49 protein-coding genes and 4 pseudogenes (2 of these 53 running past the window's edge) are annotated in these 56,585 nt (G+C 72.1%); 23 read left to right on the forward strand and 30 right to left on the reverse strand.

All coding sequences use genetic code 11. The features are described from left to right. A protein-coding gene (locus ACIBL4_RS30865) for a VOC family protein (protein ID WP_399415062.1) crosses the window boundary here: on the reverse strand, nucleotides 1–110 show its 5' portion. Its footprint begins 268 nt before the window's first position; 110 of the gene's 378 nt are visible here — the first part of the coding sequence; its start codon is at nucleotides 108–110; the stop codon falls past the left edge of the window. Between the two features lie 135 nt (nucleotides 111–245). Continuing rightward, a complete protein-coding gene (locus tag ACIBL4_RS30870) occupies nucleotides 246–695 on the reverse strand; it encodes a MarR family winged helix-turn-helix transcriptional regulator (protein WP_399415063.1) in 450 nt (149 codons plus the stop codon). 118 nt (nucleotides 696–813) lie between these two features. Between ACIBL4_RS30870 and ACIBL4_RS30875 the strand changes: the two genes are divergently transcribed. After that, nucleotides 814–2,616, forward strand: coding sequence for an ABC transporter ATP-binding protein (locus tag ACIBL4_RS30875; protein ID WP_399415064.1), 1,803 nt, complete (start codon nucleotides 814–816; stop codon nucleotides 2,614–2,616). A 43-nt stretch (nucleotides 2,617–2,659) separates the two neighbouring features. Then, nucleotides 2,660–3,505, forward strand: coding sequence for an endolytic transglycosylase MltG (mltG, locus tag ACIBL4_RS30880; protein ID WP_399415065.1), 846 nt, complete (start codon nucleotides 2,660–2,662; stop codon nucleotides 3,503–3,505). 12 nt (nucleotides 3,506–3,517) lie between these two features. Here the strand turns inward: mltG and ACIBL4_RS30885 are convergent, their stop codons facing one another. Further along, nucleotides 3,518–4,594 carry an NAD(P)-binding domain-containing protein gene (locus ACIBL4_RS30885; RefSeq protein ID WP_399415066.1) on the reverse strand — a complete coding sequence of 359 codons (1,077 nt, stop codon included), beginning with the start codon at nucleotides 4,592–4,594 and terminating at the stop codon, nucleotides 3,518–3,520. On the opposite strand from ACIBL4_RS30885, the pseudogene ACIBL4_RS30890 reads away from it, so the two are divergent. Beyond that, nucleotides 4,593–5,079: pseudogene (locus ACIBL4_RS30890) on the forward strand (serine hydrolase); the annotation flags it as partial. The gene ACIBL4_RS30885 and the pseudogene ACIBL4_RS30890 overlap by 2 nt on opposite strands. 46 nt (nucleotides 5,080–5,125) lie before the next feature. Here ACIBL4_RS30890 and ACIBL4_RS30895 read toward each other — a convergent pair. The 4 genes from ACIBL4_RS30895 to ACIBL4_RS30910 all read right to left on the reverse strand — a co-directional run bounded on the left by ACIBL4_RS30895 (nucleotide 5,126) and on the right by ACIBL4_RS30910 (nucleotide 7,989). Then, the gene (locus tag ACIBL4_RS30895; RefSeq protein ID WP_399415067.1) at nucleotides 5,126–6,154 is read right to left on the reverse strand and encodes an ABC transporter substrate-binding protein; all 1,029 of its coding nucleotides are present in this window, start codon (nucleotides 6,152–6,154) and stop codon (nucleotides 5,126–5,128) included. Nucleotides 6,155–6,190: 36 nt separating this feature from the next. After that, nucleotides 6,191–6,931, reverse strand: coding sequence for an ABC transporter ATP-binding protein (locus ACIBL4_RS30900; protein ID WP_399415068.1), 741 nt, complete (start codon nucleotides 6,929–6,931; stop codon nucleotides 6,191–6,193). Next, a complete protein-coding gene (locus tag ACIBL4_RS30905) occupies nucleotides 6,904–7,773 on the reverse strand; it encodes an ABC transporter permease (RefSeq protein ID WP_399415069.1) in 870 nt (289 codons plus the stop codon). Before ACIBL4_RS30905 ends, ACIBL4_RS30900 begins: the two co-directional genes overlap by 28 nt. Before the next feature lie 132 nt (nucleotides 7,774–7,905). Further along, entirely contained in the window at nucleotides 7,906–7,989 is an 84-nt protein-coding gene (locus ACIBL4_RS30910) for a putative leader peptide (protein ID WP_313884353.1), read from the reverse strand. A 122-nt stretch (nucleotides 7,990–8,111) separates the two neighbouring features. Between ACIBL4_RS30910 and ACIBL4_RS30915 the strand changes: the two genes are divergently transcribed. The 8 genes from ACIBL4_RS30915 to ACIBL4_RS30950 all read left to right on the forward strand — a co-directional run bounded on the left by ACIBL4_RS30915 (nucleotide 8,112) and on the right by ACIBL4_RS30950 (nucleotide 20,784). After that, complete coding sequence (locus ACIBL4_RS30915; RefSeq protein ID WP_037671216.1) at nucleotides 8,112–8,534, forward strand: secondary thiamine-phosphate synthase enzyme YjbQ; 423 nt, start codon at nucleotides 8,112–8,114, stop codon at nucleotides 8,532–8,534. Nucleotides 8,535–8,678: 144 nt separating this feature from the next. Continuing rightward, complete coding sequence (locus ACIBL4_RS30920; RefSeq protein WP_399415070.1) at nucleotides 8,679–11,789, forward strand: SpoIIE family protein phosphatase; 3,111 nt, start codon at nucleotides 8,679–8,681, stop codon at nucleotides 11,787–11,789. Between the two features lie 67 nt (nucleotides 11,790–11,856). After that, the gene (locus tag ACIBL4_RS30925) at nucleotides 11,857–13,518 is read left to right on the forward strand and encodes a sugar ABC transporter ATP-binding protein (protein WP_399415071.1); all 1,662 of its coding nucleotides are present in this window, start codon (nucleotides 11,857–11,859) and stop codon (nucleotides 13,516–13,518) included. Next, nucleotides 13,515–14,624 carry an ABC transporter permease gene (locus ACIBL4_RS30930; RefSeq protein ID WP_399415072.1) on the forward strand — a complete coding sequence of 370 codons (1,110 nt, stop codon included), beginning with the start codon at nucleotides 13,515–13,517 and terminating at the stop codon, nucleotides 14,622–14,624. Before ACIBL4_RS30925 ends, ACIBL4_RS30930 begins: the two co-directional genes overlap by 4 nt. Nucleotides 14,625–14,671: 47 nt before the next feature. Beyond that, nucleotides 14,672–15,835, forward strand: a complete 1,164-nt coding sequence (locus tag ACIBL4_RS30935; protein WP_399415073.1) for a substrate-binding domain-containing protein — start codon at nucleotides 14,672–14,674, stop codon at nucleotides 15,833–15,835. Nucleotides 15,836–16,031: 196 nt separating this feature from the next. Further along, nucleotides 16,032–17,138 carry an FAD-dependent oxidoreductase gene (locus ACIBL4_RS30940; RefSeq protein WP_399415074.1) on the forward strand — a complete coding sequence of 369 codons (1,107 nt, stop codon included), beginning with the start codon at nucleotides 16,032–16,034 and terminating at the stop codon, nucleotides 17,136–17,138. Nucleotides 17,139–17,280: 142 nt separating this feature from the next. After that, nucleotides 17,281–18,681 carry a cytochrome P450 gene (locus ACIBL4_RS30945; RefSeq protein WP_399415075.1) on the forward strand — a complete coding sequence of 467 codons (1,401 nt, stop codon included), beginning with the start codon at nucleotides 17,281–17,283 and terminating at the stop codon, nucleotides 18,679–18,681. 621 nt (nucleotides 18,682–19,302) lie between these two features. Next, nucleotides 19,303–20,784: an MFS transporter gene (locus tag ACIBL4_RS30950; RefSeq protein ID WP_399415076.1), complete on the forward strand. Its 1,482-nt coding sequence runs from the start codon at nucleotides 19,303–19,305 to the stop codon at nucleotides 20,782–20,784. Nucleotides 20,785–20,802: 18 nt separating this feature from the next. Here ACIBL4_RS30950 and ACIBL4_RS30955 read toward each other — a convergent pair whose 3' ends face one another. From ACIBL4_RS30955 to ACIBL4_RS31005, 11 genes are all read right to left on the reverse strand, one after another. Next, nucleotides 20,803–22,791: a GDSL-type esterase/lipase family protein gene (locus ACIBL4_RS30955; protein WP_399415077.1), complete on the reverse strand. Its 1,989-nt coding sequence runs from the start codon at nucleotides 22,789–22,791 to the stop codon at nucleotides 20,803–20,805. A 252-nt stretch (nucleotides 22,792–23,043) separates the two neighbouring features. Next, the gene (locus tag ACIBL4_RS30960; protein ID WP_399415078.1) at nucleotides 23,044–25,953 is read right to left on the reverse strand and encodes an ATP-binding protein; all 2,910 of its coding nucleotides are present in this window, start codon (nucleotides 25,951–25,953) and stop codon (nucleotides 23,044–23,046) included. A gap of 207 nt (nucleotides 25,954–26,160) precedes the next feature. Then, the gene (locus tag ACIBL4_RS30965) at nucleotides 26,161–27,168 is read right to left on the reverse strand and encodes a (-)-alpha-amorphene synthase (protein WP_399415079.1); all 1,008 of its coding nucleotides are present in this window, start codon (nucleotides 27,166–27,168) and stop codon (nucleotides 26,161–26,163) included. Next, entirely contained in the window at nucleotides 27,152–28,636 is a 1,485-nt protein-coding gene (locus ACIBL4_RS30970; protein ID WP_399415080.1) for a cytochrome P450, read from the reverse strand. Before ACIBL4_RS30970 ends, ACIBL4_RS30965 begins: the two co-directional genes overlap by 17 nt. Before the next feature lie 191 nt (nucleotides 28,637–28,827). Continuing rightward, nucleotides 28,828–28,998: a hypothetical protein gene (locus ACIBL4_RS30975; protein ID WP_399415081.1), complete on the reverse strand. Its 171-nt coding sequence runs from the start codon at nucleotides 28,996–28,998 to the stop codon at nucleotides 28,828–28,830. Then, complete coding sequence (locus tag ACIBL4_RS30980; protein WP_399415082.1) at nucleotides 28,976–29,170, reverse strand: hypothetical protein; 195 nt, start codon at nucleotides 29,168–29,170, stop codon at nucleotides 28,976–28,978. Before ACIBL4_RS30980 ends, ACIBL4_RS30975 begins: the two co-directional genes overlap by 23 nt. Continuing rightward, nucleotides 29,167–29,382, reverse strand: a complete 216-nt coding sequence (locus ACIBL4_RS30985) for an SRPBCC domain-containing protein (RefSeq protein ID WP_399415083.1) — start codon at nucleotides 29,380–29,382, stop codon at nucleotides 29,167–29,169. Before ACIBL4_RS30985 ends, ACIBL4_RS30980 begins: the two co-directional genes overlap by 4 nt. A gap of 29 nt (nucleotides 29,383–29,411) precedes the next feature. Beyond that, nucleotides 29,412–29,861: a DUF779 domain-containing protein gene (locus tag ACIBL4_RS30990; protein ID WP_399415084.1), complete on the reverse strand. Its 450-nt coding sequence runs from the start codon at nucleotides 29,859–29,861 to the stop codon at nucleotides 29,412–29,414. An 81-nt stretch (nucleotides 29,862–29,942) separates the two neighbouring features. Continuing rightward, nucleotides 29,943–30,182: an SDR family oxidoreductase gene (locus tag ACIBL4_RS30995; protein ID WP_399415085.1), complete on the reverse strand. Its 240-nt coding sequence runs from the start codon at nucleotides 30,180–30,182 to the stop codon at nucleotides 29,943–29,945. A gap of 39 nt (nucleotides 30,183–30,221) precedes the next feature. After that, complete coding sequence (locus ACIBL4_RS31000; protein ID WP_399415086.1) at nucleotides 30,222–32,264, reverse strand: CocE/NonD family hydrolase; 2,043 nt, start codon at nucleotides 32,262–32,264, stop codon at nucleotides 30,222–30,224. Between the two features lie 45 nt (nucleotides 32,265–32,309). Next, entirely contained in the window at nucleotides 32,310–33,605 is a 1,296-nt protein-coding gene (locus tag ACIBL4_RS31005) for an acetyl-CoA carboxylase biotin carboxylase subunit family protein (protein WP_399415087.1), read from the reverse strand. Nucleotides 33,606–33,817: 212 nt separating this feature from the next. Between ACIBL4_RS31005 and ACIBL4_RS31010 the strand changes: the two genes are divergently transcribed. Beyond that, nucleotides 33,818–34,723 carry an SDR family oxidoreductase gene (locus tag ACIBL4_RS31010; RefSeq protein WP_399415088.1) on the forward strand — a complete coding sequence of 302 codons (906 nt, stop codon included), beginning with the start codon at nucleotides 33,818–33,820 and terminating at the stop codon, nucleotides 34,721–34,723. On the opposite strand, the gene ACIBL4_RS31015 is transcribed toward ACIBL4_RS31010, so the two are convergent. Together ACIBL4_RS31015 and ACIBL4_RS31020 are read right to left on the reverse strand one after the other, a co-directional pair. Then, the gene (locus ACIBL4_RS31015; RefSeq protein ID WP_399415089.1) at nucleotides 34,720–37,122 is read right to left on the reverse strand and encodes a SpoIIE family protein phosphatase; all 2,403 of its coding nucleotides are present in this window, start codon (nucleotides 37,120–37,122) and stop codon (nucleotides 34,720–34,722) included. The genes ACIBL4_RS31010 and ACIBL4_RS31015 overlap by 4 nt on opposite strands. Before the next feature lie 95 nt (nucleotides 37,123–37,217). Next, on the reverse strand, nucleotides 37,218–37,835 hold the full coding sequence (locus ACIBL4_RS31020; RefSeq protein WP_399415090.1) for a LysE family translocator: 618 nt from the start codon (nucleotides 37,833–37,835) through the stop codon (nucleotides 37,218–37,220). 111 nt (nucleotides 37,836–37,946) lie between these two features. Here ACIBL4_RS31020 and ACIBL4_RS31025 point away from each other — a divergent pair, with 111 nt between their 5' ends. Next, nucleotides 37,947–38,399, forward strand: coding sequence for an Lrp/AsnC family transcriptional regulator (locus ACIBL4_RS31025; RefSeq protein WP_020275150.1), 453 nt, complete (start codon nucleotides 37,947–37,949; stop codon nucleotides 38,397–38,399). A gap of 86 nt (nucleotides 38,400–38,485) precedes the next feature. Here ACIBL4_RS31025 and ACIBL4_RS31030 read toward each other — a convergent pair whose 3' ends face one another. After that, the gene (locus ACIBL4_RS31030; protein ID WP_399415091.1) at nucleotides 38,486–39,436 is read right to left on the reverse strand and encodes an aminoglycoside phosphotransferase family protein; all 951 of its coding nucleotides are present in this window, start codon (nucleotides 39,434–39,436) and stop codon (nucleotides 38,486–38,488) included. Nucleotides 39,437–39,612: 176 nt separating this feature from the next. On the opposite strand from ACIBL4_RS31030, the gene ACIBL4_RS31035 reads away from it, so the two are divergent. The 3 genes and pseudogenes from ACIBL4_RS31035 (at nucleotide 39,613) to ACIBL4_RS31045 (ending at nucleotide 42,325) form a co-directional block, all read left to right on the forward strand. Then, on the forward strand, nucleotides 39,613–40,449 hold the full coding sequence (locus tag ACIBL4_RS31035) for an alpha/beta fold hydrolase (RefSeq protein WP_399415092.1): 837 nt from the start codon (nucleotides 39,613–39,615) through the stop codon (nucleotides 40,447–40,449). A gap of 134 nt (nucleotides 40,450–40,583) precedes the next feature. Then, nucleotides 40,584–41,552 (forward strand): annotated as a pseudogene (locus ACIBL4_RS31040) (helix-turn-helix domain-containing protein); the annotation flags it as partial. 116 nt (nucleotides 41,553–41,668) lie between these two features. Further along, the gene (locus ACIBL4_RS31045) at nucleotides 41,669–42,325 is read left to right on the forward strand and encodes a DUF5701 family protein (protein WP_399415093.1); all 657 of its coding nucleotides are present in this window, start codon (nucleotides 41,669–41,671) and stop codon (nucleotides 42,323–42,325) included. Between the two features lie 6 nt (nucleotides 42,326–42,331). Here the strand turns inward: ACIBL4_RS31045 and proP are convergent, their stop codons facing one another. Beyond that, nucleotides 42,332–43,828: a glycine betaine/L-proline transporter ProP gene (gene proP, locus ACIBL4_RS31050; protein WP_399415094.1), complete on the reverse strand. Its 1,497-nt coding sequence runs from the start codon at nucleotides 43,826–43,828 to the stop codon at nucleotides 42,332–42,334. A 215-nt stretch (nucleotides 43,829–44,043) separates the two neighbouring features. On the opposite strand from proP, the gene ACIBL4_RS31055 reads away from it, so the two are divergent. Continuing rightward, entirely contained in the window at nucleotides 44,044–45,555 is a 1,512-nt protein-coding gene (locus ACIBL4_RS31055; protein ID WP_399415095.1) for an MFS transporter, read from the forward strand. A 280-nt stretch (nucleotides 45,556–45,835) separates the two neighbouring features. On the opposite strand, the gene ACIBL4_RS31060 is transcribed toward ACIBL4_RS31055, so the two are convergent. Next, nucleotides 45,836–46,336: an ATP-binding protein gene (locus ACIBL4_RS31060; protein ID WP_399415096.1), complete on the reverse strand. Its 501-nt coding sequence runs from the start codon at nucleotides 46,334–46,336 to the stop codon at nucleotides 45,836–45,838. A 238-nt stretch (nucleotides 46,337–46,574) separates the two neighbouring features. Between ACIBL4_RS31060 and ACIBL4_RS31065 the strand changes: the two genes are divergently transcribed. Beyond that, the gene (locus ACIBL4_RS31065) at nucleotides 46,575–48,314 is read left to right on the forward strand and encodes a SpoIIE family protein phosphatase (RefSeq protein WP_399415097.1); all 1,740 of its coding nucleotides are present in this window, start codon (nucleotides 46,575–46,577) and stop codon (nucleotides 48,312–48,314) included. Nucleotides 48,315–48,329: 15 nt separating this feature from the next. Here ACIBL4_RS31065 and ACIBL4_RS31070 read toward each other — a convergent pair. Further along, nucleotides 48,330–49,328 (reverse strand): annotated as a pseudogene (locus tag ACIBL4_RS31070) (zinc-binding dehydrogenase). Between the two features lie 102 nt (nucleotides 49,329–49,430). Between ACIBL4_RS31070 and ACIBL4_RS31075 the strand changes: the two are divergent. Then, entirely contained in the window at nucleotides 49,431–51,146 is a 1,716-nt protein-coding gene (locus tag ACIBL4_RS31075) for an IlvD/Edd family dehydratase (RefSeq protein WP_399415098.1), read from the forward strand. A 28-nt stretch (nucleotides 51,147–51,174) separates the two neighbouring features. Here the strand turns inward: ACIBL4_RS31075 and ACIBL4_RS31080 are convergent, their stop codons facing one another. After that, nucleotides 51,175–51,474, reverse strand: a complete 300-nt coding sequence (locus ACIBL4_RS31080; RefSeq protein WP_399415099.1) for a cytochrome P450 — start codon at nucleotides 51,472–51,474, stop codon at nucleotides 51,175–51,177. Nucleotides 51,475–51,530: 56 nt separating this feature from the next. On the opposite strand from ACIBL4_RS31080, the gene ACIBL4_RS31085 reads away from it, so the two are divergent. After that, nucleotides 51,531–51,746, forward strand: coding sequence for a hypothetical protein (locus ACIBL4_RS31085; RefSeq protein WP_399415100.1), 216 nt, complete (start codon nucleotides 51,531–51,533; stop codon nucleotides 51,744–51,746). Between the two features lie 11 nt (nucleotides 51,747–51,757). Here ACIBL4_RS31085 and ACIBL4_RS31090 read toward each other — a convergent pair whose 3' ends face one another. The 3 genes from ACIBL4_RS31090 to ACIBL4_RS31100 all read right to left on the reverse strand — a co-directional run bounded on the left by ACIBL4_RS31090 (nucleotide 51,758) and on the right by ACIBL4_RS31100 (nucleotide 54,066). Next, a complete protein-coding gene (locus ACIBL4_RS31090; RefSeq protein ID WP_399415101.1) occupies nucleotides 51,758–52,417 on the reverse strand; it encodes an FMN-binding negative transcriptional regulator in 660 nt (219 codons plus the stop codon). 39 nt (nucleotides 52,418–52,456) lie between these two features. Further along, nucleotides 52,457–53,164, reverse strand: a complete 708-nt coding sequence (locus ACIBL4_RS31095) for a B3/4 domain-containing protein (RefSeq protein ID WP_399415102.1) — start codon at nucleotides 53,162–53,164, stop codon at nucleotides 52,457–52,459. Between the two features lie 65 nt (nucleotides 53,165–53,229). Next, nucleotides 53,230–54,066, reverse strand: coding sequence for an EamA family transporter (locus tag ACIBL4_RS31100; protein ID WP_399415103.1), 837 nt, complete (start codon nucleotides 54,064–54,066; stop codon nucleotides 53,230–53,232). 119 nt (nucleotides 54,067–54,185) lie between these two features. On the opposite strand from ACIBL4_RS31100, the gene ACIBL4_RS31105 reads away from it, so the two are divergent. Further along, a complete protein-coding gene (locus ACIBL4_RS31105; RefSeq protein WP_399415104.1) occupies nucleotides 54,186–54,770 on the forward strand; it encodes a helix-turn-helix domain-containing protein in 585 nt (194 codons plus the stop codon). A gap of 56 nt (nucleotides 54,771–54,826) precedes the next feature. Here the strand turns inward: ACIBL4_RS31105 and ACIBL4_RS31110 are convergent, their stop codons facing one another. Beyond that, entirely contained in the window at nucleotides 54,827–55,066 is a 240-nt protein-coding gene (locus tag ACIBL4_RS31110) for a hypothetical protein (RefSeq protein WP_399415105.1), read from the reverse strand. Here ACIBL4_RS31110 and ACIBL4_RS31115 point away from each other — a divergent pair. After that, nucleotides 54,977–55,801 (forward strand): SDR family NAD(P)-dependent oxidoreductase, encoded by an 825-nt coding sequence (locus tag ACIBL4_RS31115; RefSeq protein WP_399415106.1) that lies wholly within the window; start codon nucleotides 54,977–54,979, stop codon nucleotides 55,799–55,801. The two genes, ACIBL4_RS31110 and ACIBL4_RS31115, sit on opposite strands and share 90 nt — an antisense overlap. 117 nt (nucleotides 55,802–55,918) lie before the next feature. Here ACIBL4_RS31115 and ACIBL4_RS31120 read toward each other — a convergent pair. After that, nucleotides 55,919–56,197 (reverse strand): annotated as a pseudogene (locus tag ACIBL4_RS31120) (CGNR zinc finger domain-containing protein); the annotation flags it as partial. A 129-nt stretch (nucleotides 56,198–56,326) separates the two neighbouring features. On the opposite strand from ACIBL4_RS31120, the gene ACIBL4_RS31125 reads away from it, so the two are divergent. Further along, nucleotides 56,327–56,585 carry the 5' portion of a DUF6624 domain-containing protein gene (locus tag ACIBL4_RS31125; protein ID WP_399415107.1) on the forward strand. The gene runs 248 nt beyond the window's last position, so only the first 259 of its 507 coding nucleotides appear in the window; the start codon lies at nucleotides 56,327–56,329; its stop codon lies beyond the right edge, outside the window.

Below are 56,585 nucleotides of genomic sequence, written 5' to 3' on the forward strand. Positions count from 1 at the left end.
CACCGCCGGTCCGGCTGGTTGACGGCACCGCCGAGGATCGACCGGTAGAAGCCGGCGAGTTCCGATGGATCGGGGCAGTCCAGCACCACGCACTGCAGGTCGGCGATCATGGCGGGAGTCTAGGGGCGGTCCGCCTGGTCAGGGTCGCGGGAAATGGGCGAGGCCTGATCGACGGGGATCGGTGCACCAGGCCCCGCGCCTGCGGCATGCACCGCCGGACACCCCTGGGCCGCCCATCCCGGGCCTCAGCAGGACCTCACCGGCGTCCCGTCGATCAGCGTGTCCAGCAGCCCTCCCAGCGCCGCACGCTGCTGCTCCGTCAGCGGCGCGAGGATCTCCTCCGCGGCCGACCTGCGCGCCGCCCGCAGTTCGCCCAGCGCCTTGCGGCCGTCGTCCGTGAGCTCGATGCGGATCACCCGCCGGTTCGCCGGGTCCGGGACCCGCCGCACCTTGCCGCTCGCCTCCAGCCCGTCGACCAGCGTCGTCACGGCCCGCGGCACCACCTCAAGGCGCTCGGCCAGGTCGGCCATCCGCGGCGGCGAACCCCAGTGCGCGAGGGTGCGCAGCAGCCGGGACTGGGCCGGTGTGATGCCGAGGTCGCGCTGCTCCAGGTGGTGCTTCTGGATGCGGTGCACCCGGCGGGTGAGCCGCAGCAACTGCTCGGCGAGCAGGCCGTCGGAATCGGGGGAGGTCATGCGGGAACAATATCAGGATGATGTTCATTGTGAGTATAGGTAACAATGAGCTACGATCCGATCCGCCGCCCTCACCCCGCCCCGTACCGCCGCCCGTATCGCCCTCTCGAAGGAGCCCATGCATCCCGACCATGAAGCCCCCTGGAGCGCACCCGCCGACGCGAAGGAACAACCCCGGCAGGTCCGCCGCATCCTCAGGCTCTTCCGCCCCTACCGGGGCCGCCTCGCGGTCGTCGGCCTGCTGGTCGGCGCCGCGTCGCTGGTCTCGGTCGCCACGCCCTTCCTGCTGAAGGAGATCCTCGACGTCGCGATCCCGCAGGGGCGCACCGGCCTGCTCAGCCTGCTCGCCCTCGGCATGATCCTCAGCGCCGTCCTCACCAGCGTCTTCGGTGTTCTCCAGACGCTGATCTCAACCACGGTCGGCCAGCGCGTCATGCACGACCTGCGCACCGCTGTCTACGGCCGGCTCCAGCGCATGTCCCTCGCCTTCTTCACGCGCACGCGCACGGGCGAGGTGCAGTCCCGCATCGCCAACGACATCGGCGGCATGCAGGCCACGGTCACCTCCACCGCGACGTCCCTGGTCTCCAACCTCACCAGTGTCGTCGCCACGATCGTCGCGATGGTCGTCCTCGACTGGCGCCTGACCGTCGTCTCGCTGCTGTTGCTGCCGGTGTTCGTATGGATCAGCCGCCGCGTCGGCAACGAACGCCGGAAGATCACCACCCAGCGCCAGAAGCAGATGGCCGCCATGGCCGCCACGGTCACCGAGTCGCTCTCCGTCAGCGGCATCCTGCTCGGCCGCACGATGGGCCGCTCCGACTCGCTGACCAAGTCCTTCGCCGACGAATCCGAGGAACTCGTCGACCTGGAAGTGCGCTCGAACATGGCCGGCCGCTGGCGCATGGCCGTCATCACGATCGTCATGGCGGCCCTGCCTGCCGTCATCTACTGGACCGCCGGCATGGCCCTCCAGCTGGGCGGCCCCGAGGTCTCCCTCGGCACGATCGTCGCCTTCGTCTCGCTCCAGCAGGGCCTGTTCCGCCCGGCCGTGAGCCTGCTGTCGACGGGAGTGCAGATCCAGACCTCGCTCGCCCTCTTCCAGCGCATCTTCGAGTACCTCGACCTGCCGATCGACATCACCGAGCGCGCGGACCCGGTCCACCTCGACCGGGTCAAGGGCGAGGTCCGCTTCGAGAAGGTCTCCTTCGGCTACGACGACAAGGACGGCCCCGTCCTCGACGGCATCGACCTCACCGTCCCGGCCGGCGGCAGCCTCGCCGTCGTCGGCCCGACCGGCGCCGGCAAGTCCACGCTCGGCTACCTGGTGCCCCGCCTCTACGACGTGACGGGCGGCCGCGTCACCCTCGACGGGGTCGACGTCCGCGATCTCGACTTCGACACCCTGGCGCGCGCCGTCGGCGTCGTCTCGCAGGAGACGTACCTCTTCCACGCCTCGGTCGCCGACAACCTGCGCTTCGCCAAGCCCGACGCCACCGACGAGGAGCTGCACCAGGCGGCGAAGGCGGCGCAGATCCACGACCACATCGCGTCCCTGCCCGACGGCTACGACACGGTTGTCGGTGAGCGCGGCCACCGCTTCTCCGGCGGCGAGAAGCAGCGCCTGGCCATCGCCCGCACGATCCTGCGCGACCCGCCGGTCCTCATCCTCGACGAGGCCACCAGCGCCCTGGACACCCGGACCGAGGCGGCCGTGCAGGACGCCATCGACGCGCTGTCGGCGAACCGCACCACGCTCACCATCGCCCACCGGCTGTCCACGGTCCGGGGCGCCGACCAGATCGTGGTCCTCGACTCGGGGCGTGCCGTCGAACTCGGCACGCACGAGGAACTGCTGGAGCGGCACGGCCGATACGCGGCGCTCGTACGCCGGGACGCCCAACTGGAACCGACAAGATGAAAATATGCCGGGTTTATGACGATATGCGGGTTACCGTGCCCGCATGCAGAAGAACACTCCGCCACGGAGCACGATTCGACTGACGCGCCGGGGCCGTATCGCCCTCGTCGCGACCGGAGCCGTCGTGGTCGGTACCGCCGTGGCGGTGCCGCTGCTGACCCTGGGGCCCGAGGAGGACGCCCGGCCCACGACCCTGGTGGTCCCGGAGGGCTGGCGCGCGAGCCAGGTCTACGCCGCCGTCGACAAGGCCCTCGCCCTGCCTCCCGGCAGCACGAAGAAGTCCCTGGCGAAGGCCGCCCTCAAACTGCCGAACGACGCCGAGGGCAACCCCGAGGGCTACCTCTTCCCGGCGGTCTATCCGCTCCAGGAGAAGACGACCCCGGAGAAGCTCCTCGCGCTGATGGTCGACACCGCGAACGAGAAGTTCAACGGCGCGCCCATCGCCGCGGGAGCGCAGCGCAACGCCATGAACGTCTACCAGGCCGTCACCATCGCGAGTATCGTCCAGGCGGAGGCGGCCACCAAGGCCGACATGGGCAAGGTCGCCCGGGTCGTCTTCAACCGCCTCGAGCGCGGCATGCCGCTGCAGATGGACTCCACCATCAACTACGCGCTCGGCCGCTCAACCCTGCGCACCACGCCGAGCGACACCCGCATCGACAGCCCCTACAACTCGTACCAGCGCATGGGCCTGCCCCCCACCCCCATCGACAACCCCGGCGAGGAGGCCATGCGCGCCGCCATCAACCCGACCCCGGGCGACTGGCTGTACTTCGTCACGGTCCGCCCGGGCGACACCCGCTTCACCGCGGACTACGCCGAACACCAGCGGAACGTCGCGGAGTTCAACGCGCAGCAGAAGAAGGACGGCGCCCGGGCGGCCGGATGACCCGCCCGGGCCTCACGCGGCGACCGGCTCCCGCGCCAGCAGCCGCCTGATGTCACGGACGGCCGCGCGGCCGGCGCGGTTGGCGCCGATGGTGCTGGCCGACGGGCCGTAGCCGACCAGATGGATGCGGGGGTCGGAGGCCGCGTGCGTGCCCTCCATGCGGATGCCGCCGCCCGGGGCGCGCAGCCGGAGCGGGGCGAGGTGGTCGATGGCCGGGCGGAAGCCGGTGGCCCAGAGGATGACGTCGGCGTCGACGTGCCGCCCGTCCTGCCAGTCCACTCCCGTGGGCGTGACGCGGTCGAACATCGGCTGCCGGTCGAGCACTCCGTCCTTGATGCCCTGGCGGATCGCGTCGTTGAGCGGCAGTCCGGTGACCGAGACGACACTCATGGGAGGCAGCCCCTGCCGTACCCGTTCCTCGACGAGCGCGACGGCCGCCCGGCCCGCGTCCTCGTCGAACGGGCCCTCACGGAAGACCGGCGGACGCCGGGTCACCCAGGTGGTGGCCGCCGCGTACGAGGCGATCTCCAGCAGGTGCTGCGTGCCCGAGGCGCCGCCGCCCACCACGACCACCCGCTGCCCGGCGAACTCCTCCGGCCCGGGGTACTGCGCGGTGTGCAACTGCCGCCCCCGGAAGGTCTCCTGGCCCGGATAGCGCGGCCAGAACGGCCGGTCCCAGGTGCCGGTCGCGTTGATCAGCGCCCGCGCCGCCCACACGCCCTGCGAGGTCTCCACCAGCAGTCGCCCGCCGGGCCCCTCGCGCACGGCCCGCACGTCGACGGGGCGCCGCACCCGCAGGTCGAAGGCCTTCTCGTACCGGTCGAAGTAGTCGCTGATCACCTCGGCCGACGGCCGCGCCGGATCAGCGTCCGTGAGCTCCATGCCCGGCAGCGCGTGCATCCCGTGCACCTTGCCGTACGTCAGCGACGGCCAGCGGAACTGCCAGGCGCCGCCGGGGCCGGGGGAGTGGTCCAGCACGACGAAGTCGCGGTCCGGCTCGAAACCGGATCGCCGCAGGTGATAGGCGCCGGCCAGACCGGCCTGACCGGCGCCTATGACGACTACCTCGACCTCGCGTGTGTTGTTCACGCTTCTACCAACCGTGCCTGGTCCGTGGATCTTCCCGGGGGACGGCCCGCGCGGCTACACCGACCAGACGCTCAGCGGCGAGGTCGAGGACGTCACGAACTGGAATCCCGGCTGGGCCTGGGCGGCCGGGGCCATGATCTCGGACCTGCACGAGCTGCGCCGCTGGGCGAAGGTCGTCGCCACCGGCGAGCTGCTCAGCCCCGAGACCCAGGCACAGCGGCTCAGGACGCTGCCGACGGGCTACCCCGGCACCACCTACGGCCCCGGCATCCTCGAGACCAACGGCTGGATCGGGCACAACGGCTCGATCCCGGGTTACGAGACCGTGACCGTCCACCGGCCCTCGCAGCGGGCCACCCTGGTGATCACGCTCCACGGACGTCCTGTCCGGGGGCCAGGAGCCGTCCACCCTGCTCGCCCGCGCGATCACCGCGGTCGTGACCCCCGGCAACGTCTACGACGGCTCGGCCGCCACCCGGCCGTGACGGCACGGGTCCCCCGCCCGGGCGGCGGGGGACCCGGCGGGCCGGCTCACGACCCGGTGGCAGGGCGGGGTGCGGTCGTCGACGGCGGCAGGCCGCCGTTGAACCGGGTGTCGGTGAACTCGGCGAAGTCGACCTTGCGCGGGATGAGCTTCAACGCCGTGAACGTGTCGGCGATCTCCTGCTCGGAGGCGATCAGCCGCTTGTCGACGGCGACCTCGACCCGGGTGGTGTAGGTGCGCTTCACCGCCGCGAGTGCCACATCCTCGGGGAGCCCGGTGTCCTTCGCCCAGACCTTCGCCCACTCCTCCTCGTGGTCGTACACCCACCGGTAGGCGCGCCGCAGCCGCTCCAGATAGTCCTTGACGGCGGCGGCCTTCTTCTTGTCCTTCAGCGCGTCCGGTGCCGCGACCTGGAAGGTGAGCCCATTGGTCACGCCGTCACCGTCGGTCAGGACGCGGCCCTGCTCGCCCTTCAGCACCTGCGAGGTGTACGGGTCCCACACCGCCCACGCGTCGACCTTGCCGGCGGTGAACGCGGCGAGCGCGTCGGCCGGCTGGAGGTACTTGACCTTGACGTCACTCGGCTTCAGCCCGGCCTTCTTCAGGGACGCGATCAGCTGGAAGTGAGCGGAGGATCCCTGGGCGACGGCGATCGACCTGCCCTTGAGCTGCGTGGGGTTCCTCAAGGGCGAGTCGTTCGGCACGAGGATGGCGTCGCCCTTGGACGTGCCGTGCCACGCGGCCACGACCTTGATCTTCGAACCCGCCCCGGCCGCGAACACCGGCGGGGTGTTGCCGACGCCGCCGATGTCGACGGCTTTGGCGTTCACGGCCTCCAGCAGCGGCGGGCCGGAGGTGAACGTCGACCACTTGATCTTGTAGTCGAGGTTCTTCAGTTCCCCCGCGGCCCGCAGGATGGCCTCCGAACCTCCCTTCTGGTCACCGACGTTGATCGTGACGGGGCCGTGGCCGTCGGTGCCGCCGTCCGACGTACTGGCGGCCGAGTTCCCGCCGCAGGCGGTGAGCAGCAGGGTGAGGGGGAGGAGCAGGGCGGCGGGGGCGAGGCGTCGTCGCATGGCGGTTCCGTTCGTCTGGGTCGTGCGTGAAGGACTTCAGGCGGCTTCGGCGGCCGTCGCCTCGACGCCGAGGCGTTCGAGGAGGCCGGCGCGCAGTGCCGCGAAGCGCGGGTCGGTGATGTCGCGGGGACGGTCGAGGTCGACGCGCTGCTCGTGGGCGATGACGCCGCCGTCCATCACCAGGACGCGGTCGGCGAGCAGCACGGCCTCCTCCACGTCGTGGGTGACGAGGAGCACCGCGCAGCCCCGGCGCTGCCACAACTCGCCCACGAGCCGCTGGGCCTTGATGCGGGTGAGGGCGTCGAGCGCACCGAACGGCTCGTCGAGCAGCAGCAGATCGGGTTCGCGCACCAACGCGCGGGCGAGCGAAGCGCGTTGGGCCTCGCCACCGGAGAGGGTCTTGGGCCAGGCGGCCGAGCGGTGGCCGAGGCCGACCTCGTCGAGGGCCTGCTCGGCGACGGCGCGTTCGGGCTTGCCGGGCAGGCCGAGCAGGACGTTGCGCCACACCCTCTTCCACGGCATCAGCCGGGGCGCCTGGAAGGCGACGGCCTTGCGGCGCGGCACCAGGACGGTGCCCTCGATGTCGCGGTCGAGCCCGGCGAGGATGCGCAGCAGCGTCGACTTGCCGCAGCCGCTGCGCCCGAGCAGGGCCACGAACTCGCCCGGCCGGACGCCCAGTCGCAGATCGTCGATGACGGCACGGCCGTCGAAGGCCCGCGTGAGCCCCTCGACATGGACCGCCTGGGGGGTCACCGGCCGGTGAACGTCGGTCGCCATTGCAGCAGCACCCTTTCGAGAGAGCGGACGATGAAGTCGGCGAGCAGGCCGAGGAAGGCGTAGACGACCAGGCAGACCACGATCACGTCGGTCCGCAGGAAGTCCCGCGCCTGCACCATGAGGAACCCGATGCCGGAGTCGGCGTTGACCTGCTCGGCGAAGACCAGCGCGAGCCAGGCGATGCCGAGCGAGTAGCGCAGACCGGTCATGGCGTTCGGCAGCGCACCCGGGAGGACGACGTGCCGGACGAGTCCCCACCGGGACAGTCCGAGGGACTCCCCGGCCTCGATCAACTGGGCGTCCACACCGCGGATTCCGGCGTAGACGTTGAGGTAGAGCGGGAAGGTCACGCCGAGCGTGATGATGGCGACCTTGGGGGCCTCGCCGATGCCGAACCAGATGATGAACAGCGGGATGAGCCCCACGAACGGCACGGTCCGCAGCATCTGCACGGGCGCGTCCACCAGGTCCTCGCCGATCCGGAACAGGCCCGACAGCAGGGCCAGTCCGGTACCGACGACCAGGCCGAGCAGCAGGCCGGCCGCGACCCGCTGAAGCGAGGTGCCCATGGCCGCGGGCAGTGAGCCGTCGGCCACCATGTCCCCGGCGACCTGGGCGATACGGCCGGGTGAGGCGAGCACGTCCGCCTGCAACGCGCCTGTGCTGCTGAGGAGTTGCCACAGCACCAGCAGCAGGACCGGGCCGGTGGTGCGGCGCAGCCAGCGGGGGACGCGGGTGCGGCGGGAGGAGGTGGGGACGAGGGGCTGGAGGTCGAGGTCAGGAGCCGATATAGGCGAAATATCGGGTTTCGGTGACCTGGGTGGGGCATGGCTGATGCTCATGAGGACTCCACGGGGGGAGAGCGAGGGCGGGAGAAGGCGCGCCTCGCCGCCGCCGCACCGACGGGAGCAGGTGCGCTCAGCGGGCAGGCGGAACCAGGGCGAGGGAACCCGGAAGTGAGGAGAGGAAGGGCGTCAGCGGCCGCGGCGACACGCGGCGGAGGCCACCCGCAGCAGGTCGATGTGACCGCGCGTGGTGAGCAGGGCTGAACGCAACATGCGGCTGAACCTACTCAGGTGGCATGCGCACGGTCAACGGGCGTCTCGTCCAGTGGACGCCGGTACCGTCACCGGGCGGGGGTCATCAGGGGAAGACGGACGTGTACGTCAGGATGGGAAGCATGTCAGATGTCTTCACCACCCGAGTTCTGAACGTCCGCACCGGTTCCACGGAGCGGGTCGTCGACATCACCGGCGACTGCGAGTCCTTCCTGCGGGAGGCGGCGGCCGGGCGTGACGGCCTCCTCAATGTCTTCGTCCCGCACGCGACGGCCGGAATCGCCGTTCTCGAGACCGGTGCCGGCAGCGACGACGACCTCCTGGCCGCACTGCACACGCTGCTGCCCGCCGACGACCGCTGGCAGCACCGGCACGGCAGTCCCGGCCACGGCCGCGACCACGTCCTGCCGGCCCTCGTCCCGCCGCACGCGACCCTGCCCGTGCTGGGCGGCCGGCTGGAGCTCGGGACATGGCAGTCGGTGTGCCTCGTGGACACGAACAAGGACAACCCGGAACGGAAGGTGCGGCTGAGTTTCCTGGGATGATGCGCTCCGCTCCGCGCGTAGCTCCGTGCCCGGTGCGCGAACGGCTCTGGAGCACCGTGACGCGTGCCCGTAATGCCCGTATCCTCGTCAATGCCAGATTCTCTTCCGAGCAGCGGATGATCGCGGGCGCAAGCGAGGCGAAGCGTGGTTCGGTCCGGCGAGGAACCCAAGCCGGCGGGACGTGCGACGGACGGCACGGGGCCCGCCCGTCTTCGCGAGCGGTTTCTCGAGGGACAGCCCGTCGCCAGTGGTGTCCGGACGTCCATCCTGAACTCGTGGCGGCGCAGCCGCTCCCTCGGCCTGTCACCGGACCAGACCGACCTGCCCTACCGGGAGGACTTCGACCCCGGGGGCCGTATCGTCCGCGCGGCCGTGCCGGTGCTCGACCGGCTCCAGGACGCGTTCTCCGGCAGCCAGGTCAACATCTCGGTCGCCGACGCGAACGGGACGGTCCTCCTGCGCCGGTTCGGGGATCCGGCGATGGCCAGGAACCTCCCGGCGATCCAGCGGGTGCCGGGGTTCGTGTTCGCCGAGCAGGTCGCCGGCACCAACGGCATCGGCCTCGCCCTGGCCGAGCGGCAGCTCATCCGCGTCTACGGCGCCGAGCACTTCGCGGAACGCTCCCAGGGCAGCGCGTGCGTCGCGATGCCCGTCCGCGACCCGCTCAGCGGACGGATCGAGGGCGTCCTGTGCTTCGGCTATCCACGCAGTTTCGAACAGCCCGCGCTGGGTGCGGCGATCCGCCGGGCGGCCGAGAACATCGAGCGGCGGCTGCTGGGGCAGAGCTCCGCGCACGAGCGCGCCCTGCTGCGCACGTACCTGGCCACCGGGGGCGGGGCCGGCCTGCACAGCGGCATCGCCCTGGACGTACTGGCCGACGAGTTCCCCCCGCGTGACCAGGAGGTCCTGAGGGAGAAGGCCGCCGAGCTGATCTCACGCGGGCAGCGGGCCGCCGTCGACGTGGCCCTGCCCGGCGGCCGGCGGGTGACGCTGGTGAGCCGCCCGATGACGAGCGCCTCCGGAGTGCGGGGCTTCGCCGTCGAGGCGGTGCTGCCGGGCGCCTCGGCAGGGGAGTCCCTGGTCCTCCCGCACCAGGCGGACGAGCCGCCGGACCTGGCCGCCCTCTCGGCCGGCCCATGGCCCGCCCCGCAGTCGATCACCCTGCCGTCCGGATATCTCGCCGCCGCGTCCGCCCCGGCCGTCGCTCCCGGCGGCCGCCGGGGCGTGGGGGTGCCCGGTGGCGGTACGGGTGTGGCGGACGGCGACGGGGGCGGGGTGGACGGCGGCGGGGACGGGGCGGACGGCGGCGTGGGTGCGGCGGTCGGTGACGGCGGCCGGGCCGACGCCGACAGGGGTGAGGCCGAAGTCGGCACGGACGCCGCGGGCGGCGGCAGGGGCGTGGTCGACGGCGGTGGGGAGGCGCTGTACGGCGGCGGGGCCGACAGCGGCAGGAGTGTGGTTGAGGGCGGTACGGACGACGCGGCCGACGGCGGTGGGGACGCGCCGTACGGCGGCAGGGGCACCGCGGACGACCGCACCGGCTCGCCGTTCCCGGCCCGGGGGCTCGTCATGGTGGGCGAGCCGCACGTCGGGGCCTACGCCCTGGCCGCGCGCCGGCGCCTGGAGCTGCTGTCCGAGGCCAGCGCCCGCATCGGCACCACCCTGGACGTGCGTCGCACCGCCGAGGAACTGGCCGAGACGGCGGTCCCGCGCCTGGCCGACTTCGTCACCATCGACCTGCCCGACGCCGTCCTGCGCGGCGAGGAGTCCGCCGACCCCCTCGCCGACCTGCGCCGCACGGTGCTGCACGGCGTCCGCGAGGGCCTGCCCTTCACACCGCCCGGCAAGCGCATCGACTTCGGCCCGACCGCGCCCCAGCTGCGCTGCCTGACCACGGGTGAGGCGGTACTGGAACCGGACCTGGAGGCCGCCGCGGGCTGGCTCGCCCAGGACCCCGAGCACACGGCGCGCCTGCTCGCCCACGTCCGCTCCCTCATCGCGGTGCCCCTGGTCGCCCGCGGTGTCGTCCTGGGCATCGCCAGCTTCTACCGCGCCGGGAGCGCCTTCGGGGACGACGACCGTTCACTGGCCCAGGAACTCGCCGCCCGCGCCGCCCTGTCCATCGACAACGCCCGGCGCTACACCCACGAACGCGCCATGGTCCTGGCCCTCCAGCGCAGACTCCTCCCGCACGGTCTGCCCGACCAGGACGCCGTCGAGGTCGCCCACCGCTATCTGCCCGCCGAATCCGACGTGGGCGGGGACTGGTACGACGTCATCCCCCTCTCCGGCACCCGCGTCGGGCTCCTCGTCGGCGACGTCGTCGGCCACGGCATGCTCTCCGCGGCCACCATGGGCCGGCTGCGCACGGCGGCGCGCAGCTTCGCCGAACTCGACTTCTCCCCGGACGAGGTCCTCACCCACCTGGACAACCTCGTGGGCCGCCTGGACCGGGAGGACCCCGACGGCAAGGGCGCCGGCGTCATCGGCGCGACCTGTCTGTACGCCGTCTACGACCCGACCGAGCAGCGGTGCCTCATGGCGCGCGCCGGTCACCCGCCGCCCGCTCTCGTCCGCCCCGACGGCACCGTGTCCTACCCAGACCTCCCGGCCGGGCCCCCGCTCGGTCTCGGAGGACTGCCCTTCGACACCGTCGAGATCGACGTCCCCGAGGGCAGTCAGCTGGTGCTCTACACCGACGGACTCATCGAGGACCGCCACCGCGACGTCGACGAGGTGCTGGAGCAGTTGCGCGTGGCCCTGGCCCACCCGGAGCGGGCGCCCGAGGAGACCTGCCAGGCGGTCCTGGACACCGTGGCGCCCGCGCACCCCCACGACGACATCGCCCTGCTCGTCGCCCGCGTGCACGCGCTGGACCCCGGCCGCATCGCCGCCTGGGAGCTGCCCGCCGACCCGGCGCTCGTCGGCGAGGTCCGGGCCTTGGCCATGCGCCGCATGGCCGACTGGGGGCTCGACGAGACCGCGTTCGCCGCGGAACTGATCCTCAGCGAGCTGATCACCAACGCCGTCCGGCACGGCACCGGGCCCATCCGGGTCCGGCTGCTGTACGGGCGCACGCTGATCTGCGAGGTCTCCGACGTCAGCAACACCGCCCCCCATCTGCGCCGGGCGGCCAGCACCGACGAGGGCGGACGCGGCCTGTTCCTCGTCGCGCAGCTCTCGCAGAGCTGGGGCACGCGCTACCTCCCCGAGGGCAAGGTCATCTGGGCCGAGTGCGGGCTCGACGCCGCGTGAGGCGTCCGCCGACCCGCGTGGGAGTCACAGCGGCCGAAAGATGCCCGAAATGCTGTAATTTGATCGGGTGCGCGACGCTCCTGACACGCCGGTGAAGGCGGCTTCACCCTTCGGGCCGGAGCCCCTGGTCCGTATCCGCGGGCTCGGCAAGCGGTTCGGCGGGACCGTCGCGCTGGCCGGGGTCGACCTCGACGTCCACGCCGGCAGCGTGCTCGCCCTGCTCGGGCCCAACGGCGCCGGCAAGTCCACGCTCATCAAGATCCTCGCCGGTGTCCACCCCGCCGACACCGGACAGATCACCGTGGACGGCATGCCCCTCGGCAGTCCGGCCGCGTCCGGGAGCATGTCCTTCATCCACCAGGACCTCGGGCTCGTGGAGTGGATGACGGTCGCCGAGAACATCGCTCTGACCAACGGATACGCCCGCCGCACCGGGCTGGTCTCCTGGCGGCGCACCCGTGAGCGCTGCGTCGACGCGCTGCGGATCGTCGCCGGGCACCTCGACCCCGACGCGCCGGTCTCCGGCCTCGCACCGGCCGAGCGCTCGCTCGTCGCCATCGCCAGGGCCCTGGCGGCCCACGCGAAGCTCATCGTCCTCGACGAGCCGACCGCCCGTCTGCCCGCCGCGGACAGCGCCCGGCTCTTCGGCGTCCTGCACGACCTGCGCGACCGCGGCCACGCGATCCTCTACGTCAGCCACCGCCTGGACGAGGTGTACCAGGTCGCCGACACCTTCGCCGTCCTGCGCGACGGCCGCCTGGTCAGCCACGGCCGCCTCGCCGGCCATAGCCCAGCCCGACTGGTCCACGACATCGTCGGCGAGGAGAGCACCCCGCTTTCCACCCGCCCCGCCCGGCCCTCGCCTGCCGATGGCCCCGTCGGCACTCCGGCCGCTGCCCGCTCGGCCCGCACTCCGGCTGCCGACCACCCTGCCACCCCTCCGGCCACCGCCCACCCGGCCACGCCCCCGGCAGCCACACCACCCGTCCTGGCCCTCGACTCCGTACGCACTCCCCTGGCCGGGCCCGTCAGCCTGGAAGTGGCCGCCGGAGAGGTTCTGGGGCTGGTCGGGCTCTCGGATGCCGGGCACACGGACCTGGGACGTGCCCTGGCCGGGGCCCGGCCGCTCGTCGGGGGGCGGGCCGTGCTGCACGGGCGGCCGTATCAGCCCCGCTCGGTCGCGGAGGCCGTCGCCCGTGGCGTCGGCTTCGTACCGGGGGACCGGCTGCGGGAGGGCTGTCTCGCCGAACTGACCGTACGGGAGAACCTCCTGGCCAATCCCCGCGCGGGAGGACGGCGGGCGCCGCGCTGGATCGGTCCCCGGAACGAACGCTCCGAAGCCGCCGCCCTCATCGACCGGTTCTCGGTGCGCCCCCGCGACAGCGAGGCCCCCATCGCCACGCTCTCCGGCGGCAACCAGCAGAAGGTCATGATCGGCCGCTGGCTGCGGACGGAGCTGCGGCTGCTGATCCTCGAGGAGCCGACCGCGAGCGTGGACGTCGGCGCCAAGGCCGCGATCCACCGCCTGCTCGACGAGGCGCTGTCGGCGGGCCTCGCGGTGCTGCTCCTGTCCACCGACTTCGAGGAGGTCGCGAGCGTGTGCGGACGCACCCTGGTCTTCGTCCGCGGGTCCGTGACGGCCGAACTGAGCGGCGGCGCCCTCACCGTCACCGGGCTCACCCGGGCCGCCTCGGCCATGCCCCCGCTCACGGCCGCGACGAACCCATGACCGAGCCGCCCTCCCCCTCCCCGCCCCGCCCCGCGCGCAGGCGCGCCCCCGGCGGGAACCGCATCGGCGCCTACGGCCTGCTCGCCCTCACCGCCCTGCTCTACCTGGTCTTCTCCCTCACCCTGCCGGACACCTTCCCCACGCTGGACACCGTCGACTCGATCCTGTCCAACCAGTCGATCCCGGCCGTCCTCGCACTGGCCGCCATGGTGCCCATCGTCACCGGCGCGTTCGACCTCTCCATCGGCTACGGCCTCGGACTGGCCCACGTCATGGTGATGCAGCTCGTCGTCAACGCGGGCTGGCCCTGGCCGCTCGCCTGCCTCACCGTGCTCGCCGGAGGCCTGGTCGTGGGCGTCCTCAACGGCGTCATCGTCGAGTTCGGCCGGATCGACTCCTTCATCGCCACCCTCGGCACCGGCAGCATGATGTACGCCGTGACCGGCTGGATCACCGACGGCAGCCGGATCGTCCCCGGCCCGCAGGGCCTCCCGCCCGCGTTCACCGACCTCTACGACTCCACGTTCCTCGGCCTCCCGGTCCCCGCCTTCTACGTGCTCGCCCTCGCCGGAGTCCTCTGGCTGGTGCTGGAGCGGCTGCCGCTCGGCCGGTACCTGTACGTCGTCGGATCGAACCCGCGCGCGGCCGACCTCGTCGGCATCCCGACCCGCACCTACACCGTCTACGCCTTCGCCGCCTCGGGACTGATCGTCGGCTTCGCCGGTGTGCTGCTCGCGTCCCAGCAGCAGATCGGCAACCCGAGCGTCGGCCTCGACTACCTGCTGCCCGCCTTCGTCGGTGCCCTGCTCGGCTCCACGGCGATCAAACCGGGCCGGCCCAACGCCCTCGGCACCGTCGTCGCCGTCGCCGTCCTGGCCGTCGGCCTCACCGGCATCGCACAGCTCGGCGCCGACTTCTGGACGGTCCCGCTGTTCCACGGCGGCACCCTGCTCATCGCCGTGGGCCTCGCCGGATACGCCGCCCGCCGCAGGCTGCGCGGCGGCGCCGCGGCCCGCGACACACCAGCCGCGCCGCCCCCGCCACCGTCCTCGCCGCCTCCCTCCTCCCCGCCGCCGGAGGGCGGCACGGCGGGCACACCCCCCTGACCCCCTCGGCACCGTCCCGTCGCGCCGATCCCCTCACAGGAGCCCCCGTGCACCCCAACCGCAAGGCCGCCCCCGGAGCCCGCACCGCGCGGCTCGTCTGCTGCGCCCTGCTGGCGACGGCGACCGCCCTCGTCGGCTGCGAGCGCGGTTCCTCGGACGGCGCGGACAAGACCGCGACGGGCCCGAGCGGCTGCCCCGACGTCCAGGCCGGGGCGCGGGCCGCCGTCGCCCGCGCCGAGCGGACCGACATTCCCTGGGGCGGACCCACCACCGGCCCCGAGGCGGTGTCCGGCAAGACCATCGTCTACGTCGCCCAGACGATGACCAATCCCGGCGTCGCGGGCGCCGCGAGGGGGGTGCGGGAAGCCGCGCGGGCCATCGGATGGGACGTCCGGGTGATCGACGGCGGAGGCACCCCGGCCGGCATCCAGGCGGCCATGAGCGAGGCCGTCGCCCTCAGACCCTCGGGCATCGTCATCGGCGGCTTCGACCCCGACTCGACGGCACAGCAGGCCGCCCGGGCCAACGCGCAGCGCATCCCGCTCATCGGCTGGCACGCGGTCCCCGAACCCGGCCCCAGCCGGGACCCCGACCTCTTCACCAACGTCACCACCCGCGTCCAGGACGTGGCCCGCATCAGCGCGCAGTGGATCATCTCCGACTCGGACGGCCGCGCCGGGGTCGTGCTCATCACCGACGCGTCGATCCCCTTCGCGAAGAACAAGTCGGACCTGATCAGGAAGGAACTCGCCAGGTGCCGGGGAGTGCGGCTGCTCTCCGTCGAGAACATCCCGATCCCGGACGCGAGCAGCCGCACCCCGCGGGAGATCTCCTCGCTGCTCTCCCGGTTCCAGGACCGGTGGACCCACTCCGTCGCCATCAACGACCTGTACTTCGCCGACGCCGCACCCGCCTTCCGCGCGGCCGGCGAGAAGGGCTCCGGGCCGCCCTACAACATCGGCGCGGGCGACGGGGATCCGTCCGCCTTCCAGCGCGTCAACAGCAGGCAGTACCAGGCCGCCACCGTGCCCGAACCGCTGTCCCTCCAGGGCTGGCAGATCGTCGACGAGTTCAACCGCGCCTTCTCCGGCCGCCCGGCCAGCGGGTACACGGCCCCCGTCCACATCGCCACGGCCGACAACAGCGAAGGCGCCACGACCTGGGACCCGTCGGGCTACCGGGAGGCGTACCGGAGGATCTGGGGGAAGTGACGCCCAGCCGGGGACGCCCGGGTCGGTGACGTCCGATCAGGTGCCCATCTCTTCACGGAACATGCACGGAACCCCAGGATCCCTTTAAGTTTCAAGCGCTAATCTCACCGTCAGTCGAGTGGCCGCCGGGGGTCGATCCGAGCGGGGCCCGTTCCGCGGCGGCTCTCGCACCCCCCACAGGCACAGGAGACCGGGCGTGTACGACGGCGACGTAGTGGTGATCGGCGGCGGCTATGGCGGCGTCCGGCTGGCGAGGCGGCTGGACACGACGGCCCGGGTCACGCTGGTGGACCGCAAGGAGGTCTTCTTCCACCGCGTCGCCTCCCTGCGCGCGGGGGTGCGCCCCGAGTGGACGCACACGCCCTTCATCCCGTACGACCGGCTGCTGCGGCGCGGCCGCGTGGTCCCCGGCAAGGCCGTCCGCATCGACACCGCCGAGCGGCAGGTCGTCCTCGCCACGGGCGAGCGGCTGCCCTACGACGTGGTCGTGATCGCCACCGGCGCCGACTATCCGGAGCCGGCCCGCTTCCTGGGCACCACCGTCGACGAGGCGGCCAAATCGTTCGCCGAGCACCAGCGCAACATCGCCACGGCCGAGCACGTCCTCGTCGTCGGCGGCGGCCCCGGCGGCGTCGAACTCAGCGCCGAGATCCGCCTCGCCCGGCCGGACGCCCGCGTCACACTCGCCCACTCCGGACCGGCCCTGCTCGACGCCACGGGCAGCGCGCGGCCGGGGCGCAAGGCCCTGGCGTGGCTGGAGGCCCATGACATCGAGGTCCGGCTCGACTCGTTCATGTCGCCCGGCAACGACTTCGGCACCTACCGCGACGGCCGCGGCACCGTCATCGAGGCCGACCTGTCCTTCTGGGCGACGGGCACCACACCCAACACGCTCTGGCTCCGCCTCGCCGGACACGGCGACTGGCTGAACCGGGACGGACACGTCAAGGTCGACCGGACGCTCCGGGTGGAGGGCAGGCTGGACGTGTTCGCCGTCGGCGACGTGAACGACGTCAGCGAACTCAAGATCACCCCCGCCGCCCTCGCCCAGGCCGACATCGCCGCCCACAACATCCGCGCCTACTTGCAGAGTTCTGGCAAGCACCGCAAGGAACCGCGCTTCTACCGGCCGGTCCAGCGCACCCCGCTCATCGTGCCGTTCGGCCCGGCCGACGGACTGACCGTGCTGCCCGTACCGGGCGGCGAGTCCGCGGTCCTCGGCAGCCGCACCACGGTCATGGCCAAGGCGAAGACCCTCATGACGCCCTACATGCGGCGCCAACTCGGTTACACCGCCGCCTGATCCACGGGCCGGGCCGGATCACCCCCGCGTGACCCCACCCCCCCGTCGTTACCCGCCGGTTGCCCCTGGGGTAGGGTCCCCACGTTTCCGGCTACCGACTGATGGTGTGCCGGTACAGGGCGTGTCGGAGGGTGGCAGGACGATGGACTCCCAGTGGGGTGACGGCGGATCAGTGGACCTGGACGACACACGGCTGGAGGCGCTGAGTCCCGAACCGTTGCTGACCCGTGACTACGAGACGCGCCCCGCGCTCGTGTACGAGCGGCTGAGGCAGCAGCACGGCCCCGTCGCGCCGGTCGACCTGCTCGGCGTACCCGCCTGGCTGGTCCTCGGCTACCGCGAGGCGCTCCAGGTTCTCCAGGACAACGACGGCTTCCCGAAGGGGCTGGAGAACTGGCGGGCCCGCTCCGAGGGCCGGGTGCCGGCCGACTGGCCGCTCGGCCCGTCCCTGGAGGTCAACCACATCCTGATCCAGGGCGGCCCCGGCTACCGGCCGCTGCGCACGGCCTGGGACGTGGCCCTCAAGCCGTTCCAGGACCCGCGCCACCCCCAGGCCAAGCGCCTCAAGGCCGCCGTCACCGCCTACGCCGACGAGCTGATCACCCTGGTCGGGCAGGGCGGGAAGACGGGCGTGGCGGACCTGTCCGCGCAGTTCTCCCGGCCGCTGCCGCTGATGGTGGCCAGCCACCTGCTCGGCTTCCCCGGCTCGCAGGGCGACGACGCCCTGATGGACATGTGGCGCGTCCTCGACGCCGGCCCGGACGCGGAGGCCGCACTGGAGCGCCTGCTGGCGACGCTGGCGGAACTGGCCGCGACGAAGCTGGAGAAGCCGGGCGACGACTTCCCCTCCTACCTGCTGGCCGCGCACCCCGACCTGTCGCTGGACCAGCTGGCCCGCGAGCTGTTCATGCTGCTCGGCATGACCTCCGACCACGTCGGCATCCTCATCTCCAACACCGTCGTGGAGGTCATCTCGGGCGAGGGCAGCGTGCGCGCCAGTCTGTCCGCCGGGATGGTCAGGGAGGCCATGAACCGGTCCGTCATGCGCAAGCCGCCCCTGGTGAACTTCGTCCCGCGCTTCGCCGCCGAGGACACCCCGCTCGGCAACTACACGATCCGGGCCGGCGACCCGGTGTGGGTCTCCTCGGCCGCCGCGCACGCCGACCCGCTCTTCGCCGACCACGTCGCCTCCGGCACCACCATCAGCACCCGGGCACACCTGTCCTGGGGAGCCGGGCCGCGCCAGTGCCCGGCGCGCGAGCTCGCTTCGACGGTCGCGGCGGCCGGTGTGGGGCGCCTGTTCGAGCGGTTCGACCACCTCGACCTCGCCCTGCCCGCCGACCAACTGCCCTGGCGCTCCTCCCCCTTCATGCGCGGCCTGCGCTCGCTGCCCGTACGGTACGACCTCTCAGCGGCGCCCGCGCGTCCGCCGGCCGACGGTCCCGCGCCGGAGGTGGCCGAAGAGGTCCTGCCGGACCGGTCCGCCCGGCAGCGGTCCTCGCTGTGGCGCTATCTGACGGGCCTGATCCGCGGCGGCCGCTGACCGGAGCCGGTCCGGAACACCCATGGCGTGTCACCGTTACTCCCGGTCCGGGGGTGACGGTCTCATGCCGCACGCGTGACGAACGGTGCTGTCGCGCGCCCGCGGGGGCCGGGCAGGTTGACCTCGATGACCTGCCCGTTCACACCGAGCCCGACTCCACTGCGATCCGCGGAACGGTGGGCTGTGGCGGTCGCCTTCGCCACGCTCGGCGCGACCGCGGTCCTCAGCGCGATGGGCTGGTGGGGCCGCCCAGGCCCCCGGCGAGCCTGCCGCAGCGGGGCGTACGGTCCCCCTCCGCGCGAAAGCCACCGGCAGGGGACGGGTCACCCAGACCGCGGGCCACCACACGACACGGGGCGGACCGGCCCCGCCCCCGACCGGGCATCTCCGCCCGAGTACATCCGGATGAGGGCGACGGCCTCCGAGGACGGGCAGGTCACCCAGACCGGGGGAGACCACACATGACGTCACCGGCGAGCCGGACATCGCACCGACGTTGATCGAGTGGTGGGGTCCGGAGCGTGGGCGTACCGTCGAACGGTGGACTCCGCAGGCAGCAGCCCGCAGCCGGCTTCACCACAGGCGACCACCACCAGGGAATCCGGTGGTGGTGGGAACGCGATGGCACTGTTCGTCCTCGCCTCGTGCCAGCTGATGGTGGTCCTCGACATCACGATTGTGAACATCGCGCTGCCACACATCCAGAGGGCGCTGGACTTCTCCACCACGAGCCTGGCCTGGGTGGTCAGCGCCTACACCCTCACCTTCGGCGGCCTGTTGCTGCTCGGCGGCAGGGCGGGCGACATCCTGGGACGGCGGCGCGTCTTCGTATTCGGCGTGCTGCTCTTCGCCCTCGCCTCCCTGCTCGGCGGGCTCGCCCAGAACGCCGGTCAACTCCTCGGCGCACGGGCCCTGCAGGGCGTCGGCGGCGCTATCGCTTCCCCGACGGCCCTCTCCCTGATCAGCACCACCTTCCGCGAAGGCCCCGAACGCAACCGCGCATTCGGCGTGTTCGCCGCGGTCTCGGCGGGCGGCGGCGCGATCGGTCTGCTCGCGGGCGGCATCCTGGTGGAGTGGCTGAACTGGCGGTGGGTGCTGTTCGTCAACGTGCCCATCGGCCTGCTCATCGTGCTCGCCACCCCCCGCTGGATCAGGGAGTCCGAACGCCACCCCGGGCGCTTCGACGCCACCGGCGCGCTCACCTCGACCGTGGGCATGGTGCTGCTCGTCTACGGGTTCATCAGGGCCGCGCAGGAGGGCTGGCGCGACGCCCTCACCCTCGCCTCGTTCGCCGCGGCCGTCGTCGTGCTGACGGGCTTCATCCTGATCGAGCGGCGCTCCAGACAGCCCATCACACCCCTGCACATGTTCGCCGACCGCAACCGCGCGGGCACCTACGGCATCATGCTGTGCCTGGCCGCCGCCATCTTCGGCATGTTCTTCTTCCTCACGCTCTTCGTGCAGGACGTGCTGGGCTTCAGTCCCCTCCAAGCCGGACTGGCCTTCCTGCCGGTCAGCGCGGTCATCGCCATCGGCGCCGGACTGGCCTCGCGGTTCCTGCCCGTCTACGGCCCCAAGCCGTTCATGGTGATCGGCGCGATCCTGGCCGCGGCCGGGCTGGCCTGGCTCACGCTGACCGACGTGCACTCCACCTACGCGGGCAGCGTCCTCGGCCCGATGCTCGTCTTCAGCCTCGGCATGGGCATGGAGTTCGTGTCGCTGACCCTCATGGCGCTGTCCAACGTGCCCACGCCGGAGACCGGCGCGGCCTCCGGACTGCTCAACGCCACCCAGCAGGTCGGCGGCTCCCTCGGCCTGTCCATCCTGGTCACCATGTACGGCACGGCCAGCACCAACGAGGCCGAGAAGCAGATCCCGCTCTTCCAGCAGCAGGCCACCCCTGCCGAGCGCCTGCGCTTCGAACGCACCGGGCAACTGCCGAAACCCTGGTCCGACGAGATCCTCACCGCCGGCGTCTCGGCCTCCTTCATCATGGCGGCGATCTTCACCGCGATCGCCGCGCTGATCGCCCTGATCGTCATCCAGGTCCGCCCCTCCGACCTGGACCGCCTCAAGGGAGGAGCGGGCCCCGGCCCGATGTGAGGCCCGCCCCCGGTGCCGCTACCCCCCGATCTTCCCGGCGATGACCGGTGCCAGCCGGTCGGCGATGACCCGGTGCCCCCGGTCGTTGGGGTGCACCGAGTCCGTCAGATCGCCCGAGCCCAGCCAGCCGGTCGTGTCGACGAAGGAGACCCGCGTGTCACCGCCGGCGAAGGCGGCCTTCACCGCGGCCTCGGTCTGCGGGACGTACCGCCCGCGGAACGTCTCCAGCGCGAAGATCCACGCCTGCGGATACGCCGCCCGGACCTTGCGCAGCAGACTGCCGTACGCCGACTGGAACTGTGCGGAACTCACCCCGTGCCCGACGTCGTTGGTGCCGAGGTTGATGACGACCGCGTCGGCCCGGTAGCGGGAGAAGTTCCAGTCGGGCGTCGCGGCGTTCGGATTGAGCTTGGTGAACTGCCGCTCGAGGCCCACACAGCCGTCCGCCGCGGCCACCAGGCACGCCCCGCCCTGCGCGATCTGCGTGTGCTCCACGCCCAGCCGCTCCCCGATCAGCCAGCCGTACGCGGTACGGGCGTTCTGCGAGGTCGTCGTGCCCACGGTGATCGAGTCGCCGACGAACTCGACCAGTCTGGCCGGGGCCGGCGGGGCGAAGGTCGTCGCGCCGCTGTCCAGGACGAGCCCCTGGAAGACGGCGTCGCCCTTGTACGATCCGGCCACCACCTGGTAATTGACCTGGAGCGTGTGGTTCCCGGAGGACAGGGCCGCCGGGGTCAGGTTCACCGTCCCCTTGACGTCGTCGTAGAACGTCACCGGCCCGTTGTCGATCCGCGCCCACAGATCGATCGTGCCGCGCTGCTTCAGCTTGACCGTCCTGCCGGTGAAGCCGACCCGGTAGTAGGCGCCCGCCCAGTAGGGGGTGTAGGCGGTCGCGGAACTGGTGGTGTCCCAGCGGCCGACGAACTTGATGTTCGGGTCGCCGGGCTGCCCGGGAGCCGCCGCCTTCACTGTGGCGCCGCTGCCGAGCCGGGCGCGGACGACCGGGGCCAGGCGCTCGGCGAACTTGGTGTGACCCGCCTCGTTGGGATGCCCGTTGCCGTCCTCGTAGTCGGCGCCGTCGGTGAGCCAGCCCGAGGTGTCGACGTAGTGCACCCGGGCGTCACCGGCGCTGTTGCGGGCGCTGACGGCGGCCCTGGTCTCGGTGACGTAGCGCTTCTTCAGCGTCTGCACCGCGAAGAGGTGGGCCGCGGGGTACTTCGCGCGCACGTCCCGCAGGAACGTGGTGTACGCGAGCCGGAAGTCGGCGCCGGACACGCCGTGCCCGATGTCGTTGGTGCCGAGGTTGATGACGACCGCGTCGGCCCGGTACCGGGAGAAGTCCCAGGCCGCGTCGCCGGTGCTGGCCGTCCTGAAGAACTGCCCGCTCAGACCGGCGCACCCCGACCGCGCGACCAGGCAGTATCCGGACCGGGCGATCCGCGTGTGCCGCATGCCCAGCCGCTCCCCGGTCTTCCAGGCGTACGAGTCCAGCGCCAGCCGGTCGGTCAGCGCCCCGGCGGTGATGGAGTCCCCGACGAACTCCACCAGCCCGGACGGGGCGCCGGCGGCGACGGTCCGCGCACCGGAGTCCAGGACCAGCCCCTGGAAGACGGTGTCACCGGAGCGGTAGGACACGCGCAGCGTGTGGGTGCCGGGGGAGAGCGGCCGGGGAGTGAGGTTCACCGTGCCGCGCACACCGGCGTGGAAGACGTCGGGGCCGCCGTCGATGCTGGCGTAGAAGTTGACCGCGTTCCTGGCCCTGACCTTCACGGTGGTGCCGGTGAAGCCGGTCTGGAGGTAGCCGCCGGTCCAGTTGGACACGGCGGAGGTCCCGGAGGAGGTGTCCCAGCGCCCGACGTACGCGATGTTGGGATCGGACACCGAGCCGTCCCCCGCCGCGGCCCGCGCGGGAGAGCCGCCCGCCACGGACAGAAGGCAGGCGAGCAGCGCGGCGGTGAGGAGAGCGGGCAGGGCGCGTCTGAGTGAGGGGTGGGGAGAGGTCTGCACGGGGTTCCCTTTCACGTGGGGGTGGTCTGGGAGCGCTCCCATAGGCAGCCTTCCGAGGGAAGCAGTGAAACGGTTCAGACGTCAAGTAGCCGACCACTGGCGGAAGTTGCACCGGGTGTTCCGCGCGAGACCGGTGTGTCCGCGTACGGCCGGTTCCGGCACCTCCCACCGCCCGGCCCGACCTGCCGCCCTGCCTCAAGAAGGTGCGGTGAGCCCACGGGCGGCCGGGGTGCGTGGTCGGGCTCCCGGCCGCTACCGCTCGTTCCGGAAGCGGTTCGACAGGGCGTCGGGGAGGCCGGATGCGTCCGTGCCGAGTTTTCGGTACACCGAGGACAGCAGTTGCCGCACGCCCTGCTCGGTGAGCCGCAGATCCTTCGCGACCACCGAAGCCGGGTGGCCCAGGGCCGTCATCTCGGCGGCCCGGCGCTCCTGGGCCGTCAGTATGTCCGTCTGCGGGTAGCGCAGGGGCAGCGGGCGCAGTCCCGCCGCGGAGAGCTCCCGCCTGGCCCGGGCGGCCAGACCCCCGGCACCGCAGTGCACCGCGCCCTCCAGGCCCTGGTAGAGCCGGTCGGCGGCGTCGTGCAGGCGGCCGTTGCGAGCCAGTGCGGCACCGTGGCCGACCAGGGCGCGGGCCAGTTCGTAGGCGGCGGGCGACTGCTCCAGCTGGTCGACGGCCTGCGCGTGCAGGTCGAGCGCCGCCTCCCCGCCCGTCACCTCCGCCTGGATATGCAGCGCCCGGCCGATCGCGGAGGCCGCACCGAAGTCCCGGGCCCGCTTGACGGCGTCCTGGGCATGGCGGACCGCCTCCTCCGGGGCGGTGCGGGCGAGCGCCGAGGCCAGTCCCAGCTGCCAGGGGCACCACGCGGGGTTGCGCCAGTCCCGCGCCTCCAGCCACTCCCCGACCTCGGACAACAGCCGCGCCGCCTCGGGGAGTCGCCCCTCCGCCATGAGCAGGTCGGCGTACACCGTGCGGGGATCCGGGAAGATGACGGCGTTGGGGACGACGTTGCCGTAGTGGTGGCTGTCGGCGAGCCGGCGTGCGTCGCCGGTGCGTCCACGGGCCAGCAGGGTCTGGATGAGAATGCCGATGGCGAACCACTGGGCGGGCACCGCTCCTTCGACGCGCTCGGCGGTGTGCAGCCCGGCCTGGACGAGTTCTTCCGCCTCACGCAGGCAGCCACGGCGGTAGCGGATGTAGCCCAGGAGCGTCTGGCCCTGCGCCAGATGGGAACCGCGCCACCCCATGTGCTCGCACTCGGCCATGCCTTCGGCGAAGAGTTCCTCGGCCCGCCGTGGCTGATCGCAGTACATGAACAGCAGGGCGACCGCGACGGGCACCTCGAAGCCGCGGTTCTCGTCGGTCCAGCTCATCCCCCCGCGGAGGGCCTCCTCGGCATGCCCGAGGGCGGTCCGCCGCGGCTCGCCGCGCACGAGGGCGTCCCACGCCCGCAGCCCCAGGATGTAGCGCTCCTCCAGGCCCCGGCCGGGCAGCTTGTCCGCCAGCCGCGCCAGCCGGCGCGAGCGGGCGGAGGAGTCGGGTTCGTCGGCGCGGAACGCGCTCCACACGAAGTGATCGGCCTGCATGCGCAGTTTGACGCGCGCGTTGATGGCGCGCCGCGCCTCGTCGGCGGCCACGGTCGCGGCCTCGGTCAGCCGGTCGGTGTGGGCCAGCGCCTGGGTCAGCCGGTAGACGATGGAGGCGCGCAGGTCGGGGTCGATTCCCGGCTCCTTCAGCGCCTCGCGCAGAAAGCCGACCGTGGCCGTGGGCTCGATCAGGAAGGTCGAGCAGGCCAGCTCGTGGAGAAGGGCGGCGCGGTCCTCGGCAGGAGGTGGTTCCCGCAGTGCGCGGGTCAGCACGCGCCGGGCGGCCTCCGGGGCCCCGGCACGGAGGTACTCACGCGCGGCGGCGCGCAGGCACGCGACCGCCTCGGGTCGGCCGTCGCAGGGAACCTCCAGCAGGTGCCGGGCGGCGACAGTGGGGTCGGCCCCGACCGCCTGGGCGGCATGGGCGGCCGCGTTGTGCATGCCGACCCGCAGGCCCGCGGGGATGTCGCGGTAGATCGTCGTGGCGATCTGCGGGTGGACGAACTCCAGTCCGCCCCCGGGCTCTTCGGTGTCCGCGAGAATGCGGCGGGCGCGCAGCTTCTCGGCCGCCTCGGCGGCCTCCTCGCTGCCGAGTACCGCGAGGTCGGCGGCAACTTCCGTTGAGAAGGGCCCGCCCAGGACAGCGCCGGCCCACGCGAAGCGGATGGTGCCCGGGCCGAGCCGTTTGAGGCGCTCGATCAGGCCGGGGCCCTTGACCGCAGCGGCGAGGTCCCGCATCAGGGGCAACTCGTCCTGGGTGCCCCTCACCCCCCGCTCACGGAGCCTGATGGCCAGTTCGACGGCCTCGAAGGGGCTTCCACAGGTGACCGTCCAGCACTCGCCGCAGAACGCGTCCTCGGCTTCCTCACCCACTTCGTTCCTGATGATCCGCGCCACGCCGGCCTCGCCGAGCGGGGACAGCACGTGCGGGCGCTGCTCGTGGCGTTCGACGAGCGTACGGAACGAGGCCGCGTCGGACGGAAGTTCGTCGGGCCGGTAGCCGACGACGATCAGCAGCGGGAGGTTCGCGACCCGGGGTGCGAAGGAGGCGAGCCAGTCGAGGGATTCGGCATCGGCCCAGTGCAGGTCGTCCAGGAGCAGAACGACAGGCGAGTTCAACATCGTCAGTCGCGTCATGACCCAGTCGAGCCCGTCGCGTACGCCGGTCGGGTCCGGCATCCGAGCGGGGTCCGTGGCCTCAAGACCGAGCGCGGCGCCGACGATGTCGTACCAACTGCCCAGGAAATCCCGGCGCTCCGCCTCGCCCATCCTGGCCAGGATGGGATGCATGGCCTGGCGGACGACGCGGAACGCCATCCCCCGCTCGTTCTCGCCGCCCTTGCCGGAGAACACCGTGAACCCGAGGGCGGCGGCGCGGGCCCGCACCGCCGCGATGAGTGTCGTCTTGCCCAGCCCGGCCTCGCCGGTGAAGGCGAGCAATCCGCCGCGCGGTACCTGGGGCACCCCGTCGACGGTGTCACGGAGCTCCGCCAAGGCGTGGCCGATGGCCTGGAGTTCCTCGTCGCGTTCGAGTAGAGGCCGTTCTTCGGTGATCGGTTGCCGCAGCCCATGGGCCATGTGGTCTACCGCTTCCTGTCGTTGCTCCCCGCCGGACGGGGCGAGCGTACGACCTCGTGCACGCCCCGTGGCCGGGTCGGAACGGGAGGTCGACAGAGCGGGTGAATTTCCCCGCGGGAGCGGTTCGGGTCTCAGCCTTTCGGGTATTCTGCTGTGTTTCGCCCCTCTCTGGACCCCTGCGGTGGAAACGACCGGTCGGGCAGCGGATCAGAGCGCCGCGGGTGCCGCCATCGTGTCCGCGTACCGCGGCACGGTCCGGGACCAGAAGTAGCAACCGCGGATCCAGCCGGCCATGCCCTCCACGTAGCCGACGCCGGACGGGCTCAACTCCGGTCGCAGCTCATCGGAGAGCTCCTCGAACTCGCGGATCGTGCTGTTGATGTGCCGTGTGGCGAGCGTGACGGCCACCGGCAGGGAGCACCGGTGCGTCCGCTGGTAGGCGAGGGCCAGGTTGATCACGCCGCCCGCCTGGTGTTCCTTCACCGCGGAGAACAGGTCCGGTATCCACACCGCCGCGTCGGCCGACAGCCGGCTCAGGCGTCGCATGACGGGGTGATGGATCTCCTCCGGGGGCAGTTCGCAAGGCTGCGCGGCCTCGCACAGCGGGTAGAACGGCTCGACGCCCGCGATGAGGGAGCGTATGGACCGGCACAGCCCGCTTCCCACCGGGACGGACCGGGACTGGGCCACTGCTTCGTACAGCAGGCCGTGTACGTACTCACGGCTGTTCGAGGCCCAGCGGGCCGCCTGAGCGGGTGTGCACCGCTGCTGTACCTGTCGATGGAGGTCCGCCAGGGCGGCCCCGAGCGGGGTGGTGGGCGGTTGGCCGTCCCGCAGGATCGCGATGCTCTCGCACAACATGGGCAGCAGCCGGTCCGGCGTGTGCCGGCCGACGTCCTCCGCGCGGTCGTCGTAGATGAACTGGTAGGCGATCTGGTCGGCCATGATCTGGAGGAGCCCCGGGTCCATGGTCGGACTGTTGTAGGCCGCGAGTTCGGCAGGGCGCGTGCAGGAGATCATGGCCGCCACCGCCGGGTCGTCGGTCAGCCCCCAGGTGCCCAGCCACTCCTCGACGCCTGCCGCCGCTTCGAACGCGTGGGGGTTGCGCTGGAACGGGAAGGGCATGTAGAGGTTCGCGTCGATCAGCTCCCTCAGATCGACGACCGGATTCTTCTCCTGCGCGGCGAGCGCTACTTCCTTATGCGTCGCGGACATCGTTGCCACCTGCCGTTCGTGAGTTGAGGACGACGGGTACGACAGTTGTCCCGGGTGAGAGTGAGTCTCCCCGACGCGGTGGGTCCGCCTGCCGCCTCGTTCGCGGTTCGCTGACCATCACCAGTCCTCTGGGCCCCAACGAGGCGGCGGGGCGCAGCCGTTCGGTATAGCCGGGCAGATGACGCAGCCGCCAGTGCCGGGCGATGAACGCGACGGCCACCGTGGCCTCGGTCAGCGCGAGTGTCTCCCCGATGCATTTCCGGCTGCCCGCACCGAACGGAATCACCGCCCCGGGCGGGACCGCGACGGCCTGCCCGGGCAGCCAGCGGTCGGGGAGGAAGCGATCGGGGTCGGGGAACCGAGCGGGGTCGTGGTGCAGGAGGTACGGGCTGAACATGACGGTGGCCCCCTGCGGGAGACGGTGCCCGGCGAGCTCCGTCTCCCGCGTGGTGACGCGGGTGAAGAGCCAGCCGGGCGGGCGGTGGCGGAGGGTCTCGGTGAGGACGCACCGGGTGTGGACGAGGCGCGGCAACTCGTCGGGGCCGGGCGGCTGCCCCGAAGCGAGCACGGCGTCGGCTTCGCGGTGCAGGCGGCGTTCCTCCTCGGGATGCCGTCCCAGGAGCTCCAAGGCGGAGGAGAGGCACAGGGCGGTGCTCTCGGCGCCGGCGAACATCAGTGTCAGCACCTGACCGTGGATTTCCTGGTGGGTGATCGCCGTCGCCCCGCCGTCGCCCCGCGTGGCCGCCAGCAGGGTCCCGAGCAGGTCGTCGCGGTCGTCGTCGGAAGCGCCTCGCAGGCGCTGGGCGATGGCCGTGTGGACGATCGCGCGCAGGCGGTCGGAAGCATGCCGGTAACGCCGGTTCGCCGGCGTGGGAACACGGAACAGGGCGTCGACCGGCATCACCGTCCGGACGAACATGCCGCGGACCACGGTGGCCAGGCACCTGCGCATCTCCGCGGCCGTCGCGGTGTCGAGCGAGTCGGAGAAGAGGACGCGGCTGACCACGCGTGTGGACAGGTCCAGCATGGTCGCGCTGACGTCGACCGCCTGCCCGGTCCGCCACGCGCGGCACACCGACTCCACCTCCTCGCCCATCAGGCGCACCTGGTCGGCGACCCGTGCCTTGCGGAACTCGGGCTGCAGGAGCCTGCGCTGACGCCGGTGATCCTGGTGGCGGCAGGTGCCTACGCCGTCCCCCAGCAGCATCCGCAGCCTGTCGTAGAGCGGGCCGCCCTTGTCGAACGTGCGCGGGTCCCTGAGGACCTGGTGGACCAGGTCCGGGTGACACGCCATCCAGGCGGGCTGCGGGCCCAGGCGTAACTCGACCAGGTCCCCGTGTTCGGGCAGAGATTTCAGAAAAGCCAGCGGCCGACGCACCAAGTCGATACCGTGGCCGATGAATGGGAATATGCCTGGAGCAGTGCCCACTGTCCAATCTCGGGCTGGTCCGGGAACAGAGCCGCTCATCGAATACCACCTGCCTCATTTGGCACACGGGATTTCGGTGCGGTCGCACCGGCTTGATGCTCGTCTCATGTCCTGCCCAATGGAATCAGCCGATCGCTCGCCGAAACCTTTCTCCGTAGGGGCGCATGGATGCACGGAGGGGCGTCGAGCGAATCACGGCTGCTGGATGCACCCAGAAAACTGTGGTCTCGTCAGTGCTCCTGAAGAACGGGGCCGGGGTGGAAGACGCGGTGGTAGCTCTGCGGCGGCGCGAGATGGCTCGCGGGCAGGCCACACGTGTCGAGGACGATCTGGTCCAGGGCGATCGCGGGGTCGGTCATGAACAGCCGCAGGACGTGTTCACCCGGCTCCGTCACGGTCACCGTGGCCGTCAGCTTCTTCCACGCCCTCCTCGACGTTGCGGGCCCGGGCGTCCCCCCGGTCGCCCGTGGCGATCGCCTGGCCGGACAGGACCGTCGGCTCCTGGTCGTCGAGGGCAAGTGTCAGCCGGCGCTGGCCCCGCTCGTCCAGGGAGGGCAGCCGGAAGACGGTCACCGGGAAGGTGCCCGGCCGACTTGCCGGTGGCGTCCCGTGCCTCGTAGTGAGCGAGACACGGAACCGGCCGCCTCCCGCGCGTCGAACTCGTGCACCTCACCGCTCATCCCGGCCGGCACCCGCCAGCGCGCGACCGCCTCCGCGCTCACCAGCGCTCGGTAGACGTCCGCACGGGGCGCGCCGACATGCCCGGAGACCCGCGTCGTGTACATGAGCTCACACTGGGGCCTGTCGTTCGGGATCAGCCCTGGGCGGCCTCGTCCGCCCCGGTCGGCAGGGGTGGTTCCGACTCGATGCGGTGCAGTTCCTCGTCGGTGAGGAGGCGGGAGCGCAGCAGGAAGCGGACGCCTTCCGGGGCCTCCAGGGAGAAGCCGCTGCCGCGGCCGGGGACCACGTCCACGGTGAGGTGGGTGTGCGACCAGTACGCGTACTGGTCCCCGCTCATCCAGAACGGGGTGTCCCCGGCCACGTGCCCGAGCAGGACGTCACCGGCACCGACCCGGAACTCTCCGCGCGGGTAGCACATCGGGGCGCTGCCGTCGCAGCAGCCGCCGGACTGGTGGAACATCACCGGGCCGTGCGTCCCGGTCAGCCGCCGCAGCAGTTCCTCGGCGGCGGGCGTCAGTTCGACGCGTCCCGTGCGCGCGGTCGTCGGCAGCACGCCGGGGTCGGGGGCGGGTGAGTCGGGCATGGGATACCTCCCTGCGGTAGGGGTGCCCCGCCATGGTCGCCCGGAAGTGTCCGTCGCGGAAACCCGGCGCCCCGGGGACCGTCAGCCCGCACGCCGCATGTGCCGGCGGATCCAGGCCGCCTGACCGCCGTCGACCGGGAGGTCGCTGCCGGTGATGTACCGCGCCTCCGAGCCGGTGAGAAAGGCCACCGCGTCGGCGATCTCGCCGGGCGTGCCCGCCCGGCCCGCACCGCACGCGTCGAGCGTCGCGAGCATGTGCCCGTCGGCGTCGAAGTCGGCCTCCGCCTTCGCCAGCGTGCGCGGCCTCGAACGGGGGAGCAAGGTGCCCCAGGTGGCTCCTCTCACCCCACTCCGGCCGCGCTACAGCAGGTCGCGCGGGACCTTCTCGTTCCAGGTGCGGGAGAACACCCGGCGGTCGGCTTCGTACGCGTCCAGGGTCGCGTCCACGAAGAAGTCCGAGTCGTCACAGCTCAGCCGGGTGTGCGTCACCACCCGCACGTCCCAGTCGTCCCGCTGGAACCGCATGGTCCACGTGGACTCGCCGCTGACCGAGGTGAAGTCGTCGGCGACCGCGGTGTAGCGCTCGTGGGCGCGGCGCCCGGCCTCCAGGCCGATGTGCTCGAAGCGGACCGTGCCCCGGTCCTTCACGATGTCCAGCTCGGAGTGGTAGCCGACCAGGTCCCGCTTGACCTCCCAGCGCTCCTCCGGGGGCGTGACCTGGCTCGTCTCGAGCGGGGGAGTGCCCTCGGGTTCGCCGAAGGGGGACGCCGGCACCTCGTCCGGTTCCTCCACCGGCCGCACCGGCAGGGTGAGCGTGCTGGAGTGCTCGTGGACGCTCAGCAGGGCGGGCTTCGGCGGCGGCCAGGCCAGCGGCCAGTAGGACGTGGAGAGGGAGAGCCGGATGCGGTGGCCGGGCGGGAACGCCTGGGCCACTCCGTTCAGCGGGATCGTGGCGCGGTAACGGCGGCCCGGTTCCAGCGGCTCGGGGGACTCCGTGCCGTCGCGGCGGGTGAGGTTCAGGATGCCGTACGAGACACGGGTCGCGGAGCCGTCCGGGCTCACGTCGGACAGCCGCGCGGCCACCATGGCGACCGGTTCGCTCACCGACAGGTCGAGTTCCACGGTCGGTGAGCCGAGGATCTCCACCTGCCCGGTCAGCGGCTCGGTGTCGAAGACGAGGGAACCGCCGTCCTCCTCACGCTGGTCGTACGGCAGGTCCGGGGGCGCGTTGTAGGAGGCCCACTTGCCCGCGAACTGGCCCACGGACAGCGGCGACTGCACGGTCATCGTGTCGCCGTCGAGGGCGTTTCCGTCGTCCGCCGCCTCCCGCGGAGGCCCGATCGTGTGCCGGGTGAGCGGATGGACGGCCTGCCGGATGTGCGGGGAGGGCCAGTCCGGCTCGCCGACCCAGCGTCCCGGACGCTCTTCGTACGCGGTGGAGGGCGGCACGCTGTCCTGCATCCACGCCTGCAGCATGGGGCCGTCCATGACGCCGTTGTCGACGCCCTTGAGCCAGTGGTCCCACCACCGGACGAGCTCCTGGAGGTAGCCGATCGCCGGGCCGGGCTCCCCGAGGTGGGGGAACTTGTGCGACCAGGGGCCGATCAGCCCCTTGCGGGGCACGTCCAGGTTGCCGAGCAGCCGCGTCACGGCGTTGGAGTAGCCGTCCGCCCAGCCGCTGGACGCCAGGACCGGGCAGCGCACGCTGCTGTAGTCCTCGCACACCGAGGCGTGCCGCCAGTAGTCGTCCCGGCGCTGGTGGCGCAGCCACTGCAGGACCCACGGCTCGGTGTGCTCCAGGCGTTCGTGCCACATCTCGCGCCAGCGGTCGCCGACCACGGCCGGGTCGGGCGGGCAGGTGCCGTAGGCGAACATCGTGCCCGCCTCGGCCAGGTTGTCCGACAGCAGGGCGCCGCCCATGTAGTGCATGTCGTCGGCGTGCCGGTCGTCGGTGAAGGAGGCGATGGCGATGGCCTTCAGGCCCGGCGGCTGCCGGGCCGCCACCTGGAGCGCCGCGAACGCGCCCCAGGAGATGCCCATCATGCCCGCGCCGCCGTCGCACCAGGGCTGTTCCGTCAGCCAGGCCAGGACCTCCTCGGCGTCCGCCTGCTCCCGCTCCAGGTACTCGTCCCGCAGCACGCCCTCCGAGTCGCCGGTGCCGCGCAGGTCGACGCGGACACAGGCGTAGCCGTGACCCGCGAGGTACGGGTGGTGGATCGAGTCGCGTACGGCCGTGAGGTCGCGCTTGCGGTACGGGATGTACTCCAGCACCGCGGGCACCGGCTCGTGGTCCGACGAGGTGGGACGCCAGATGTGCGCGGAGAGCCGGACCCCGTCGGACATCGGGATCGTGACGTGCTCTTCTTCCTTCGTCGCGTACGGCAGGTTGGTCACGTAACGCATGGAACCCACGTGCTCCTTACTGTCGGGGTTCACTCCGGCCGGGCTTCACTCCTGCGGGGGTTCGTCGAAGGCCAGGCCCAGCTCGGCTACGCAGTGGTCGAACTTCTCCCGCAGCTCCGCCTCGTCCGCCCCGCCGGTGTAGATGTGCGCCAACTCGTAGCTGTAGCTGTCCTGTCCGGGGAGATCCGAGAGCCGGGTGCCCTCGTCGGGGACCACCTCGATGCGCACGCCCGGCGTCTCCCGCTCGATGCGGGCTATCTCCTCGGGCCCGGGCACGTGGCGCACCACACCGTCGGTGAACCAGCGGTGGTACCACTTCGCCGCCATCGCGTACGGGCCCTCGCGGTGCGGCATGCGCGGGTCCTCGCCGAGCGCGAGGCGCACCATGCAGTGGTGGTTGGGGACGCCGTCGACGTACTGGAACAGCTCCGCATGCGACTGGGAGTGCCGGGGGTTGATCTCCAGCAGGTTGATCGACTGCGTCTTCGGGTCGTAGAAGTACTCGATGCTGAAGGTGGCCGCGTCCATTCCGATCTGCCGCATCACCCGCTCCGAGACGTCGTGGAGCTCCGCGATGACCGGCGGCGGCAGCGTCGAGGGGTACTGGTGGCGCAGGAAGCAGGGGGAGTTCGGGTACTGGATGGAGTCAAGCACTCCGTAGACGGTCACCTCGCCCTGGTGGACGTAGCCCTCGACGGCGACCTGGACGCCGGACAGCGCCTCCTCCGCCAGACAGACCCGGCCGCCGACGCCGTCCATCTCCGGAGGCAGGTCGATGCGTTCGAGGATGTGCTCGAAGGGGCGGCCGATACGCGAGATGCCCTCGCGGATCTCGGTGACGGCCTTGCGGAACTCCTCTTCGTCATCGACTCCGAAGGCGAGTTCGGACGAGTAGGAGAGCGCGGGCTTGACCCACATCGGGAAGGTCACCTTCCCGGGCGGGCGAGGCGGCTCGGCCGACAGGTCGACCCGGTCGAAGCCCGGGTGCCGGTCGGTCGCCTTCTGCTGCTCCAGCCGGCTCCAGTACTTGTGCTCGCACTTGACCACCGACTCCAGGCTCGTGCTCCGCGTCCCGTAGCGCTCGCTCAGCATCGGCACGAGGGTGCTGACCGGGAAGTCCCAGTAACCGACGATCGCGTCGATGCTGCCGTCGAAGGCGTCCAGCACCTCCCGGGCCTTGTCGAACAGCGTCGGCAGGTGCACCTCGCCGTACTGCAGTTCTTCGATGGTCAGCAGCTGGTGAAAGCGCAGCCGGTCAGCTCCGGGAACCGCCCGCAGCGTGGGCAGATTGGCCTCGTCGAGCCCGATCACGAAGACGTTCTTCACCGTCTCGGCAGACACGGATCTCCTTCCGACAGGGGGCCCTCCGGCCGGGCCTTCCAAGATCGGCTGAGTACCCCTCGCGGATGCGGCCATGCCGGTCGGCGCGGCGCCGGCCGGACGGCGACGGGGAACATGCCTGCCGCCGATGTGGGCAGGCGGTGCGGGGAGGAAACGGCGTGAGCCCAGGTGAACGGCCGCGCCGTGGACGACACCCGGCGAAAGGAAAGCCCGTGCAGCCCGAGCAGGAACGGTCCGCACCGCAGGTCGTGTCCGAGCCCGACCCGCCCTACGACTCCGACAAGCAGCAACGGCCCGGCATCGAGGCCGATATGCACACCGCGCCGCGCTACCGGGCGAGCCGCTACCGGGCCAGCGGGAAGCTGGAGGGCAAGGCCGCGCTGATCACCGGCGGCGATTCGGGTATCGGACGGGCGGTGGCGCTGCTGTACGCGCGGGAGGGCGCCGACGTCGCCATCGTCTATCTGCCCGAGGAGCAGGTGGACGCGGAACGGGTCCGGCGCGAGGTCGAGGACCAGGGCCGGCGCTGCCTGCTCCTGCCCGGCGACCTCACCGACCCGGCGTTCTGCCGCGAGGCCGTCGAGCGGACGGCGGCGGAGCTCGGCGGGCTGAACATCCTGGTGAGCAACGCCGCGTACCTCAACAGCAAGCTCGAACTCGACCAGTTGACGGCCGAGGACTTCGACCTGACGTTCAAGACGAACGTCTACGCGTACTTCCACCTGCTCATGGCGGCGCTGCCCCACCTGGAGCCCGGCGACGCCGTCATCGCCACGGCCACCGAAGAGGCGCTCAAGGGCAGTACGACGATGATCGACTACGCGGCGTCCAAGGCCGCGCTGATCACCCTGACCAAGTCCGTCGCCGTGCACCTGGCCAAGCGCGGCGTGCGCGCGAACGTGGTCGCGCCGGGCCCGACCTGGACGCCGCTCAACGAGGCCGACCAGCACATGCCGCCGGACGGGCTCGCCCACATCGGCAGCGAGGCCCCGCTGGAGCGCGCGGCCCAGCCGGAGGAGATCGCACCGACGTACGTCTACCTCGCCTCGGACGCCGACTCCAGCTACACGGTCGGCGAGGTCATCGCGGTGACCGGCGGCATCGTCGACACGCGCTAGAGGTCCGCGGGCAGTGGCTGTTCCGCCCAGATGGTCTTGCCCGTGGGGGTCTGGCGGCTGCCCCAGCGTTCGGAGAGCTGGGCGACGAGCAGCAGTCCTCGTCCGCCCTCGTCGAATACGCGGGCCCGGCGCAGGTGGGGCGCGGTGCTGCTGCCGTCGGACACCTCGCAGATGAGGGCCGAGTCGCGGATCAGCCGCAGTTCGATGGGCGCGCCGCCGTACCGCAGCGCGTTGGTGACCAGCTCGCTGACGATGAGTTCCGTGGTGAACTCCGCCTCCGCCAGCCCCCAGGCGGCCAGTTGCTCGCCGGCCAACTTGCGGGCCCGGGCCACGGCCGTGGGCTCGGGCGGCAGTTGCCAGGTGCGCACCTGGTCGGCGGCGAGCGCGGCGGTCCGGGCCAGCATCAGCACGATGTCGTCGGCGGGACGACCGGTCAGCACGGTGCGCAACACCTGCTCACAGGTGTCCTCCAACGCCTCGGCAGGGTGCGCCAGCGCCTCGCGGAGCAGGGTGAGCCCGACGTCCATGTCGCGGTCGGCGGCCTTGAGCAGCCCGTCGGTGTAGAGCGCGAGCAGGCTGTTCTCCTCCAGCTCCACCTCGACGGCCTCGAACGGCAGGCCGCCCAGGCCCAGCGGCGGTCCGGTCGGCACCTCCAGGAACCGTACGGCGCCGTCGGGCGTGACCAGGGCGGGCGGCGGATGCCCGGCCCGGGCCATCGTGCAGCGGCGGGACACCGGGTCGTACACGGCGTACAGGCAGGTGGCGCCGACCTGCCCCGACGCCTCCGCCGACCGCCCGCGCGCCTCCGGGCCCTCTTCCCGGTCGATCCGCACGACGAGGTCGTCCAGCTGGGTGAGCAGCTCGTCGGGGGCGAGATCGACGTCCGCGAGAGTCCGCACGGCGGTCCGCAGCCGGCCCATCGTGGCCGAGGCGTGGATGCCGTGCCCCACCACGTCGCCCACGACCAGGGCGACCCGGGTGCCGGACAGCGGGATCACGTCGAACCAGTCGCCGCCGATGTCCGCTCCGGAACCGGCCGGCAGATAGCGGTAGGCGACCCGCAGCGCCGCCAGGTCCGGAGGCCGGTCGGGCAGGAGGCTGCGCTGGAGCGCCAGCGCCGTCCGGCGTTCCCGGGTGTAGCGGCGGGCGTTGTCCACGCTCACCGCAGCCCTGGCGACGATCTCCTCCGCTAGCAGCAGATCATCCTCGCTGAACGACTCCGGCGTCCGGTGCCGCAGGAAGTGCACCAGCCCCAGGGTCACCCCACGCGCGCGCAGCGGCACCATCATCACCGAGTGGATCATGTGCCTGCCCACCGACTCCTCGCGGGCCGGGGAGGACCTGACCCACTCCCGCAGGCCCGGATCCCCCGGCCGGTGCAGGGAGCCACGGCCGGCGACCAGCGTCCGGACCGGCAGCGAGTCCACGGGGTAGAGCGTGGTGTCGCCCGAGGGGACCACCGACTCGGGGCAGCCCTCCAGCACCGACCGCTGGGCGGTGCGCCGCACGGTGACCGGCGCGTCCGGCAGCACCGGTTCCGGCTCGTCGCCCAGGGGGACGGACTCCAGCAGGTCCACGGTGACGAAGTCCGCGAACCCGCTCACGGCCACCTCGGCCAGCTCCTCGGCCGTCCGGGTCACGTCCAGCGTGTTCCCGATCCGCAGGCTCGCCTCGTTGAGCACCGCCAGCCGGCGGCGGGCCCAGTCCTGCTCCGTGGTGTCGAACACGGTCGCGGACATGCCCTGCACCGCACCGGTCTCGTCCGTCAGCGGCGACATGAACATCGACCAGGCGTGGCGCCGTGTCTCGCCCGGGGCCGTGCCGTGCTGCTCGTGGAAGATCGTCTCGCCGGTGCGCAGGACCTCGCGCTGCAGGCGGTCGTACTCGTCGAAGGGCGGGCCGGGCTCGATCTCCCGGAGCGTCAGGCCCTTCATCTCCTCCTCGGACCGGCCCATCACCTGGGTCATGATCTCGTTGGCGGCCACCAGCCGGGCCTCACGGTCGTAGACCGCCACCGGCACGGGGAGTTGTGTGAGCGTGAGGTCCCACAGGGTCAGGGCTCCGTGCCCGGCCCGCCTCGCCGTGTGCGCCAGTGCGGTGCCGGTGACGAGCCAGAGCCGTCTGCGGTCCGCGTCCAGCAGCGGCGTGCCGTGCAGCCGGACCACGACCCGGTCGCCGTCCCGGTGCCGCAGCGCCACCTCGCCGGCCCAGCGCTGTCCGTCGGCCACGTGACGTCGGGTGGAACCGGGCAGGCCGGCGGCGAGCAGGCGGGTGACGGCCCGGCCCACGACCTCCTCGGGTTCGTATCCGAGCAGCCGTCGGGCGCCGTCGCTCCACACCGCGATCACCCCACGGGGGTCGACGACGACCGCCAGGTCCTCCGGTACGCGTCCTTGCACGGTGCCTCCGGATGTGACGCCCCTGCCGCTTCCCCGGTCATCATCTCAGGAAGGTCCGCCGGGGACCCCTCGCCGGTTCCCGGGTGCACCCGTCGTCAGCGGGCCAGTTGCTCCACCAGCAGGAAGCCGCCGATGACGATCATCATCGCGCCGGAGACACGGGTGACCGCCCTGGCCGCCGCGGGCCTGGTCTTCAGCACGGTGCGGGCCAGGACTCCGACGGTGAGGTAGACGACGGCGCAGGCGGTCATGTGCAGCGTGCCGAGCAGGCCGGTCTGCGTGGCGACCGGCCAGCCGCCCGCGGGGTCGATGAACTGCGGGAACAGCGAGAAGTACAGCAGCAGTGCCTTCGGGTTGAGCCCGCTGATCCCGGCTCCCCTGAGCATGGTCCGCAAGCGGGAGGAACCCACGTCGCCCTCGGGGGCCGTCAGGACGGCCGGCTGCCTCAGCACGCCGCAGCCGAGCCACACCAGGTAGCCGGCCCCGGCCACGGTCAGCGCGGTGAGCAGGGCCGCCGAGTTCGCCACGATCACCACCAGGCCCGCGACCGCGAGCAGGGTGTAACCCGCGTATCCCGCGACCAGCCCGGCGACCGCCGGGACGACCGACCGGCCCCTGATGCCCGCGGTGATCGCGTAGGCCCAGTCCGCGCCGGGGGTGAACACCAGCAGCAGATCCACTGCCAGAAAGGCCGCCAGTGTCGCCGTATCCATGGACCGGTCCCTCTCACGTGATTTGTCGCGAGAGGAAGGCTAGGTCGGATCAGCCCGAAAGTGTTCCCTTCTTTACTCCTTGATCGCGGGATTTGGGGCAGAATCTTCTCCATGGATGCCCTGGACCGGAAAATTCTTACCGAACTCCAGCTGGACGGCCGTCTTACGGTCACCGAGCTGGCCGCCCGAGTAAAACTGAGCGTCTCGCCCTGCCACCGCCGCCTGCGCGACCTCGAACGCGAAGGCGCGATCCGCGGCTACCGGGCGGTCGTGGACCCGGCCGCCGTGGGCCTCAACTTCGAGGCCCTCGTCTTCGTCACCCTGCACTGGGAGGACGCCGACACCGTCTCCGCGTTCGAAGAAGGCGTGGCCGCCGTCCCGCACGTGCTCCAGGCGCAGCGCCTGTTCGGCGACCCCGACTACCTCCTGCGCGTCGCCACCACCGACCTGGCCGCCTTCCAGCAGCTCTACGACCGGCAGCTCGCCCGGCTGCCCGGCGTCCAGCGCCTGAACTCCACCCTCGTCATGAAACACGTCGTCGACGACCGGCCCCTGCCCGAGTGAGCAGAGCCGGCCGCTTGGCGCTCAGCCCGCCGAGCAGGGCCGGCCGCGTGGTGCTCAGCCGCCGAGCAGTGTCGGCCGCCCGGCGCTCAGCCGCCCAGGCCACCGGCGAACGGCATCGTCCGCCACTGTTCGACGGCCGGCTGCAACGCGTCCACGAGCATGGGCAGTTGCGGCGCGAGCGCGAGACACGCCACCGCGCGCGACATGCCCACGGCGTTGACGAGGCGCAGCACACCCTCGTCCAGCCGCCGCAGACCCCTGCGTTCGGCGGCCGCGTTGTAGGCGGCCTCGCACGCGGGGCCGAGAGCCGCCAGGTCCCACTCGACCGGTCCGAAGGTGATCAGCTCGAAGTCGGAGTACAGCTCGCCGTCCTTGGCGGAGACGATGTTGGCCGCGGGGGAGTCACCGTGGACCGTCTGGAACTCGATGCCCGGGAACGCCGCCTCGAACCGCGCGCGTGAGCTGATGACGGGCTCCAGGACCTCCCACTCGCGCCGCGCCCGGTCCAGGTCGGCCGGGTCCAGCAGGTCGGGCCGCCCGTCGAGCGCGGCAAGCCCCTCGGAGACGAACCGGGGTTCCGCCGCCGACAGGAACGGCAGCTCACCCGGGTACGAGCGCAGCGCGGCGTGCAGGCCGGCGACCAGACCGGCGTTGTGCACGTAGTCGGGCTCCACGCTCTGGTCCAGCTCGACGAACTGCCAGAACGTCATCGAGAAACCGTCCCGCAGCACCGGCTCCCGCGGCACCAGCGGGCTCGGCGGAATCACCGGGTACCCCTGGTCCGCGAGCCACCCCGCCACATCGAGCTCCTGTCGCTGCCGCGCCGCATGGGACTCGGGACCGGAGTACGACGGCAGGACGGTCGGCACCCGCACCACCACGGGCGACGGGGCGAGATGCACCACGACCGAGAACACGTCGTAGAGCACCCTCGCGTCGGACACCGTGAGCCCCAGATCACGACCCGCGGCAACGGCCGCCGCGCGAGCACGGGACGTACGGGCCTCGATCTGATCAGCCGTCAAGAACCCTGCCATGCCGACGATGTTGTCACGCCGGCCACGGGCGAGCGACAGATTAACGGCCCTGCGAACACGGTCTCCCGTGCGCCCCCGGTCAAGAACCGGTGCGCTGACCGGCAACCGGTCCTGCGGCCCCGGGTCTAGCGTGGCACGGTCCGTCACCAGCCACCCCGGAACGAGGAAACCAGCGCATGCCCTACATCACCGTGGGCCAGGAGAACTCCACCGCTATAGACCTGTACTACGAGGACCACGGATCCGGGCAGCCGGTCGTCCTCATCCACGGCTTTCCGCTCGACGGCCACTCCTGGGAGCGGCAGAGCGCCGTACTGCTCGACGCCGGCTACCGCGTGATCACCTACGACCGGCGCGGTTTCGGGCAGTCCTCGCAGCCGACGACCGGCTACGACTACGACACCTTCGCCGCCGACCTGAACACCGTGATGGAGACCCTCGACCTACGGGACGCCGTCCTCGTCGGCTTCTCGATGGGCACCGGCGAGGTCGCCCGGTACGTGTCCCGGTACGGCACCGGACGGGTCGCCAAGGTCGCCTTCCTCGCCTCGCTGGAGCCCTGCCTGCTCAAGTCCGACGACAACCCGCAGGGCGTCGCCCCGAAGGAGTTCTTCGACGGGATCGTCGCGGCCGTCAAGGCGGACCGCTACGCGTACTACACGGACTTCTACAAGGACTTCTACAACCTCGACGAGAACCTCGGCACCAGGATCAGCGAGGAGGCCGTCCGCAACAGCTGGAACGTCGCCGCGGGCGGCGGCTCCTTCGCGGCGGCCGCCGCGCCGTCGACCTGGTACACCGACTTCCGGGCCGACATCCCGAAGATCGACGTGCCGGCCCTGATCCTGCACGGCACGGGCGACCGCATCCTGCCCGTGGAGGGCACCGCCCGGCCGTTCCACCAGGCTCTTCCGGCCGCCGACTACGTCGAGATCGAAGGCGCCCCGCACGGTCTGCTCTGGACTCACGCGCAGGAGGTCAACTCGGCACTGCTCGCCTTCCTGGAGAAGTGATCCGGATTCTTTCTCCGGCTTCTTTCTCTTCCTCCAATTCTTCCTGGACCACCCCAGGGCCGGGATGGTGACATCGTCAAGGCCGGCAGCGCATCGGAGCTGCCGGCCTTCGATGATGCCCAGGGGGGAACCAGGTGTCCGTCGTCCTGTCCACCGCGTCGCTCTCGGCGGCCGACCGCAGTGAGCTCTGGCACCACGCGGTGTCACGCACCTTCATACCGCTCGACGTACAGCTCCTCGAAGACGATCCGTCGCCCGGGAGAATCGTCAGCAACCAGCTGGGCTCCTTACGGATCTCGCAGGTCCAGGCGGGCCCGCAGACGGTGACGCGCAGCCGCCGGCTGATCCGGGACGGCAAGGAGCACCTCATCCTCACCCTTCAGCAGCGGGGCACCGCCATCAAGGAGCAGGACGGCAGACAGGCGCGGATCGGGCCGGGAGACTTCTCCCTCTCCGACTCCTCCCGGCCGTTCCGGAAGACCGTGCAGGGCGACTTCTCCTTCACGTCCTTCCAGTTCCCCCGCACGGACCTCCGCGTGCGCGAGGAGGATCTGCGGGCGGTGACCGCGACGGCGTTCTCCGGACAGGAGGGCAGCGCCGCACTCGTGTCCGCGTACTTGGGGCGCCTGGCCCGCGAAGCGCCCGGTCTCGACGCCTTCGTCGGCCGCCAGTTCGCGACCACCGCGCTCGACCTGCTGACGCTGCTGATCAACGAGCAGTGCGGACGCTTCGCCTCCCAGGCCCCGGAGAGCGCCGCGGCCACCCTCGTACGCGTCAAGGACCACATCCTGCGCCATCTTGGCGACCCCGGCCTGTCCCCGCCCGACATCGCCGCCGCGCACTGCATGTCCGTCCGCTATCTGCACAAACTGTTCCAGCTCGAGGGCGTGACGGTCGGGGAGTGGATCCGCACGCAGCGGCTCGAGCGGTGCCGCAGGGATCTTCCGCACTCTCCGGCCCTCGGGTACGGGGTCGCGGCCGTCGCCCGGCGCTGGGGTTTCGTGAGCCCCAGCCACTTCAGCCGCGCCTTCCGCGCCGCCTACGGTGTGACGCCCCGCGAGTGGCAGACGCACGGCCTGTCCGGCGCCGGGCGGAACGGAGAGGAAGACGGGCGGAAGGGACGTGCGGACCGGCGCAACGGAGGTGAAGGGGAGGGAACGCCTCCGGGAAGCGGCGCGTTGCTCAGGAGTTCGCCCACGTCACCGACCCCGGGAGCATCGTGCCCGACACCACGCCCGACCCGTCCACCGTCCTCCCCGCACTCCCGCCCCTAAGCGCGCAGGCCGAGCGGCTGATCGAGCTGGGGGTGCACGAGACCGCCGGGCTGTCCGCCGACGAGATCCGTGGGTTCGCCGCCGAGACGGACGGCGAGGGCGCCCTGCTGGCCGTTCATCCGGACAGGGCCCCCGCCTCCGCCGTCGCGCCGCTGCTGCGCCGCGACGGCAAACCGGGCTTCGTCGTCGTCGACATGCCCGACGTCGACGCCTTCACGCCCTGCGCCGTCGAACTGCCCGACACCCCGCTCTACGTCGTCACCGGCCTCGACCGCGGTGACCACATGGCCAACTGGAGCCCGGACGAGGCACTGCCCGCCCTCAGCAAGGAGGACCGCACCCCGCTGCTGCTCACCGAGGGCATCCACTGGGTGCTCCAGCAGCCGGAAGCCCTGGAGCGCAACCGCTGCTTCATGACCATCGGCTCCCGGCTGCGCAAGCCCGACGGCAGCCTGGACGCCCGCACCCCGGCGATCTGGATCAGCAACGGCACCGGACGCGACGGCCGCGAGCGCCGCAACGCCCCGAAGGTCGGCTGGTGCTGGTGGAACAACCGGCACACCTGGCTGGGCTTCGCCTCCACGACGGGCCGCAGGGGCTAGGGGAAGTCAGAACCTGGGCCGAGGGACCTGTTCCTCGACGATCTCCGCGGCCTCCGCCTGCGTCTCCACCGACGGCGGGGAGCCGGCCAGGGGCTTGTTGGCGGTCTCCTTCATGCACAGCACGGCGATGACGCCGATGACCGCGGCACCCGAGGAGTAGTAGGCCGGCATGAGGGTCGAGTCGTAGGCACTGATCAGGGCGGTGATCACCAGGGGAGTCGTACCGCCGAAGATCGACGTGGCCAGGTTGTAGGCGACCGAGAGGGAGCCGTACCGGACGTGGGTGGGGAAGATCGCCGGGAGCGCCGCCGACATCGTGCCGAGCATCGTCACCAGGGAGAGCCCCAACAGCAGCAGCCCCAGGGCGATCAGGACGACACTGCCCTGCCGGATGAGCAGGAAGGACGGCAGGGACAGGAAGAGGAATCCGAGCATCCCCGCCATCAGCAGCGGCCGGCGCCCGAAGCGGTCCGACAGCCGCCCGACCTGGTTGATGACGCACATCTGGAGCACCATCACGAGCAGCAGGATCAGCAGCCCGTGGTTCGTCCCGTAGCCCAGCTCGTCGGACAGGTACGTCGGCATGTACGACAGCAGCATGTAGTCGGTGATGTTGTACGCCGCGACCAGCGCGAGGCACAGCAGCAACGGCCGCCAGTACCGGGTGAAGATCTTGCCGAGGTCGGCGGCGGCCGAGGTCTCCACGGACTCGGCGGCCTCGCTCGCCTTGACCTGGCAGCCCTCCAGCTTCTGGAAGGCGGGCGTCTCGTCCAGCTTCAGCCGCAGATACAGGCCGATGAAGCCGAGCGGGGCGGCGACCAGGAAGGGGACGCGCCAGCCCCACGCCAGCATCTGGTCGGCGCTGAGGAGCATCTGGAGGACGACGACGAGGCCGGAGGCCCCGACGTAGCCGGCGAGGGTGCCCAGCTCCAGGAAGCTGCCGAAGAAGCCGCGCCGCTTGTCGGGCGCGTACTCCGCGATGAACGTCGAGGCGCCCCCGTACTCCCCGCCGGTCGAGAAGCCCTGCACCAGCCGGAAGAAGATCAGCAGGGCCGGGGCCCACAGGCCGATGACGGCGTGCGAGGGGACGAGGCCGATGGCGAAGGTCCCCACCGCCATCATGATCATGGTGAGGGAGAGGATGCGCTTACGGCCGACCTTGTCGCCGAGCGGCCCGAACACCATGCCGCCGAGCGGACGCACGAGGAAGGCCACCGCGAACGTCGCGAAGGAGCTGAGGAGTTGCGCGGTGTCGTTCCCGGACGGGAAGAACACCTTCCCTATGGTCGAGGCCAGATAGCTGTAGATGCCGAAGTCGTACCACTCCATCGCGTTGCCGAGGGCGGCGGCCTTCGTGGCGCGCTTGACCGCCGCCTCGTCGGTCACGGTGATGTCGCTGCGGCGCAGCTTCGGGTTGCGTCGCTTCTCGATCGCCCGGAACAGCACCCGGTGTCGTCTCACGGCCGCGGGATCCACCGACTCGTCGTTGTCGGGCGCCGCCATCACGTCGTTCCTTTCGCCGGTCGTCCGTCCCAACCACAACGCCTGCACAGATCTCGCGCGCTCAAACGAACCCCTTCGCGCGGCACCCGGATGATCACCCCGGGTGACGGACGGGTGCTTTCGGTGAGAGGCGTGCCGCCGACCTGCCGTGGTGTGTCCGCGCCCCGGAGGGGGAACTTGGTTCGCCGGTGCGCACACGGTGAGAGGAGCCTCATGTGACAGCGTCAGCGGCGGGCGACCGGAACCAGGGCGCGCAGGAGCCCGGATACGAGCCGGATCCGCGCCGGTGGCGGGCCCTGTGGGTCACCCTGGTGGCCGGCTTCATGAGCCTGCTGGACGTCTCGATCGTGGCGGTCGCCCTGCCCTCCGTCCAGCGCGGCCTGGACGCCTCGCCCGCGCAGGTGCAGTGGGTGGTGTCCGGATACGCCCTCGCCTTCGCCCTCGCGCTCGTCACCGCAGGCCGTCTCGGAGACGCGCTGGACCGGCGCCGCATCTTCCTGCTGGCCCTCAGCGGCTTCGTGCTCTTCAGCATGGCCTGCGGCGCGGCCCCCAGCATCACGCTGCTGGTGGTGGCCCGCCTCGCCCAGGGCCTGGCGGCCGGTTTCATGGCGCCCCAGAACTCCGCGCTCATCCAGCAGATGTTCCGCGGCGCCGAACGCGGCCGTGCGTTCGGCTTCTTCGGCGCCACCGTCGGCATCTCCTCCGCCGTCGGCCCGCTCGCCGGCGGCCTGATCCTCGCCCTGGCCTCCGGCGACCAGGGCTGGCGGTGGATCTTCTACGTCAACGTGCCCATCGGGATCCTCGCCGTCCTCCTCGGCCGCCGACTGCTGCCCCGCACCCGGCGGTCCGGCCGGCAGCACGTGGACCTGCCCGGCGTCCTGCTCCTCGGCCTCGGCGTCCTCGCGCTGATGTATCCGCTGGTCCAGGCGGGCTCCGGCGGACTCGGCCGGCTGTGGTGGATGTTCCCCGCGGGCGGCGCGATCCTCTTCTGCTTCACCCGGTGGCAGCGTCGCCTCGTCGAGCGGGACGTCCAGCCGCTGCTCGATCCGCGCCTGTTCACCACCGTGCGCGGCTACGCCGTCGGCGCCGGCGTCGGCACGCTCTACTTCATCGGCTTCAGCGGTGTCTGGCTGGTCTTCGCGCTCTTCTACCAGGACGGCCTGGGCTTCTCGCCGCTCCGGTCCGGCCTCGCCGTGACGCCCTTCGCCCTCGGCTCGGCCTGCGGGGCCGCGGTCGCCGGCCGGCTGGTGGACCGGCTCGGCCGCCTGCTCACCGTGGGCGGCCTCACGGCCGTGATCGCAGGCCTGGGCGGCACCGCGCTGCTACTGCGCTTCGCGCCCCTCGGCATCGCGCCCTGGGTCGCCGCCCCGGTGCTGTTCCTCGGCGGTGTCGGCAGCGGCTGCGTGATCTCACCGAACATCACCATGACGCTGCGCGACGTGCCCGTGCGGATGGCGGGCGCGGCGGGCGGCGCCCTACAGACCGGGCAGCGGCTCGGCGCCGCGGTGGGCACCGCCGCCCTGCCCGGCCTCTTCTACGTGGTGCTCGGCAGCGGCGACGACTACCGCGGCGCCCTCGCCACCGCACTGGGCGCCGCCCTCCTCGGCATGCTGGCTGCCCTGGCCCTCGCGACATCCGACTTCAGGCGCGACCGGCGGACACGGCAGCAGCACGGCAAGTGCCCGGAGGACATCGCCAACAGCCCCGTACACGCCCGGCAGAGCTGATTTCCCGCGGCGCGCCGGCCGAGTACGGAAACGGCCCGCTGACCGAGCGCGGAAACCGGCGCACCGGCCGAGCACGGAACCGGCCGGTCGCGTTCGGGGACCCGGCTCAGCCGGCGGCCTGCCCGGGCGTCGGCGCCCACCTGGTTGTTCGGGGTGCCGGGCAGAGCTGATTCCGCGGCGCGCCGAAACCGGGTGCGGATATGGCGCGCCGACCGGCCGAGCACGGAAACCGGCGCGCCGGCCGAGTACGGAACCGGCGGGCCGCGTACGGGGACCCGGCTCAGCCGGCCGCCAGCACGGCCTGCCCGGCGTCGGCGCCCACCTGGTCGTTCGGGGTCAGCCGCAGGTAGGCCGTGATCTGCTTTCCCCTCGCGCGGGGTGCCACGGCGACCCGGTCGCAGACCGTGTGCACCAGCCGCAGCCCATGGCCGCCGACGCGGAACCGGTCCCCCTTCTGCACCGCGGGCCGCTCCGCCGAGGTGTCCCGCACGGTGATGGCCAGCCTTCCCCGGAACAGCCGCAGGATCAGCTCGCAGGGCCCGGGAGCATGCCGGATGGCGTTGGTGACCAGTTCGCTGACGACGAGTTCGGCATCCATGGCCAAGGAGGCCGGAACCGGGGCGAGGGCGGTGTGCGGGCCGTGGGCGAGGAACGCGCGCAGGACCAGACGCGCGTCGACGGCGCTTGCCGCGCCGTCCGCCCAGGCCGCGCCGAAGCGCAGCGTGGCGTGCTCGTCCGCGCCCGGCCGATCTGCCGCCTGCTTCCCAAGCGGGAGGACCATACGGAGGCTCTTTCGTTGTGTTCGCCCCAGCGGGGCGGCTCTGTCGCCCTGCGTTTACCCGGGTGCGGACCACGCATACCAGGGCAGCGCCCGGGCGTTACCGGTCTGCCCCCGAACGGCGGAACCACGCGGGGGCTGGTTTCGCGGCCACGGGGCACACGGGGAACGCCGGAGGGCATCCCTCGGGAGACGAGCCGACAGCCGGCAGGGGCGGGGCGATCAGCAAGGAGGCGACGACATGGCAGGGCCGGACCGTACGGAGACCGTGGCGCAGCAGCCCGTGGCCGTACTCGACGCCTCCGTGACGCGAGGACTCGAGGCCATCGGAACCGGGGCCTACGTCGTGGACGACGAGGGCCGCATCCTCGCGGTCAACACCCGCGCCCGGGACCTGCTCGCCCGCACCACCGAGGACCTGCTCGGGCACGACGCGCACGACCTGCTGCACCGGGACGCCCACGGGCGGCCGCTGCCCAGGACCCGGTGCGCGATGCGGCAGGCCTTCCACGCCGGACGGACCGCCCAGGCCGAGGAGGACTACTTCGCCCGCGGAGACGGCTCCGTGCTGCCCATCGCCTGGCTGCTCACCCCATACGACGTCGGCGACGACACAGCCGGCACACTCGTGCTCTTCCACACCGTCGGACACACCCCGGAAACCGGCCCCCGGCCGGAACCGCCGGCCGGGCCGCTGCGCGAGCTGGAACGACTGGCCCTGCTGGCCGACGCCACCACGCGACTGACCTCCACGCTCGACGTGGACGAGGCGCTGGAACGCCTGGTGACCCTGGTCGTGCCCCGGCTGGCGGACTGGGTGGTCATCGATCTGATCACCGAGCACGACGAAGTCTGGCGGACCGCCGTCGTCCACGCCGACGGCGGCACCCTGGTGCGCCGGGACGACCTTCAGGGCCCCATGCCGCCCGTCCCGGAGGCGTCCCCGATGCCCCTGTCCAGAGCCCTGCGCGGCGTGGCCTCCACGGTGGCCGGGCCCGGCACCTACCAGCGCGAACCGGATTCCGGCATCGCGGTCGAGCAACGCCGGCTGTTCGACGCCACGGGGATGCACTCGGCGGCCATCGCACCCATCCGCAGCACCCGCTCGGTCCTGGGGGCCCTGACCCTCGGCCGGGCCGAGGACCCGGTCGCCTTCACCTCCGCCGACCTCCCCCTGGTCGAGGACATCGCACGCCGGGCCGGCCTCGCCCTGGACAACGCCCGCCTGTACCAGCGCCAGCGCAAGGTCGCCGAGACCATGCAGAACCATCTGCTGCCCCAAATGCCGGGGGTCCCGGGCCTGCAGATGACCGTCCGGTACCTGCCCGCCCCCGACGCCTCACAGGTCGGCGGCGACTGGTACGACGCCTTCCCCATGTCCGACGGATCCACGGCCCTGGCCGTCGGGGACGTCGTCGGCCACGACCTGGATGCGGCGGCCGGCATGGCACAGGTGCGCAACATGCTCCGCGCCTACGCCTGGTCCCAGCACGAACCGCCCAGCCGGATCGTCACACGGCTCGACGAAGCGCTCCAGCACATCACGGACGTCGACATGGCCACGATGATCTTCGCCCGGATCGAGGCGGCCGACGACGGCCGATGGCAGCTGTCCTGGACCAACGCCGGCCATCCGCCGCCCCTGCTGATCAGCCGCGACGGCCTGGCGGACTACCTCACCGACGGCCACGGCATCCTCCTGGGCACCGGTGCGGAGACCACGCGCCCCGATGCCACGACCCTGCTCCCGCCCGGATCCACTCTCGTGCTGTACACGGACGGTTTGATCGAGGCACCCGGCCACAGCCTCGACGAGGGCCTGAACCGGCTGCGCCGGCACGCCGCCGCCCTCGCCCACCGCCCCCTCTCCTCCTTCACCGACCACCTGCTGCGCCGCGTCCGCCCCGCCGAGAACGAGGACGACGTCGCCCTGCTGGCCCTGCGCACACCTGTCCCCAGGGCGTCAGCCGCCGGCCGGTGACCCGGCGGCGGACCCTCAGGGCTGGACGTGGATCTTGGGGCCGGGCCCGGAGCCGGCCGGGCGTTCGCCGGCGAGGACGGGGCCCACCGAGTCGAGTCCCACGGTGGCGGCGACCAGCGGCCTGGGGTCGACCGTTCCGGCGGCGTACGCCCGGATGGTGGCGTCGAGGCCGGGGGAGGCGGACAGGACACCGGTCGCGTCACGTCCTTGAGGACGAGCGTGCGGGTGTCGATCCCGCTGGGCTCGCCGGCCAGCCCGATGTACACGAGACGGCCCCCGGGCTCGACCAGCTCCAGAGCCAGCTCCGGCAGCGAGGCGGCGTTCGAGGCGTCGACCACCGCGTCGAAGGGCACGTCCGGCACGGACTCCCGCGTCCACACGTGCTCGAAACCCAGGGAGCGGGAGGGAGCTCTCGGTCGTAGCCAGGAGGTGCACCTCGGCACCGGACGCGCGCAGGAACATCGCCGTCAGCAGCCCGATCGTCCCCGGCCCCAGGACCAGGGCGCGGTCCCCGGGCGCGGGCTTGGCGGCCCGGGTGGCACGCAGGGCATTGCCGCCGGGCTCGACGAGCGCGCCGAGCACGGCGTCGACGGAATCGGGCAGGGCGTGCAACGAGGAGGCCCGGACGGCGAGTTGCTCCGCCAGCGCGCCGGGCAGGTCCCCGCGGATGCCGACCTCCCGCCGCCGCTCGCACACATGCCGGCGTCCGCGCCGGCAGCGGCGGCAGGAGCCGCAGCCGAGCATGGTGTCGCCCATGACGCGGCGGCCGAGCCAGGCGGGATCGACACCGTCACCGACCGCCGCCACCCGCCCGGCCCATTCGTGGCCCGGCCGCATCGGGTAGGCGGAGTGGCCTTGGTGGAGGTAGGCCATGGCGCCGGTGAAGAACTCCGCGTCCGTGCCGCACACGCCGACCCGGTCGATGTCGACGACGGCCTCACCGGGACCGGCCACCGGCGCCGGAAGCTCCTGGACCTCGTACGCGCCGGGCCCGGTCAGGACGAACGCGCGCATCACAGGGCGGCGCTCGGTGGGCATGTCGCGCGGTCGACCGTCTGCCTATGCTTCATGACGTTCCGGAATCCAGACCGCTGTACCGTCCATTGGAAGGGCTCCATGGAGAGACTCCGCAGCGCGCAGTGGTACGAGGGACAGGACCGCAACGCCTACATCCACCGGGCCTGGATGCGGCGCGGCGTGCCCGGTGACGCGTTCACCGGCCGGCCGCAGATCGCCATCGCCAACACCGCGTCGGACCTGACCCCGTGCAACGCGCACCTGAACGAGGTCGCGGTCTCGGTGCGCAACGGCGTGTACGAGGCGGGTGGCATTCCGCTGGACCTGCCGGTGGTGTCGCTGGGCGAGACCCAGGTGCGGCCCACCGCCATGCTGTGGCGGAACATGGCCGCGATGGCCACGGAGGAGATGCTGCGGGCCAACCCCGTCGACGGCGTGGTCCTGCTCGGCGGCTGCGACAAGACGATCCCCTCGCTGCTCATGGCCGCGGCCTCGGTGGACCTGCCGGCGGTGGTGGTCCCCGGCGGTCCCATGCTCAACGGGACTTTCCGCGGCGGTCTGCTGGGCTGCGGCACCGGCGTGTGGCAGCTGTCGGAGGAGGTCCGCGCGGGCACGCTCACCCAGGAGGAGTTCACCCGCTCCGAGTCGGCGATGATCCGCAGCCGCGGCCACTGCAACACGATGGGCACGGCCTCGACGATGGCGCTGGTGGCGGAGGCGCTCGGCACGGTCCTCCCCGGCACGGCCGGGATCCCCGCCCCCGACAGCCGGCTGCTGGAGGCCGCGCACCACACCGGCCGGCTGGCGGTGGAGATGGTGGGCGCCGGCCGGCGGCCCGCGACGTTCCTGACCGAGGCGTCCTTCCGCAACGCGATCGTCGCGCTGGCCGCCATCGGCGGCTCGACCAACGCCGTCGTCCATCTCCTGGCCATCGCGGGCCGGTTGGGCATCGACCTGTCGCTCGACGACTTCGACCGCATCGGCTCCCGCGTGCCGGTCCTGGTGGATCTCCAGCCGGCCGGCCGTTTCCTCATGGAGGACTTCCACCGCGCCGGCGGCCTGCTCGCCGTGCTGCGCGAGGTACGCGACCTGCTCGACCCCGACGCGCTGACCGTCACCGGCAGGCCGCTCGTCGCCTGCCTCGACGACGCCGGGATCTGGGACGGCGAGGTCATCCGCACCCGCGACCGGCCGCTGGTCGCCGAGGGCGGCATCGCCGTCCTGCGCGGCAACCTCGCCCCCGACGGCGCGCTCGTCAAACCGGCCGCCGCCTCCCCGCACCTGCTCCGGCACCGGGGCCGGGCCGTCGTCTTCGACAGCATCGAGGACTTCCGCGCCCGTATCGACGACCCCGGTCTCGATGTCGACGCCGACTCCGTCCTGGTGCTGCGCGGCTGCGGACCCAAGGGCTATCCGGGCATGCCCGAGGTCGCCAACATGCCGTTGCCCAAGAAACTGCTGGAACAGGGTGTCCGCGACATGGTCCGGGTCTGCGACGGCCGGATGAGCGGCACCGCGTACGGCACGGTCGTCCTGCACGTGGCCCCCGAGGCAGCGGCCGGCGGCCCCCTCGCCCTCGTACGGACCGGGGACCTCATCACCCTCGACGTCGAGGCCCGCCGCATCGACGTCGACGTGCCGGACGCCGAACTCGCCCGCAGGGCCCCCGGCCAGGCCACCCTCACCGGCTTCGCCGCTCCCCGGCGCGGCTGGGAACGCCTCTACGTCGACCACGTCCTGCAGGCCGACACCGGAGCCGACCTCGATTTCCTCGTCGGCTCCAGCGGCTCCGAGGTGACCCGCGAGTCGCACTGACACCGGATCACCCCGGGGACTCACCACGTCACGGGCAGCTCCGTGACGCCACCGTTAAGGGTGGTGCGCACCTCCAGACGATGCGCAGCTCCACCCGGGCCAGGCTCGCCCCGATGCAGAAGGGCACGCCGTGGCCGCAACCGAGGTGGGTGCGCTCGGGGCGGCCGGGGTCGAAGGTCTCGGCGTCGGTGTAGACGGAGGCGTCGCGGTTGGCGGAGTTGACCGAGAGGATCACGGCGTCGCCGCGCCGGATGGTGACCCCGGCGACATCGACGTCGGTGTGCGCGTACCGCAGCAGCCCGAGGTCGCCGGGCGCGCCCAGGCGCATGAGCACGAGGTAGGCGGCCCGCAGCGCTGGAGCGCGCGGAGGAGACGTTCACCGAAGTGCTCGCCGCACGGATGGGCTTGCCGCCCGAGACGTTCGAGGTGCGCGTGCAGGCCGCCGCCATGAACGCCGTCCTCAAGGTCGCGGCCGACGAGTTCGCCCGGGAGACGGCCGGCCGGGGCATCACCCCCGAGGTGCTGAACGATCACCGCGAACAACTCGCCCCCGTACTCGGCCTCGTCACAAGGAGACTCTCGGGCACGGACGCCGACTGAGGAGCGTGGCCTCAGTGCTCTCGGCGACCGGCCCGGGCGGCATGCGGGGCGTGGGTACGTACGGCTGCCGCGACGGCCGCGTCGTCGGCCCGGCCGCGCGCTTCGAGGCCCGCGACGACGCCCTCGATGTTGCCCTGCGGCTGGTTCTGGCTGAGCTTGAACTTGGCCTCGACCCGGCTGATGACCACCTCGACGCCGACGACGGCGCGCAGTTGCCGCTCGACGAACTTCGCGGGGGCCTGGTCGACGGACCAGGGTTCGGTGTTCCCGGCCTCGTGCCGGTCGGTCAGGCGGCGTATCTGGCTCTCGATCCAGGCGGGGTCGTCGTGCACGACCAACCGCCCGTACACGTGGGCGGTGACGTAGTTCCAGGTCGGCACCACGCGGTGGTGCTCCTGCTTGGCCGGATACCACGACGGCGTCACATACGCCTCGGGTCCGCGGACGATCACCATGGCCTCGCCCTGCACCGGCCGGCGCCACTGGTCGTTGCCGCGCGCCATGTGGCCGATGAGAGCACCGTGTTCTCCGGCCTCCGGGTCGTACTCGAACGGCAGCGCGGTGGCCACGAGGCCCTCGGAGGTCATGGTGATCAGGTCGGACGCGCCCTGGTGGGACAGCAGTTCACGGACCGCGGCCTCGTCGGGGACGAAGTGCTTGGGGAGGTACATGGGCAGGCTTTCGCGTAGACGGTGGTCCTGGTCACAGGCTCAGGCGGTGACCCGGGGCTCGGCCGGGAGGAGGTAGTGCACGGCGGTCTGCGCGGCATGCGGGGCGAGGAGGCCCCGCAACTCCTCCGCCGCGGCCTTGAGGACGTCGCCGTCGCGCGTCGCGCGGAGGGTTTCGAGGACGAAGGCGACGTGCGTGGAGTCCTCGGTGACGCGGGTGCGGTGGGCGTCGCGGTGGTTCCAGTGGCGGGTCAGGACGCCGGTGGCGTCCGCATAGATGATCTCGCCGGCTTTGGGGTGCTCGACGGTGTCGGGCTCGCCGAGCGGCGTGAAGGACTCGGTGCCGTCCGCGTAGCGGATGGCGACGTCCCCGGTGACGTGGGCCAGGTCGAAGGCGCCGGCGGGCAGGCCGTGGCGGACGGAGACGGCGTTGTAGGAGTCGACGGCCGGGTTGATACGCGGCAGTGTGCCCTTCTTGGCGAGGCGGCGGCCGAGCGCGTCGACGCTGGGTCGGATGCGGCGGGGGTTGGTGCCGAAGGAGCGGTAGGCGGTGTGCCAGGCCTCGATGCGCGGGTCGGTCTCGTCGGCGGGCTGCCACATGCCGTCGGCGAGTTGCCGCTCCAGGTCCTCCACGGCCGTGGCGGTGTGGGGCCAGGTTTCGTGGCCGCGCAGGCCGGTGGCGGTGACCAGGGCGATGAGGGTGTCGGGGAAGGCGTCTGCGACGGCGGGGGTGAGGTGGAAGGCGGGCATGGCGGGTTGTCCGTTTCTCGCGTCGGGGCGGGCCTTGGTTCGGTGGTGCACAGGTGCGGGGCCGCTCAGGTCAGGGCGAGGAGGCTGACCGCGACGGCGGCGGCGCCCAGGCCGACGAGCTGGCCACGGTGGATGCGTTCGGCGAGCACACCGCGGGCGAGCAGCACCGTACCGGCCGGGTAGAGGGCGGTGATCACGGCGACGACTGCGAGGTCCCCGCTGCGGGCGGCCAGCAGGAACAGCAGGTTCGCCACGGAGTCCAGCACACCGGCGGCGGCCGACAGGGCGTACGCGGGCCGCTCGGTGCCCAGCCTGCGGAACATCAGCCCCGCCGCGGCCAGGGTGACGGCCGAGGAGACCGCCCGTCCGACGATCAGCGGGGCGACCCCGCTGTCGGACGGCGCCTGGTGCAGACAGACCAGCTGGAGGGCGATGGCGGCACCCGCGCCGAAGGCCGACAGCAGCGCCGTACGGGAGGGACGCGCCGAGCCCGCGCCGTGCCCCGCACTGACCAGCACGACCGCCACCAGCGCGAGCGGCAGACCCACCAGCCCCGCGGCGGCCAGGTGCTCGCCCTGCACCAGGCCCACACCGACGGGCAGCGCGGCGGACACCAGGGCGGTCACGGGCGACAGTACGTTCATCGGACCGATCGCGAGCGTGCGGTAGAGCAGGGCGAACGCGGCGGCGGAGGCGACCCCGGACGCGGCGCCCCAGCCGAGGGCGCCGGCGCTGAAGGACGCTCCGAGCACCGGCCACAGCACCAGCTCGACCGCGAGGCTCGCCGGGGCCGCGATCATCACGGTGCGCAGCACATGAGCTCTGCGGGCGCCGAGCCCGCCGAGGAAATCGGCGCATCCGTAGGCGAGCGAGCTGCCCAGGGCCAGCAGCAGAGCGATCACAGCACATCCCTTACCATTCAGTGGAACGACCAGACCGTACAACAGAACGACCGCCCGGTGTCAACCAAACGACCGTCCGGTGCAGTCGAATGTTCCAAGCCGGCAAGGATGGTGATCAGGTGGCCGAGACAGCCGCAGCCCTGCGGACGGTCGCGCACAACGTCCGGGCGGCCCGCGTCCGCGCGGGCCTCACCCTGGAGGAACTCAGCCGGCGCGCCCAGGTCAGCAAGGGCGCCCTGGTGGGTCTGGAGAAGGCCCAGGGCAACCCCAACCTGGCGACCCTGGTCCGGCTGGCCGACACTCTCGGCATCTCGGTCTCCGCCCTGATGCAGGGGTCTCCCGAAGGCCGCGTCCGGGTCGTGTCCGCCGAGGCCGTGGCCCCCCTGTGGACCGGAGAGCGGGGCAGCGAGGCCCGGCTGATGCTGACGACGTCGGGACCGACGCCGGTCGAGATCTGGCGCTGGCGGCTCGAACCGGGCGAGGAGTACCCCAGCCACCCCCACCAGGGCGGCGTCGTGGAGACCGTCAGCGTCACCTCCGGCCGGATGACCCTGGTCGTCGACGGCACCGAGCACACCGTCGAGGCGGGCCAGACCGCCACGTTCGACGGTGACACCCCGCACACCTACCGCGGCTCGGGCACCGAGGCCTGCCACCTGATCATGACGGTCCATCTGCCGCCCGGCCCGGCCCCGACGAACTGACCCGCCGGCCGCCTGCCGGCACCGGCTTCTCGCCGATGGCTCGCGCACCTCGCCCGTCAGGCTGGTTTCACGACGTGTGTGACGCGAAGGAGGTCCAGTTTCCCGGCGCCGCTGCTGCCGGCCGCCGCCATGTAGGTGACCATGCGCAGGTCCGCGCCGGGTACGACGAGGACGTCGCAGTCGAGCAGGATGTCGCCGCTCCCGGGGTGCCGGACGGTCTTGCGGTCGCGGGCGCGAGCCGCGGGATCGGCCGGGTCGCCGCGGCGCACATTCTGCGCAGGTCGCCGGACGCTCACCTCCTCGTCGTCACCCGCGGGACCTCCGGGACACAGCTCGCCACCGAACTCGCCGCGGGCGGGCACGCGGTCTCGCACGTCTCGGCGGACCTCGGCTCGCTGGGCAGCGTCCGCGCGGCCGCCACCGAGATCCGCGGCCGGCTCGGTCGCGGTGACCTTCCGCCGCTGCGCGGTTTCGTGGGCAACGCGGGCATCCAGTACACGAACGCGCTCACCGAGGGACCGGACGGATTCGAGACCACGTTCACCGTCAACGTGCTCGCCAACCACCTGTTCGTCCGCCTGCTCCAGGACCACTTCGCGGCTCCCGGACGTCCTCGCCCGCGCGGCGCCTTCCCCAGGGCGGACACGGCGGTCGCCGGGGGCACCGCGTACTCGACGAGCAAACTGGCCGCCATCTACCTCGTGCACGGGTACGCCCGCCGTCTGCCCGCCGGGATCGACGCCGTCACCTACAACCCGGGCTTCGTCCCCGGCACCGGGCTCGCCCGCCACGCCGATCCCGTCTCCCGCTTCGCCATGCGGCGCATCCTGCCGATGGCGACCCTCACCCCGTTCGCCACCGGCCGCAACGCCGTGGGCCGTTACCTCGCAGACGTCGTCCTGGGCACGACCGGGGCGCCGACCGGCTCCTACGTCGACCGCAACCGAGTGGACCGCTCGTCCGAGGAGTCCTACGACCCACGGCGCGAAGTCGAACTCTGGGACGCCGCCGAACGGTTGACCGCAGCGTGAGCAGCCGGGCCGGACACGCTCGCGCAGCATCGCACCGAGTCCTCTCCGCGGATATGGCCCTCGACGGCCGGCCGCCCAACACTGGGGCAACGCACGCGGCCTCTTCAGCCCGCCTCGTCAGTCCGTGGCCGTCACGGGAGCCGTCTTCTCACGGGTGAGGTACGCGGCCGCCTTGATCCTGTTGCCGCAGGAGTCCATCCCGCACCACTGCCGTCGCATGCCCCGCGAGCGGTCGAGGTCGCCGCGGGTGCACTCCGGGTTGCCGCACTCCTTGAGCAGGGGCACGTCCGGCCCGCTCAGGAGCTCGACGGCGTGGCGCGCCACCATGGAGAGGGCTTCGTCCGGTGTCGCCTGTGTCCGTCGGCCCGCCGGGGTGAGCTGCGGCACCGCGGGCGGGGAGAGATCCATTGTCGCGCGCCGAGCAGGCGCCTGTCACCGTTCTCCAGAATGATCTTTACGCCCGTTATGCGGTCATAAAGTTGCGGCGAGCGGGCACGACGCCCCGATCTGATGAGGGAGTTGAGAGTGGCGTACGACGTTGCCGCACTGGCCGAGGAGCTCACCGCCATGGCCGCAGCCGATCACCGGGCCTCGGCCCACGCCAACAGCCATGACCCCGCCGAACAGCTGGCGTGGCGCCGGCTGACCGCACGGCACGGTGACCGACTCAGCGAGATCATGGACGAGTACGGCTGGCCGACGGCGGACATGGTCGGCGAGGAAGCCGCCCGCGCCGCCTGGCTGATCGCCCAGCACGCCGACCGGCAGCTCGACGTCCAGCGAC

It is taken from the genome of Streptomyces sp. NPDC050416 (assembly GCF_044458845.1).
Classification (GTDB): domain Bacteria; phylum Actinomycetota; class Actinomycetes; order Streptomycetales; family Streptomycetaceae; genus Streptomyces.

Excerpts from the sequence above, each read along its gene's own strand:
- ACIBL4_RS30875 (WP_399415064.1), top strand. The coding sequence starts at position 814 with ATGCATCCCGACCATGAAGCCCCCTGGAGCGCACCCGCCGACGCGAAG.
- ACIBL4_RS31075 (WP_399415098.1), top strand. The coding sequence starts at position 49,431 with ATGGAGAGACTCCGCAGCGCGCAGTGGTACGAGGGACAGGACCGCAAC.
- proP (WP_399415094.1), bottom strand. The coding sequence starts at position 43,828 with ATGGCGGCGCCCGACAACGACGAGTCGGTGGATCCCGCGGCCGTGAGA.
- ACIBL4_RS31035 (WP_399415092.1), top strand. The coding sequence starts at position 39,613 with ATGCCCTACATCACCGTGGGCCAGGAGAACTCCACCGCTATAGACCTG.
- ACIBL4_RS30910 (WP_313884353.1), bottom strand. The coding sequence starts at position 7,989 with ATGTTGCGTTCAGCCCTGCTCACCACGCGCGGTCACATCGACCTGCTG.
- mltG (WP_399415065.1), top strand. The coding sequence starts at position 2,660 with ATGCAGAAGAACACTCCGCCACGGAGCACGATTCGACTGACGCGCCGG.
- ACIBL4_RS31030 (WP_399415091.1), bottom strand. The coding sequence starts at position 39,436 with ATGGCAGGGTTCTTGACGGCTGATCAGATCGAGGCCCGTACGTCCCGT.
- ACIBL4_RS30905 (WP_399415069.1), bottom strand. The coding sequence starts at position 7,773 with ATGAGCATCAGCCATGCCCCACCCAGGTCACCGAAACCCGATATTTCG.
- ACIBL4_RS30970 (WP_399415080.1), bottom strand. The coding sequence starts at position 28,636 with ATGAGCGGCTCTGTTCCCGGACCAGCCCGAGATTGGACAGTGGGCACT.
- ACIBL4_RS30985 (WP_399415083.1), bottom strand. The coding sequence starts at position 29,382 with ATGTACACGACGCGGGTCTCCGGGCATGTCGGCGCGCCCCGTGCGGAC.
- ACIBL4_RS30950 (WP_399415076.1), top strand. The coding sequence starts at position 19,303 with ATGGCACTGTTCGTCCTCGCCTCGTGCCAGCTGATGGTGGTCCTCGAC.
- ACIBL4_RS30895 (WP_399415067.1), bottom strand. The coding sequence starts at position 6,154 with ATGCGACGACGCCTCGCCCCCGCCGCCCTGCTCCTCCCCCTCACCCTG.
- ACIBL4_RS31025 (WP_020275150.1), top strand. The coding sequence starts at position 37,947 with ATGGATGCCCTGGACCGGAAAATTCTTACCGAACTCCAGCTGGACGGC.
- ACIBL4_RS30870 (WP_399415063.1), bottom strand. The coding sequence starts at position 695 with ATGACCTCCCCCGATTCCGACGGCCTGCTCGCCGAGCAGTTGCTGCGG.
- ACIBL4_RS30915 (WP_037671216.1), top strand. The coding sequence starts at position 8,112 with ATGTCAGATGTCTTCACCACCCGAGTTCTGAACGTCCGCACCGGTTCC.
- ACIBL4_RS31090 (WP_399415101.1), bottom strand. The coding sequence starts at position 52,417 with ATGTACCTCCCCAAGCACTTCGTCCCCGACGAGGCCGCGGTCCGTGAA.
- ACIBL4_RS30945 (WP_399415075.1), top strand. The coding sequence starts at position 17,281 with ATGGACTCCCAGTGGGGTGACGGCGGATCAGTGGACCTGGACGACACA.
- ACIBL4_RS31060 (WP_399415096.1), bottom strand. The coding sequence starts at position 46,336 with ATGGTCCTCCCGCTTGGGAAGCAGGCGGCAGATCGGCCGGGCGCGGAC.
- ACIBL4_RS31065 (WP_399415097.1), top strand. The coding sequence starts at position 46,575 with ATGGCAGGGCCGGACCGTACGGAGACCGTGGCGCAGCAGCCCGTGGCC.
- ACIBL4_RS31095 (WP_399415102.1), bottom strand. The coding sequence starts at position 53,164 with ATGCCCGCCTTCCACCTCACCCCCGCCGTCGCAGACGCCTTCCCCGAC.
- ACIBL4_RS31020 (WP_399415090.1), bottom strand. The coding sequence starts at position 37,835 with ATGGATACGGCGACACTGGCGGCCTTTCTGGCAGTGGATCTGCTGCTG.
- ACIBL4_RS30900 (WP_399415068.1), bottom strand. The coding sequence starts at position 6,931 with ATGGCGACCGACGTTCACCGGCCGGTGACCCCCCAGGCGGTCCATGTC.
- ACIBL4_RS31080 (WP_399415099.1), bottom strand. The coding sequence starts at position 51,474 with ATGCGCCTGGGCGCGCCCGGCGACCTCGGGCTGCTGCGGTACGCGCAC.
- ACIBL4_RS30930 (WP_399415072.1), top strand. The coding sequence starts at position 13,515 with ATGACCGAGCCGCCCTCCCCCTCCCCGCCCCGCCCCGCGCGCAGGCGC.
- ACIBL4_RS31000 (WP_399415086.1), bottom strand. The coding sequence starts at position 32,264 with ATGCGTTACGTGACCAACCTGCCGTACGCGACGAAGGAAGAAGAGCAC.
- ACIBL4_RS30965 (WP_399415079.1), bottom strand. The coding sequence starts at position 27,168 with ATGTCCGCGACGCATAAGGAAGTAGCGCTCGCCGCGCAGGAGAAGAAT.
- ACIBL4_RS30990 (WP_399415084.1), bottom strand. The coding sequence starts at position 29,861 with ATGCCCGACTCACCCGCCCCCGACCCCGGCGTGCTGCCGACGACCGCG.
- ACIBL4_RS30960 (WP_399415078.1), bottom strand. The coding sequence starts at position 25,953 with ATGGCCCATGGGCTGCGGCAACCGATCACCGAAGAACGGCCTCTACTC.